The following is a 40,799-nucleotide window of genomic DNA, read 5'->3' as shown; positions in this document are numbered from 1 at the left end:
CAGCGCCAGGCCACCCCCCGGGCGGCGAGCCGGGGATGCCCGGCACACCCGGGCGGCGCCGGCACCCCGGGGCCGGTCCCGCTCATGGGCCCGCGCTTCCACACCGACCTGGAGGCGGTCTACCGGGACATGCGCCGCGACCACGGCCCCGTCGTCCCCGTCACCCTCCCCGGCGAGGTGCCCGCCTGGCTCGTCATCGGCTACCGCGAGCTCTACCAGGTCACCACCGACCCGGTGCTCTTCCCCCGCGACCAGGGGCTGTGGAACCAGTGGGACACCCTCCCGGAGGACTGGCCGCTCCGCCCGATGATCGGCACCCGGCAGCCCTCGGTCTACTTCACCGTCGGCGCGGAGCACCGCCGCCATCTGGCCATGGTCCAGCACGCGCTGGAGACCGTGAACCACATCGAGCTGCACCGCACCGCCGAGGAGATCGCCGACCGGCTCATCGACAGCTTCTGCGGCGCCGGCGAGGCCGAGATCGTCTCCGGCTACGCCAAGCCGCTGCCGCTGCTCACCCTCGCCCGCATCCTGGGCTTCCCGGACTCCGACGGCCCCGAGCTGATCCGCTTCCTGACCGACATGTGCGACGGCGGCCCCGACGCGCTGGCCGGGTTCGAGCGGGCGCTGGCCCTCATGCAGCAGCTGGTCGCCACCAAGCACGCCGCCCCGGCCGCCGATGTGGTCTCCGCGATGCTGGGCCACCCCGAGGAGTTCACCGACGAGGCGTACGCCCTCAACCTCATGGCGATCACCTCCGCCGGGTTCCTCCCGACGGCCGACTGGATCGGCAACTCGGTGCGGCTGATGCTCACCGACGACCGCTTCGCCGCCTCGCTGACCGGCGGCCGGCACAGCATCCCCGAGGCCATGAACGAGGTGCTGTGGGAGGACACGCCCACCCAGATCCTCGCCGGGCGCTGGGCAGCGCGCGACACCCGGCTCGGCGGCCACACCATCGCCCGGGGCGACATGCTGCTGCTCGGCCTGGCCGGTGCCAACGGCGACCCCGCCGCACATACGCACGACAGCCCGGACGGCCTGCGCAACAGCAACTTCGCCCACTTCGCCTTCAGCCACGGCGAGTACCAGTGCCCCTTCCCGGCGCAGGAGATCGCCGAGGTCATCGCCAGAACGGGCATCGAGGTGCTGCTCGACCGGCTGCCCGACCTCGAACTGGCCGTCCCACCCAGCACCCTGGCCCGCCGCCCCTCGCCCTTCCTGCGCGGGATGACGGTGCTCCCCGTCCGGTTCGCCACCACACCCCCGTACGGAGGCCACTGATGAACGGTCCAGCGGTGAACGGCAGCGCAGGACGGACCACGGTGAGCGGCGCCGGTGCAGGGCCCGAAGCGGCAGCGGGGAGCTGCCCGGCCGATGGGGGAGCGGCGTCCGGCTCCGGCGGCTGCCCGATCAGCCTCGATCCGCTCTCCATCGACCCGCTGGTCGGCCGCCTCGCCGAGGAGACCGAGGCGCTGCGCACCGCCGGGCCGCTCGCCCGGATCGATCTGATGGGCGCCGAGGCGTGGACGGTCACCACCCACGCCGAAGCCCGTCGGCTGCTCACCGACTCCCGGCTGGTCAAGGACATCACCACCTGGAACCTGTGGCGCAGCGGCGAGGTGGACGAGAGCTGGCCACTGATCGGCATGGTGGACGCGGGCCGCTCCATGTTCACCGTCGACGGCGCCGAGCACCGGCGGCTGCGGACCAAGACGGCGCAGGCCCTCACCCCGCGCCGGCTGGCGGCGATCCGGCCCGCCGTCGAGCGGATCACCGGCGAGCTGCTGGACGCGATGGAGGCGCACGCCGCTGAGGCGCCCGGCGAGCCCGTCGATCTCAAGGCCGCCTTCGCGCAGCCGCTGCCCATGTCGGTGGTCTGCTCGCTGATGGGCGTCGAACCCGAGCTGGAGCCGCGGCTGCACCGGCTCTACGAGGCGTTCTTCTCGATGCTGACGCCGCAGGACGAGCGGCTGGCCGTCATCCAGGAGCTGGACGAGCTCTACGCGGAGATGGTCGAGGAGAAGTCCGCGTCCCCCGGCGACGACCTCACCAGCGCCCTCATCCTCGCCGACGAGGGCGGCGAGCCGCTGACCGCGGAGGAGGTACGCGGCAATCTGGAGGCCATGGTCGCCGCCGGGCACGAGACCACGGTGACCTTGATCCTGTGCGCCGTACGGGCGCTGCTCACCCATCCGGACCAGCTGCGCCTGGTGCTCGACGGCCAGGTCGGCTGGGAGGCGGTCATCGAGGAGACGCTGCGGTGGGAGTCGCCGTCCACGCATCTGCTGATGCGGTTCGCGACCTCGGATGTCGAGGTCGCGGGGAGGGTGGTGCGGGAGGGCGAGGCGGTGGTGATGTCCTACCGGGCCATTGGGCGGGACCGTGCCCAGCACGGCGAGGATGCGGACTGCTTCGATGTACGGCGCTCCGCGCCCATCCGGCACCTCGCCTTCGGGCACGGGCCGCACATCTGCCCCGGTGCGGGGCTCTCCCGACTGGAGGCGTCGGTCGCGCTGCCTGCCCTGTTCGAGCGGTTTCCGTCGCTGTCGCTGGCCGTTCCGGTCGCGGAGATCCGTAACCGGCCGGTGCTCACGCAGAACGAGCTGGAGTCGCTGCCGGTGCGGTTGCGGTAGCGCCGGTGAGGGGCTGCCCCTGGCTGTTGTTTGCGGGCTGCGGGTTGTTTGTGGCCGCTCGCGCAGTTCCCCGCGCCCCTTCGGGGCGCGGCATGGTGGGCCGGAAAAGACCTGGTGCATGATCCTTGTGTTACTCCGCGGTTTCAGCTTGTGTGGCGCTGGGCAGTAGTCCGTAACGCCGCCGGCAACGACGCCTGCGTGCGAGAGAAAGCCGCTCGTTCACTCGGGGCCACCCACCCCGAACCCTCTGTGCAGGTCCCTCCAGGTCCCATAAGGGCCATTCCGCGTCGGCGCGCTCACACAGTCGCGCCCGCGTTCGTATGGTGAGATGCGTCTTCCACTTTCCGGGAAGTCAGCCACCATGTAACCTGCACGAAAATTTCTGCACCAAGCTTTTTTGCCACATGAGGGCCAACGTCGTCCCTCGGTACGTACCACTGCCACGAGACGACGGGAGAGCCGATGCGTGCTGTGCCGACAGCGGATTGGGCCGCCCACCACCCTGCCAAGCAGGGCATGTACGACCCCCGATACGAGCACGACGCCTGCGGCGTCGGCTTCGTGGCGACCCTGACCGGTGAGCCCAGCCATGAGCTGGTCGAGAAGGCGCTGACCGTGCTCCGCAATCTGGAGCACCGGGGCGCCACCGGCTCCGACCCGGACACCGGCGACGGCGCCGGCATCCTGCTGCAGGTCCCCGACGCCTTCCTCCGCGAGAGCGTCCCCTTCGCACTGCCCGAGCAGGGCTCCTACGCGGTGGGCATCGCCTTCCTGCCCGACGAGGCCGAGGACGCCGGGGCCACCTCGGCGGCCGTCTCGCACATCGAGACGCTGGCGTCCGAAGAGGGGCTGACGGTGCTCGGCTGGCGCGAGGTGCCCGTCGCTCCCGGGCTGCTGGGCCCCGGCGCCCGCGCCACCATGCCCACCTTCCGGCAGCTGTTCGTCGCCGACTCGGCGGGCGAGCGCAGCGGCATCGCTCTGGACCGGCTCGCGTTCGTGCTGCGCAAGCGCGCCGAGCGGGAGGCCGGCGTGTACTTCCCGTCGCTGTCGGCCCGCACCCTGGTCTACAAGGGCATGCTGACCACCGGGCAGCTGGAGCCGTTCTTCCCCGACCTGTCGGACCGCCGCTTCGCCACCGCCATCGCGCTGGTGCACTCGCGCTTCTCCACCAACACCTTCCCGAGCTGGCCGCTGGCCCACCCGTACCGGTTCGTGGCGCACAACGGTGAGATCAACACCGTGCAGGGCAACCGCAACTGGATGCGGGCCCGCGAGTCGCAGCTGAACTCGGAGCTGTTCGGCTCTGCCGGCCATGAGCACAGCGGTGACCGCGGGACGCTGGAGCGGATCTTCCCGATCAACACCCCGGGCGCCTCCGACTCGGCGACCTTCGACGAGGTGCTGGAGCTGCTGCACCTGGGTGGGCGTTCGCTGCCGCACTCGGTGCTGATGATGGTGCCCGAGGCGTGGGAGAGCGCCGAGTCGCAGGACTCCATGGACCCCGCGCGGCGCGCCTTCTACCAGTACCACTCCACGATGATGGAGCCCTGGGACGGTCCCGCCTGTGTCACCTTCACCGACGGCACCCAGGTCGGCGCCGTTCTCGACCGCAACGGGCTGCGTCCGGGCCGGTACTGGGTCACCGACGACGGGCTCGTCGTGCTCGCCTCCGAGGTCGGTGTGCTCGACATCGACCCGGCGAAGGTGGTGCGCAAGGGCCGTCTGCAGCCCGGCCGGATGTTCCTGGTGGACACCGCCGAGAAGCGGATCATCGAAGACGACGAGATCAAGGCGCAGCTGGCCGCCGAGCACCCGTACCAGGAGTGGCTGGACGCCGGGCTGATCGAGCTGGCCGACCTGCCCGAGCGCGAGCACATCGTGCACACCCACGCCTCGGTCACCCGCCGGCAGCAGACCTTCGGCTACACCGAGGAGGAGCTGCGGGTGCTGCTGGCGCCGATGGCCCGCACCGGCGCGGAGCCGATCGGCTCCATGGGCACCGACTCGCCCATCGCGGCGCTCTCCGAGCGGCCCCGGCTGATCTTCGACTACTTCACCCAGCTGTTCGCGCAGGTCACCAACCCGCCGCTGGACGCGATCCGCGAGGAGCTGGTCACCTCGCTGCACTCGCCGCTGGGCCCGCAGGGCAATCTGCTGGAGCCGACGGCCGCCTCCTGCCGCAGCGTCACCCTGCCGTTCCCCGTCATCGACAACGACGAGCTGGCCAAGCTCATCCACATCAACGCCGACGGCGACCTGCCGGGCTTCAAGTCCGCCACGCTCTCCGGGCTCTACCGCGTCGCCGAAGGAGGGGACGGCCTCGCGGCCCGTATTGAGCAGATCTGCGCGGAGGCCGACGCGGCGATCGAGTCGGGAGCCCGGCTCATCGTGCTGTCCGACCGGCACTCGGACGCCGAGCACGCGCCGATCCCGTCGCTGCTGCTCACCTCCGCGGTGCACCATCACCTCATCCGCACCAAGCAGCGCACCCAGGTCGGGCTGCTGGTGGAGGCCGGCGACGTCCGCGAGGTGCACCACGTCGCGCTGCTCATCGGCTACGGCGCCGCAGCGGTCAACCCCTACCTGGCCATGGAGTCCGTCGAGGACCTGGTGCGCGCCGGCACCTTCCTGCCCGGCGCCGAGGAGCTGCCGCCCGAGCAGGCCATCCGCAACCTGATCTACGCACTCGGCAAGGGTGTGCTGAAGGTGATGTCCAAGATGGGCATCTCCACCGTCGCCTCCTACCGCGGCGCGCAGGTCTTCGAGGCCGTCGGCCTGGACGAGTCGTTCGTCGACACCTACTTCCACGGCACCACCACCAAGATCGGCGGCGCCGGTATCGAGGTCATCGCCAAGGAGGTGGCTGCCCGGCACGCCAAGGCGTACCCGTCCTCCGGGATCGCGCCCGCGCACCGGGCGCTGGACATCGGCGGCGAGTACCAGTGGCGCCGCGAGGGCGAGCCGCACCTGTTCGACCCGGAGACGGTCTTCCGCCTCCAGCACTCCACCCGGCAGCGCCGCTACGACATCTTCAAGCAGTACACCCAGCGCGTGGACGAGCAGTCCGAGCGGCTGATGACGCTGCGCGGTCTGTTCTCCTTCAACAGCGGCCGGCCCTCGATCCCGGTCGAGGAGGTCGAGCCCGCGAGCGAGATCGTCAAGCGGTTCTCCACCGGCGCCATGTCCTACGGCTCCATCTCGCAGGAGGCGCACGAGACGCTGGCCATCGCCATGAACCAGCTCGGCGGCAAGTCCAACACCGGCGAGGGCGGCGAGGACCCCGAGCGGCTCTACGACCCGGCCCGGCGCTCCGCGATCAAGCAGGTCGCATCCGGACGGTTCGGCGTCACCTCCGAGTACCTGGTCAACGCCGACGACATCCAGATCAAGATGGCCCAGGGCGCCAAGCCGGGCGAGGGCGGCCAGTTGCCCGGCCACAAGGTCTACCCGTGGGTGGCCAGGACCCGGCACTCCACGCCCGGCGTCGGCCTCATCTCGCCGCCGCCGCACCACGACATCTACTCCATCGAGGACCTCGCCCAGCTCATCCACGACCTGAAGAACGCCAACCCGCAGGCCCGTGTCCATGTGAAGCTGGTCTCCGAGGTCGGCGTCGGCACGGTCGCGGCGGGCGTCTCCAAGGCCCACGCGGACGTCGTGCTCATCTCCGGCCACGACGGCGGCACCGGCGCCTCCCCGCTCACCTCGCTCAAGCACGCGGGCGGCCCCTGGGAGCTGGGCCTGGCCGAGACCCAGCAGACGCTGCTGCTCAACGGGCTGCGCGACCGGATCGTCGTCCAGACCGACGGCCAGCTCAAGACCGGCCGCGACGTGGTGATCGCCGCGCTGCTGGGCGCCGAGGAGTTCGGCTTCGCCACCGCGCCGCTGGTGGTCTCCGGCTGCGTGATGATGCGCGTCTGCCACCTGGACACCTGCCCGGTCGGTATCGCCACCCAGAACCCGACGCTGCGCGAGCGCTACAGCGGCAAGGCCGAGTACGTCGTCAACTTCTTCCAGTTCATCGCCGAAGAGGTCCGCGAGCTCCTGGCCGAGCTGGGCTTCCGCACCCTGGACGAGGCCATCGGTCACGCCGAACTGCTCGACACCTCGCGCGCCGTGGACCACTGGAAGGCCCAGGGCTTCGACCTGGCGCCCCTGCTGCACGTCCCCGAACTGCCCGAGGGCGCCGTGCTGCACCAGGCCACCGAGCAGGACCACGGCCTGGAGAAGGCGCTCGACAACCAGCTCATCAAGCTGGCCGCCGACGCGCTGCAGGCCGACACCGCCGAGCAGGCCGAGCCGGTCCGCGCCCAGATCGCGATCCGCAACGTCAACCGGACCGTCGGCACCATGCTCGGGCACGAGGTCACCAAGAAGTTCGGCGGCGCCGGACTGCCCGACGACACCATCGACATCACCTTCACCGGCTCCGCCGGCCAGTCGTTCGGCGCCTTCGTGCCGCGCGGCATCACGCTGCGGCTGGAGGGCGACGCCAACGACTACGTCGGCAAGGGCCTCTCCGGCGGCCGGATCGTCGTCCGCCCCGACCGGGGCGCCGACCACCTGGCCGAGTACTCCACCATCGCGGGCAACACCCTCGCCTACGGTGCCACCGGCGGCGAGATCTTCCTCCGCGGCCGGGTCGGCGAACGCTTCTGCGTCCGCAACTCCGGAGCGCTGGTCGTCTCCGAGGGCGTGGGCGACCACGGCTGCGAGTACATGACCGGCGGCGCGGCCGTCGTCCTCGGCGGAACGGGCCGCAACTTCGGCGCCGGTATGTCCGGCGGCACGGCCTACGTCGTCGACCTGGACCTGGCGAACGTGAACGCCGGACTGCGCGGTGCCGTCGAGGAGCTGACCGACGACGACAGGGCGTGGCTGCACGAGGTCGTGCGCCGCCACCAGGAGGAGACCGGCTCCACCGTGGCCGCCAAGCTCCTCGCCGACTGGGACGGGCCCAACGGAGCGCTCAGCCGCTTCAGCAAGGTCCTGCCCGCCACGTACAAGGCTGTGCTCGCCGCCAAGGACGCCGCCGAGCGAGCGGGGCTCAGTGAGTCCGAGACCCACGAGAAGATGATGGAGGCGGCGACCAATGGCTGACCCCAAGGGCTTCCTGAACACCGACCGCGAGGTCGCCGAGACCCGCCCCGTCGAGGAGCGGGTCAAGGACTGGAACGAGGTCTACGTCCCCGGCTCCCTGCTGCCCATCATCAGCAAGCAGGCCGGGCGCTGCATGGACTGCGGCATCCCCTTCTGCCACAACGGCTGTCCGCTGGGGAACCTCATCCCCGAGTGGAACGACTACGCCTACCGCGGTGACTGGGCGGCGGCGAGCGAGCGCCTCCACGCCACCAACAACTTCCCGGAGTTCACCGGGCGGCTGTGCCCGGCCCCGTGCGAGTCGGCGTGCGTGCTGGGCATCAACCAGCCGGCCGTCACCATCAAGAACGTCGAGGTCTCCATCATCGACAAGGCGTGGGAGACCGGGAACGTCACCCCGCAGCCCCCGGAGCGGCTGAGCGGCAAGACGGTGGCCGTCATCGGCTCAGGCCCCTCCGGACTGGCCGCCGCCCAGCAGCTCACCCGCGCGGGCCACACGGTCGCCGTCTACGAGCGCGCCGACCGCATCGGCGGACTGCTGCGCTACGGCATCCCCGAGTTCAAGATGGAGAAGCGGCACATCAACCGCCGTATCGAGCAGATGCGCGCCGAGGGCACCAAGTTCCGCACCGGTGTGGAAATCGGCCGCGACATCGACGCGCGGAAGCTGCGCAAGCGGTACGACGCGGTCGTCATCGCGGCCGGCGCGACGACGGCCCGCGACCTTCCGGTCCCGGGCCGCGAGCTGAACGGCATCCACCAGGCGATGGAGTACCTGCCGCTGTCCAACAAGGTGCAGGAGGGCGACTACGTCGAGCCGCCCATCACCGCCAAGGACAAGCACGTCGTCGTCATCGGCGGCGGCGACACCGGCGCCGACTGCGTCGGCACCGCACACCGGCAGGGCGCCGCATCCGTCACCCAGCTGGAGATCATGCCCAAGCCGGGCGAGGAGCGGGACCCGGCCCGCCAGCCGTGGCCGACCTTCCCCATGCTCTACAAGGTGACCTCCGCGCACGAGGAGGGCGGCGAGCGCGTCTACTCCGTCAACACCACCCACTTCGAGGGCGACGAGGACGGCAACGTCCAGTGGCTGCACCTGGTCGAGGTCGAGATGGCGGACGGCAAGCTGACGCCCAAGCCGGGCACGGAGCGGAAGATCCCCGCCCAACTGGTCACCCTCGCCATGGGCTTCACCGGCGTCGACCGCGAGAACGGTCTGGTCGAGCAGTTCGGCGTCGAGCTCGACGCGCGCGGGAACATCGCCCGCGACGGCGAGTACGCGACCAACGTCCCCGGCGTCTATGTCGCCGGGGACGCGGGCCGTGGCCAGTCGTTGATCGTCTGGGCCATCGCCGAGGGCCGCTCCGCCGCGAAGGCGGTCGACCGCTACCTCACCGGCGAGGCCAGCACCCTCCCGGCCCCGATCCGCCCCACGGACCGCGCACTGACGGTCTGACACACCAGAACTTCCGTACAAGGGCGTACGGACGACGCGGCGCCTGCCAGTCCCCGACCGGGTTGTGGCAGGCGCCGCGCTGTGTCGGAGCGATCAGTAGCTGATCCGCGGTGGACACGCCATGATCGAGACCGTATGAGTTGATGTTCCGTCAATGCGGTTCGACTTGAGGCTCGGAGGCGCCACGAGATGAACACTGAAGGTCAGCAACAGCCGGAATTTGCTCGTCGTCGGCTGTTCGGCATAGCCGGGGCCGTGGCGGCGACGACCGTCGTCGGCTTCAACCCGGCCACCTCCGGGTGGGTCACCGCGGCCGAAGCCGCCTCCACACCGGGTATGCGCTCGGTGCCGCCACTCGACGGCAGGCTGGAGATGGATGACCGGACGCGAGCGGCTCATGACCACGATCAGGGCAACATCGTCCTCGGAAAGACTCCCAACGCGGTGCTGTTCCCCGGCTCGGTCAGCGACATCCAGAAGATGATCCGCTACTGCAGGGAGAACGGGATCAAGGCCGCCACCAACACCGGGCACAACAGCGTCCTGGGCCAGACGCTGGTGAACGGCGGGCTTGTGATCAACGGGCGTTCCCTCAACACCATTCACTCGATCACCCCTGAGGGGGCCGATGTGGATGGCGGGGTGCTGTGGATGGATCTGATCAAGGCGGCGGTAGAGGTCGGGCTGACGCCGCCCGCGATCACCGGCTACACCCAACTCGGTGTCGCCGGCACGCTGTCCATCGGCGGCCTCGGCGCTATCACCAGCAACACCGTTGTCTCCCAGGCCGACCAGATCCAGCAGCTGGAGGTCGTGACCGGCGCCGGCGACCTGGTGACCTGTTCCCCGACCGAGAACAGCGACCTGTTCCTGGCCATGTGCGCGGGCCAGGGCCAGTGCGGGGTGATCACGCGAGCCACGGTGAACATGGTTCCCGCGCCGGAACGCGTCCGGTACTACCGGGCGCCGTACAGCGACATTCCCCAGTTCTTCACCGACATCCGCACGCTGCTGTCCCGAGTGGACCAGGCCGATGGGTTCAACTGGGTCGCCAGCGTCAACACGGCCGGCCTCACGGGTCTGGTCAGCCTGTGGGCCGCGGTGGCGTACAACCAGGACAGCCCGCCGCCCTCGGTCGATGTGCTCATGCGCGGGTGCAGCACAACTGCGCACGCCGCCGCGCCGATCGATCTCCCTTACCTCGACTACGTGCTCCAGGTCGACACGATCGTCGACGCGTTCCGGGCCACGCAGAACTGGGACAGGCTGGTCAAGCCGTGGTTCAACGCGATCCTGCCGGACAGCGGCGTAGAGGGCTTCGTGCAAGATCTGTTTCCGAGGCTGACCGCGGAGGATGTCAGTCCCACAACCTTCGTGCTCATCTCGCCGGCCCTGCGGTCCGGTTTCACTCGCCCACTGTTCCGCGTGCCCGACTCCGGCAAGTGGGCGTGGGTTTGTGGAATCCTGACCAATTCGACGTTGCCGGGGCCGGACGAGGAATTCGCCTCGAAGATGCTCGCCCGCAACTACCGGTGGTGGACGGACGTGACGTCGATAGGCGGCAGGCGGTACGTGGAGGACGCGGTGCCGTTCACCGCGGCCGACTGGAAGAAGCACTACGGCGATGAGACGTACGCCGCCTTCGCGGGCTGGAAGAAGAGGTTTGATCCGGACGGAATTCTCGCCCCCGGTGCGGGGATCTTCTGACCTGCCTCGCCGTGACGGCGACCTGAGGCGAAGGGGGCTGCCGGCTTGCCGGCAGCCCCCACGCCTCCAGTTGACCGGCCGGTCAGTCCCGGACGATGGACTGGATCTCCTTCACGGTGACGTCCCTGGTCTCGCTGAACGTGCCGGCCGGCAGATCGCCGCCGGTGCCGTCGGAGCCCTTCCAGCTGATGTTCCAGGTGAGCGTCGCCTTCAGCGGGTACGACCCGTTCTTTCCGCTGGCCCGCAGATACCTGATCCCGCACGGCGGAGTGCGGTCCTTCTTCCCCGCGGAGTACTCCTCGCCCAACTGGCCGTTCTTCACCACGCACTTGCCGGAGCCGGGGTACATCTTGGCGTCTTCGGTGCCCGGTTCGAGGGTGAGGGAGGTGGGCTTCGCCGTGGTGGTCGCCGAAAGGTGGGTGCCGTCCTCCAGGTCGAGGGACGCCGTCACATCCACCGGCTTGAACTTCCCCTTGTCCAGCCACACCCAGGTGTCGAGGTTGACCGTCTGCTTGTCCTGCGGGTTCAGCGAGATGTCGGTCCCCGGAATGGGCAGCTCCTCGTACGCGTACTCCGCGAGGATCTTCGGACTGACCGCGAGCGGCATGTTCTTCGGCGGCTTCCCCTTGGGCACCCAGATCGCGTGCTCGCTGCACGCGTCCGCCTTCGGGTCATCCGCCTTGTTGGGATTCCGCACCCCCTCCCAGAACATGCCCTCGCCCTGCTTGTCGATGTTGTAGTCGTCGTACTTGTCGGCCTGGTAGTAATTGTCGAGAACGTTCTTGGCCTGGCCGCGGAGAGCGTTGGAGAGGTCCGTGGCGTCGGCGCCGGGCGAGAGGATCAGCCCGTCGTCCTCGTCCTTCTTCTTCGGCTTCTCCGGCTTCAGCTCATCGATCCGCTTCTTGAGCTCCTTGGGAGTGGTCTTCGGCTCATACCAGCACGCCGGCGGGTCCCAGTTGGGATCCTTCGGATTCAGCTTGACGGTGTTCTTCCCACCACCGCCACCACCGGTTATCTGAACGTGGGAGACCTCAGCCGCCGCTTTGCCGTTGCCGGCGGAGCCGCTGGCCCGGTCTCCTCGCCTCTTCTCTGCTTGTGCCGGGGACCCCATGGAGAGGGAGACTCCGACGACCAGAGAAAGAGCGACACCCGCCTTCGCTACTTTTCGCATTCCTCTGCTCCCCGTTTCGTCTGGCTGAAATACGCCTGCCAGATTCCACTTTTGCTCCGCCGCATGCGGCTGGTTTCCAGCGTGTCCCTCTTGTCGTCCGACTCGTAGGGGTCGAGCTTTCCTGTCTTGAGGTTTTTGTCGTTCGCCTTCGAGTCGTCGACGCAGTAGGAGACTTGCGCGGTGCTGCTGTTGAGGATTTTCACCTTCTGGTTGTAGTAACGCGTGACGCCGGCCCAGCTGTACTGGTCGTTGGTGTACTCCTCGATGTATTTGGTGGCATCGATGAGTGCCTGACCATCGGTGTACAGCTTCAGATCGTTCGCGCTTTTCCCCGTGGTGATGATCCGGTCCACCACATTGATCCGCGCCTGGTTGTCCGCCAGGACCTCATCCTTCTTCGGGTCACCCGTCTCCGCGTCCTCGAAGACGTTCTTCGCGTCCTTCGCCAGCTTGATCTCCCCGGGCGCCCTGCGCCCAGCGCCGTCGCCCGAACTCTTCGACGGCGAGGGGGACTTGGCCGCCTTCTTGCCCTCTCCCTTGGCGCCGTCGATCTTGTCGTCCGAGCCGCCGTCGCTCCCGCACGCGCCCAGGAGGAGGGACGCGGCGAGGGCTGCTGCGGTCCACATCGCTGTGCTGGCCTGCTTTTTCATGCGCAAGTTCTTCTCAGCTCTCTCTCCGTGGGCGCCGGCGGAACGAATCACCCGCAGTTTTGATCACTTAAAGTTACTACAGTGAAAGGAGTGTCGAACAGTCCTCAGTCCGGTTCTCCCACTTGAGTCAATCGGTGATCATTCAACTGCCGTTGGACGTCCTGAAGCAGGACACGCAGCAACGTGGCGAGTTGGTTCTGCTGCTCGGGGTCGAGGCCCGTCAGCAGTTCGGCCTCGCGGGTGAGGACCTGGTCGACGGTGGACTCGACCAGTTGGTGCCCGGCGGGGGTCAACTCGACCAGGACTGAGCGGCGCCTGCCGCCCCCGGGGCGCCGGGTGACCAGGCCCTCGCGTTCGGCGCGGGCCACCCGCTGGGAGACGGCGCCCGCGGTGATCATGGTGCGCTCGGCGAGTTCGCGCGTGGTGAGGGCGTACGGCTCGCCCGCGCGCCGCAGCACGCTGAGCAGATCCAGCGTGGCGGTGTCCACGCCCGCATGCGCGAGCACGCGGCGGCGGTCGTCGCCGAACAGCTTCGCCAGGCGCCACAGCGGAGTGACGATCCCGATCGAGGAGACGGGTGTGCCGGGGCGCTCGCGCTGCCATGCGGCGGCGATGTCCGCGACCGGGTAGTCGGACGCACTGTCCTGCGGAGGGTGATCGCTTGCCATGGCCCCTTCTTCCCGTGTTACGTTCAGGTCTAAATTTAGGTCTGCATGAACAACGTGGAGGACACTGTATGGCACGCGGCATCCTGGTCACCGGTGGAGCGACCGGCATCGGACTGGCTGTGGCGCGGCATTTCGCGGAGCAGGGGGCGAGGGTCGTCGTCACCGGGCGGCGGCAGGAGGTGCTGGAGGCGGCGGCGAAGGAGATCGGCGCGCAGCCGGTGGTCTGTGACCACACCGACCCGCAGGCGGTGGAGCGGCTGCTGACGCAGCTGCCCGAGCGGCTCGATGTGCTGGTCAACAACGCGGGCGGCAACACCGACTGGACCCGGCCGGCCGGCGGTGAGCTTCCGCCGCTGGAGGCGTTCGTACGCGGGTTCCGCGCCAACCTGGACGCCAATCTGGTCAGCGCGGCGCTGACGACCAAGGCGGTGGAGGACCGGCTGGCCGAGGGCGGCGCCGTCATCAGCATCGGGTCGATCGCGGCCGACAAGGGCTCGGGTGCGTATGGCGCGGCGAAGGCGGGTCTCGCCTCCTGGAACCTGGGACTCGCCCGGGAGCTGGGGCCGCGCGACATCACGGCGAACGTCGTCGCACCCGGCTATGTCGCCGACACCGAGTTCTTCCGCGACCAGCTCACCCCCGAGCGGCGCGACCACCTCATCGCCTCCACCGCGCTGGGCCGCCCGGGCGCCCCTGGGGACATCGCTGGGGCCGTCGCGTTCCTGGCCTCCCCGGCGGCGCGCGACATCACGGCGCAGGTGCTCAACGTCAACGGCGGGGAACACGGCACCCGTTGACCCGATGGCCGGCCCCGCACGATGAAGCGCTGCTTCATCCGCGGCTTCACGGCAATTAAATGGTGCGCGGGCCCGCCCGGCCGCACACTCCGGCCATGCCGATCTCCGCAGGGCCTCTGGGCCGTACCGCAGCAGCCATGGTCACCCCGTTCGACGCCGCCGGGGAGCTCGATACCGACGGCGCCAGGCGGCTCGCCGGGCACCTGGTGGACGAGGGAGGGTGCGATGCCCTCGTGCTGAGCGGGACGACGGGCGAGTCGCCGACCACCTCGGACGCGGAGAAGGCCGCGCTGGTGCGGGCCGTGGTGGCGGAGGTGGGGGACCGGGCGTACGTCGTGGCGGGTGTCGGCTCCAGCGACACCCGCCACAGCGCTGCGCTGGCCCGGGACGCCGAAGCGGCCGGCGCGCACGGGCTGCTGGTGGTGACCCCGTACTACTCACGCCCCACCCAGGAGGCCGTGGCCCGTCATCTGCGTACGGTGGCCGACGCGACCGGGCTGCCGGTGCTGCTCTACGACATTCCGGGCCGCACCGGGACCGCGCTGAGCACCGGCACGCTGCTGCGGCTCGCGGAGCACCCGCGGATCGTGGGCGTCAAGGACTGTGCGTACGACCTGGTCAAGTCGTCCCGGGTGATGGCGGACACCGGGCTGGCGTACTACGCGGGGTGCGACGAGTTCGCGCTCCCGCTGCGGGCGATCGGCGGCGCGGGGTGCATCAGTACCGTCGCCAATGTCGCGGCGCCGCTGGTGCGCGGGGTGCTCGACGCGTACGACGCGGGGGAGCACGGCCTGGCGGCGCGTCGCCATCTCGCGCTCGCCCCGCTGACCGAGGCGGTGATGACCGGTCAGCCGGGCACCGTCGCCGCGAAGGCCCTGCTCAATGCGCGCGGTCTGCCGGCCGGGCCGGTGCGCGGCCCGCTGCTGGACGCGGACCCGGCGCTGACGGCGCGGCTGCTGGAACTGCTGGCGCGGGTCGAGGCGGAGGCGGAGCCGGAGCGGAAGCTGGGGCCGGAGCCGGATGCGGGGACCGGGACCGGGACCGAGGCCAGGACCGGGGCCGGGGTCAGGCGTTAGTGTCGGTGCCCGTGATACCTCCTGTTGCAGAAGTGGCCGAGGCGCAGCGGGTCCTCAGGGGCCTGCTCGCCGACGTGGACGACGAGCACGTCCGGGCGCCCTCGGCGCTGCCCGGCTGGTCCCGTGGGCACGTGCTGGCCCATCTGACCGACAACGCCCGGATGTTCGGCCGCCTCGCCGAGCACGCGCTGCGCGGGGAGCTGGTGCCCACGTACGAGGGCGGGCAGGCGGAGCGCGACGCGATCATCGAGGAGACGGCCGGGCGCACGGCGGCCGAACACCGGGCGGCGCTGGCCGAGCACACCGGGGCGCTGATGTCCGTGTGGGCGCTGGCCAAGGCCGAGGACTGGCGGCGTCCGGTCTCCTTCCGGAACGCGGACATCGCAGCGACCGTGTTCGCCCGATGGCGCGAGGTGTGGATCCACATGGTCGACCTGGACCTCGGAGTCGCCCCGGCGGCCTGGCCCCAGGAACTGGCCGGTCATACGCTGGACTTCCTGCTGAGCAGGCTCCCGTCCGGAGTCCGCCTGGTCGCCACGGATGTGGACCGGGACTGGGAGAGCGGCGGCGGTGACGCACCGGGTGCCGCTGCTGAAGTGCGGGGTGGCGTAAGGGATCTGGCGGCCTGGCTCGCCGGGCGGGTTCCGGGCACGCCGCCCAGCTCACCGAACGGCCTTCCCGAGCTGGGCCCGTGGCCACCGCATCCGCCGCAGCCGGCGGGTCGAACAGCGTAGGTGACTCACTGGAAACCGGAACGGGACAGCTCCCGCTCCGCGAAGGCGCGGAAGCTGCGGGGCGGGCGCCCGGTGAGCCGCTGGACGGTATCCGTGATGCGGTCCTCCGCACCATCGGCGATGTCCCGGTCCAGTCCGGCCAGCAGCGCGGCGAACTCGGCGGGCAGGGCGGCGGCCAGCCGGTCGCGCAACTGTGCGTAGGTCAGCCGCAGGTGGGTGACGGTGCGGCCCAGGACGTCGGTGAGGATGGCCGCGACATCGTCGTAGCTCAGCGCCTGCGGGCCGGTGAGGACCAGGTCCGTGTTCGGGGCCTCGGCGCCGGTCAGCGCGTGGGCGGCGACGGCCGCGATGTCGTCGGCGTCCACGAACCCGACCCGGCCCTCGCCCGTCGCGGTCAGGAGGGTGCCGTCGGTGCGGAGGGTCTGCGCGTGCGGATGCTCGCCGGTGAAGTTCTGCATGAACCATGAGGGCCGCAGCACGGCCCACTCCTCGAACAGGCCGGGCAGTGCCTGGTGCACCAGCCCCGTGGCCGGGCCGCCCGCGGGGATCGCCGAAGAGCTCAGCAGCACCGCGCGGCGCACGCCCCGGGCACGGGCCCGTTCGAGGAAGGGCAGCATGAGGCCGGCCGGATCCGGGTCGCCGATCGGCGGGATGAGATGGATCCGGCCGGCGTCGCGCAGGGCTTCGTCGTGGCTTGCCGGGTCGGTCCAGTCGAAGCGGACGGCCTCGGTGCCGGTCACCGCGGTCGCGCGCCGGGATGCGGCCTTGACGCGGAGTCCGCCGGCGGCGAGCCGGGCGGCGACGCGGCTGCCGGTGGTGCCGGTGGCCCCGATGACCAGGGCGGTGCCGGTCGTGGTCATCGGCTGCTCCCCACGAAGTGGGTCGCCGGGTCCTGGAGTGCCAGCGGGTTCCAGTAGTCGCGGTAGTGGGTGATGAGGCCCCCTTCGGCGGTGACGACGGCGATGTAGGTCATGTCGAACGGGCCGTCGGTCCGCACCAGGCGGCCCACTGCACGCATCTCGACCACGATGGTGCGCGGATCGGTGGTCCGGTGGATCTCCAGGTGCGGAAAGTCGTGGAGGTCTATGTGGTCGGGGTAGGCGCGCATGTAGTCGGCGACCGCGGCCTTGCCCTCCAGCCGCCGGGGCCAACCGTCGGGTGCGAAGGGGAACTCCAGCACCCCGTCGGCGTCCCACAGGCCGACCCACGCGGGGATGTTCTTCTCCAGCATCAGTTGCAGGCTGTGGCGGTAGAGGTCCGCCGGTGCCGTGTGTGTGGGCATGGGCTGCTCCTGTCCCGTACGATACGGACCCGAGGTCCGCTTCGTGAGAGACGATACGGACCAGGGGTCCGCTTTGCAAGTGACGTGGTACGGGAGTGGCCGCATGCCGGAACGCAAACCACGCAAGGACGCCGTCCGTAACCGGGCGGCCGTCCTCGCGGCAGCCGATGACCTCTTCGCCCGCTGCGAGAGCCCCGAGGCCATCACCATGGCCGATGTCGCGGCGGCGGCCGGGGTCGGCAAGGCGACGCTGTTCCGCGCCTTCGGCGACCGCACCGGCCTGATCCGCGCCCTCTACGAAGCGCGCCTGGAACCCCTCAGGAACGCCATCGCAGCCGGGGAGCCGCCACTGGGCCCCGCCGCCACGCCCCTTGAGCGGGTACCGGCCCTGCTGGACGCCGTGCTCTGCTTCAAGTTCGACAACCGGCACCTCGCCCTGGCGCTGGAGGGCACCGGAAGCGACAGCCCCTACCAGGCGACGCACTACACGCGATGGCACCGCACGCTCCGGGATCTGCTGGAGCAGATCCCCGGGTTCGCGGACGGCGCCGCCGACAGCGGCTTCGCCGCGCACGCGTTGCTGGCCGCCACCCGCGCCGACCTCGTCGAACACCTCGTACGCCACGAACAGGCGGAACGCGAGGAGGCACGGGCGCAACTGGCGGCCTTCACCGCCAGGGTGCTGGGCGTGGGCTGAAGTCTCGTCAGGGCCGGGGGCCGGGGGCGGGCGGGGTCGTCAGGGCCGACGGGCCCGGCGGGCCGGTCAGGGGTGCAGCAGGCCGCGGTTGACCGCGGCCTGCCGGACCTCCTCGTAGAGCGCGGTCAGGGTCGGGCTGACGTTCACCCGGGGGAGCTGGAGCCGGTCCAGGGCTGCGGCGTCGGCGTCCACATCGGACCAGCCCTGGCCGGTGAGCAGCCGCATCAGCGCCGGGTTGAGGCGGTCGACACCGCGCACCAGCCGGGCCTCAGGAGTGGCGCCCTCCTCGTACTCCTGCCACAGCGCGAGAAGTTCGGGGCCCAGCGGTGCGGGCAGCGCGCCGAACCGGTCGCGCGCCACCGCCTCCTCCGTGCGCGCCTTCTCCTGCGTACGGGCCTTCTCGGTGGCGGCGTCCGCGCCGGCCGTGTGCCAGGCCGACGGGTCGCCCGCGTCGATCTCCACCACGTCGTGCATCAGGCAGAGCTTCAGCATCCGTGCGAGGTCGAGCCGCAGGCCGCTCTCCCGCTCGAACTCCGTGTGCAGCACCCAGCACACCATCGCCAGATGCCAGGAGTGCTCGGCCACCGATTCGGGCCGCTCGGGCGTGGCCCGGTTGTGCCGTTCCACCTCCCGCAGGCGGGCGGTGTAGGCGATGAAGTCGAACAGGGCGCGGGTGTTGTCCGGCATGATTCTGGTCCTCGTCCCAAAATGTTTGGACCCTGGAGGCGGGGCGCGGTTAAGGTGCGGGCATGTCCAGCCCTGAGGCCTCAAGACTCTAGCCACCGGCTCTCCGGTGGCTGTTTCGCGCCCTCTGCATTCTCTTCCGGCGTTGGCCGCATGCCATCGGATCGCTGTGCCACGGGCTGTTGTGCGGCAGTGCTGCCGCGTGCCCGGCTGGACGGATTCCTCTCCTGACGTACGCCTTCCGGGGCTCTCTCAGGCATGCCCTGCCGCCGGGTGCTGCTCGCGCCTGCCGCTGTCCTTTCCGAGTAGGGATTGCGGAGTTTTTCATGCCATTTGTGCTGTACGTTCTCGCGCTGGCGGTGTTCGCGCAGGGGACGTCGGAGTTCATGCTGTCCGGGCTCGTGCCGGACCTCGCCTCGGGGATGGGGGTGTCCGTCTCGGCGGCCGGGTCGCTCACCTCGGCGTTCGCCGTCGGGATGGTCGTCGGTGCGCCGCTGATGGCGGTGCTGAGCCGTCGCTGCGACAGACGGCGGGCGCTGTTGGGGTTCCTGTGCACGTTTCTGCTGGTGCATGTGGTGGGTGCGGTGACCACGAGCTTCGCGGTGCTGGTCGCAGCCCGTGTGGTGGGCGCGCTGGCCAACGCCGGGTTCCTCGCCGTCGCGCTGACCGCCGCCGCCGGAATGGTGCCGCCCGACGCCAAAGGTCGGGCCACCTCGGTGCTGTTGAGCGGAGTCACCCTGGCCTGCGTCGCCGGGGTGCCCGCGGGGGCGCTGCTGGGGCAGGCGTGGGGATGGCGCTCGGCGTTCTGGGCCGTCGCACTGGTGTCGGCGCCCGCGGTGTTCGCCCTCGTACGGTCGCTGCCGGGCCCGGACGAGGTCGGCCCGGCGGACGTGGTCCGGGCGGACGCCGCCGGCGCGGACGGGGCCGGCGCGGACGGGGCCGGCGCGGACGGGGCGGGCCTGGGTCCGGTGGACCCGGGCCGGGCGGGCGCGGGCCCGGCGGGCGCGGAGACCACCGGCGTCCGCCGGGAGTTGCGGGCGCTGCGCGGGCCGCGGCTGCTGGTGACGCTGTTGCTGGGCGCACTGGTCAACGGCGCCACGTTCTGCACGTTCACCTACCTCGCCCCGCTGAGCACCGAGGTCGCCGGGTTCGGTGACGGCTGGGTGCCGGTACTGCTGGCGCTCTTCGGGCTCGGCTCCTTCCTCGGTGTCACCGCGGCGGGCCGGGTGGCGGACACCCGGCCGCTGCGGCTGCTGGCGGTGGGCGGGAGCGCGCTGCTCGGCGGCTGGGTGCTGTTCGCGCTGACGGCGGGCAGCCCGGTCGCGGCTGTCGCCCTCGTGCTCGTCCAGGGCACGCTGTCCTTCGCCGTCGGCTCGACGCTGATCTCGCAGGCTCTGTACGCGGCGACCGAGGCGCCGACCCTGGCGGGCGGGTTCGCCACGGCCGCGCTCAACGTCGGTGCGGCGCTGGGCCCGTGGGCCGGCGGCCTCGCACTCGACGCGGGGTTCGGCTACCGCTCGCCGCTGTGGGTGAGCGCACTGCTGGTGGCGCTCGCCCTCGCGACGGGCGGGACAGCGCGGGCCGTCGCCGTATGGCGTGCCGCCCGCCGCACGCGTACCGGCGCCGCGGTCACGGCTGGAACAGCTCCCTCCAGCGGTGCGCCACGGACACGTCGCCGCTGAGGCTGAGGTCCGACAGCGGCAGCCGGTTCCACAGCGCGAGGTACAGGTCCCCGGCCGTGCCCTCGTACGTGCAGTCCGGTGCCGCGGGCGGCTCGGTGACGCGTTCGGCGCGCGCCGGGTCGCCCAGGAACGCCGTCCAGGCGGCGCCGGGTACATCCGTGGCCCGTACGTACACCGTGCGGGGATCGGCGGCGAAGCCTTCCGGGGTGCCGCCGCGCGGATAGAAGCTGCACAGCAGCTCGTCGACTCCGTCGGCGGCGAACGCGGCGGCCGTCGGGGAGAGCGGGGCGCCGAGCGCCAGTTCGGCGTCCACCCGGTGCACCGCCGTCTCGTGGGCCTGCCGCCGTGACCAGAAGCCGAGCGGCGAGTGCGCGGGTATGAACGTCCAGCACGACAGGTCGTCCGGCGCCGACTTCAGCGCCTCGACCAGCAACCCGTGCCCCTCCCGCAGCCACGGCGCGAGCTCCTTGTCGGGCAGCTCGGAGAGCTTGGGCGGCTCGGGGGGCCGGACCGGCTCCGTGCGGGCCTCCCGTATGAAGCCGGCGGCCCACCGGTGCACCGTACCGAGATGGGTGGCCAGGTCACGTACCGACCAGTCGGGGCAGGAGGGTACGGGCCCCGCGGGATCGGCCTGTTCGACAGCGTCCGCGAAGAGTGTGCCTTCGCGGTGCAGGTTGTCGATGAACTCGGAGATCTCCATGAGGGGGAGCCTACGGCGCGAAGCCGACAGCAGACACACCCCACGGTGCGCCGCCACCAGGCTCGAGCGAGCGGGGTTGCGCCCCGAAGGGACACGGCTCTCCTGACTTGTTGGGAGAGCCGGTCTCCGTCGGCTTCACGGGTGAGGTCTTTGACAGCGGATCCGGTGCAACCCGAAGTGCTGACGCTCGCTCCTACTGCTGGAGCTCCACGACGTCGGCGACCACACAGCTGACGTTGTCGGGGCCGCCGGAGCCGTTGGCGAGGGCGATGAATTCACGGACGGCCTGCTCGGGTTCCTTGATCTCGGAGAGCACTCGGTGGATCTCTCCGGTCGGCACGACAGTCGACAGGCCGTCGGAGCAGAGCAGATACCGGTCTTCCTGGCGAGCGTCGTGGAGGCGCATGTCGGGGGTGGTGTCGGCTCCGGGGCCCAGGGCCCGGACCAGCAGCGAGCGCTGGGGGTGGGAGGCGGCTTCTTCCGGGCTGAGGCGTCCTTCGTCGACCAACGACTGGACCATGGTGTGGTCGTGGGTGATCTGGAACAGTTCTCCGTCGCGCAGGAGGTAGACGCGGGAGTCGCCGATGTGGACGAGGGCCGGCTGTGATCCGGTCCAGAGCATCGCAGTGAGCGTGGTGCCGGTGTCTTCGGGTGAGGAGCCGGTTCCGGCGACGTCGTGCACGGCCTGTTTGGCCTGTTCAATGACGTCTTCGAGGACGTTGAGCAGATCGCCGGCCGGGATGGTTTCGGTTTCGAGGTGCTTGAGCGCTTCGACGGCGGCTGCGCCGGCAGGGGCTCCTCGGCTGCCGCATCCGTCGGCGATGGCGAGCAGGCGGGGTCCGGCGTAGGCGGTGTCCTGGTTGCTCTCGCGGATCAGGCCCTTGTCGGACAGAGCGGCGTAACGGATTCGCATGGGGCTGGCGGTCGGGGACATGGCAGGGTCCTTCCGGGACAGATGGTCGATGAGGAAGGCGGCCAGATCCCGCCGGGCGGCGGTGTCGGCCTCGACCTGGGCCCAGAACGCGCGGACCTCCTGGGCTGCCGTGGCCGCATCCAGCGTCCGAACGTGCTGGATGCGGGCAAGGGGCATCCCCAGGCGCCGGAGCCAGGCGACCAGTCGGGCTTGGTCCAGTTGTTCCGGTGCGTAGAGCCGGTAGCCGGTCACCGGGTCGACGCGAGCGGGGGTCAGCAGCCCGAGTTCGTCGTAGAGACGCAGCGCCTTCGGCGACAGCCGTGACGCCTTCGCGAACGCCCCGATGGTCAGCAACCCCATGCTCGTTCCTCCTCATGCCGAGCAGTCGCCCGGCCCCACCGATGCTGTGGCCTCCCCCAAGGTGAAGGTCAATCCGGCGCCGCAGCACCTGTGCAGAGACAGTGGACCGGCTCGTCTGTTCGTCCAGGACCTTGCGCGGAGCCTCGATCACCCGCTGGCCGGCGCGGCCCGTGCCGTCCGCCGAAGGGGCGCGGGGAACTGCGCGACCAGCCTCCGCTCACCCGCAGTTGGCCGGCGCGAGTAAGGGGCATCTTCCCGGGCTCGCCGTGATGGGATCGGTGGTATGGATGAGCTGCGGCGGATGCTTCTGGTGGCCTACGACGATGCGCAGATCCTCGACATCGCCTCGCCCAGCGGCGCGCTGGATCTGGCCAACCGGCACGGTGCGGTGCCGCCGTACGCCGTCGAGCTGGGCACCGTGGGCCGGTGCGCGGCGCGCAGTTCGGCCGGGATCCTGCTCGGCGCCGGCTGCGACCTGGAGACGGTCACCGGGCGGCTGGACACGCTCGTCGTCGTCGGCGGGGCCGGCTACGCGGAAGCGGCCGCGGACCAGCGGCTGGTGACACAGGTGCGGCGGCTGGCGCGGCTGAGCCGGCGCGTCGCCTCGGTCTGCACCGGAACCTACGTACTGGCGGCGGCCGGACTGCTGAACAACCGCCGCGTGACCACCCACTGGCGGTACGGGGAGCAACTGGCCGCGCAGCACCCGGGGGTTGCCGTGGACGTCGGCCCACTCCACATCCGCGACGGGAACATCTACACCTCCGCCGGTGTCACCAGCGCCCTCGATCTGACGCTCTCGCTGATCGAGGACGACCACGGGCCCACGCTGGCCCGGGCAGTGGCCCGCGAACTCGTCTCCTACCTGCACCGGCCCGCCGACCAGGCGCAGATCAGCATGTTTCTCGCAGCGCCGCCCCCGGGCGACCGGCTGGTGCGCGACCTGGCGGGCTATATAGCCGGGCATCTGGCCGAGGACCTCGGCCCCCGGGCGCTGGCGGCCAGGGCCGGAGTGAGCACCCGGCATCTGACCCGCCTGTTCACCACCCACCTGGGCACCACGCCGAGCCGCGCCGTGCGGGCTGCGCGGACCGAGGCGGCAGCGCATCTGGTGCGGTCCAGCGCGCTGCCGCTGGCCGCGATCGCCCGCCGCTGCGGGTTCCGCTCGCCGCAGACGCTGCGGCAGGCGTTCCTGGACCACTACGGCGTCGGCGGGGACAGGATTCGCAGGATGCCGGACATGCCGCGACCCCGCGCGGCGGCACCCGCGCAGAATCCCGAGCCATGACATCCCTGCCACCCATGACATCCCAGCCATCCGGGACCCCTTCCACGCCCGGCCCTTCGACGCCCTCCGCCCCTTCCCCGGCGGCTTCTTCAGCGCGGCGCACGGTGCTGCGCGGCACGGCGGCGGCCGGTGCGCTCGCCGCCGTGGGCGCCACATGGACGGGCACCGCGCACGCCGCACAGCCCCGCCCCCGTTCCGGTTCCCGCCGCGACGGCCTCGACATCGGCATTCTGCTGTACGACGGTTACAGCCTGCTGGACCCCACCGGGCCCGCTGAGGTGCTCTCCCGGCTGCCCGGCGCGTCGGTGACGATGGTGGCGGAGCGGCGCGGTCCGGTCCGTACGGACACCGGTGACGTGGCCGTGATGGCGGACCGATCGATCGAGGAGACCGACCGGCTGGACGTGCTGCTGGTCCCCGGCGCGGGAAACCGCGGCACGACCGCCGCGATGAAGAACGCACGGCTCCTGCAGTGGATCCGCCGTATCCACCGGCACACCCGCTGGACGACCTCCGTATGCACCGGTTCGCTGATCCTGGCCTCTGCCGGACTGCTCGACGGGCGCCGCGCGACGACCTACTGGGCGTCCGCCGACTATCTGGAGTCCACCTTCGAGGTGACCTACCTCCCGGAGCGCTACGTACGCTCCGGGAAGATCGTCACCGCCGCCGGTGTCTCCGCCGGGGTGGACATGGCCCTCTACCTCGCGTCGTTGCTCGCGGGCGAGCGCACCGCGAAGGCGCTTCAGCTCGCCGTGGAGTACGACCCGCAGCCTCCCTTCGACGCGGGCAACGCCGCGGAGGCGTCCCCCGAACTGAAGGAGCTGGCCCTGCGGCTGCTGGAGGAGTCGCAGAAGTGACCACCGCGCCTGCAGCGATACAGCGGTTACAGCGGTTGCAGCACTACAGCACGAAGCCGTGCGGGAACGGGTCCTGGGGGTCCAGCATGTAGGTGGCCGTACCGGTGATCCACGCCCGCCCCGAGAACTCCGGCACCACAGCGGGCAGCCCGCCGACCTCGGTGGTCTCCAGCAGCCGGCCGGTGAACCGGGTCCCGATGAACGACTCGTTCACGAACTCCGTACGCAGCGGCAGTTCGCCCCGCGCGTGCAGCTGCGCCATCCGGGCACAGGTGCCGGTGCCGCAGGGGGAGCGGTCGAACCAGCCGGGGTGGATCGCCATGGCGTTGCGCGAGTGCCGTCCGTTCGAACCTGGGGCCACGAACTGCACGTGTTTGCAGCCGCCGATCGCGGGGTCGGCGGGGTGCGCGGGCCGGTTCTGCTCGTTGACGGCGTCCATGATGGCGAGACCGGCGGCGAGGATGTCGTCCTTGCGGGCCCGGTCGAACGGCAGCCCGAGCCGGTCGAGTTCCACGACGGCGTAGAAGTTGCCGCCGTACGCCATGTCGTAGCCGACCTCGCCGAGACCGGGGACCTGGACCGTGGCGTCGAGCTCCAGCGCGAACGCATCCACGTTCCGCAGGGTGACTTTTTCGGCCACCCCGTCCCGCACGGTGACCCGGGCCTCCACCAGCCCGGCGGGAGTGTCCAGCCGCACCGTGGTCTCCGGCTCGGTCACCTCCACCATGCCCGTCTCCACCAGGACCGTGGCCACCCCGATGGTGCCGTGCCCGCACATCGGCAGGAAGCCGCTGACCTCGACGTAGACCACGCCCCAGTCGGCGTCCTGGCGGGTCGGCGGCTGGAGGAGCGCCCCGCTCATCGCGGGGTGCCCGCGCGGCTCGTCCACCAGGAACCTGCGCAGCTCGTCCAGGTGCTCCACGGCGTAGCGGCGCCGCTCGGCCATCGTGGCGCCGGGGATCGGCGGTACGCCGCCGGTGACCACGCGGGTCGGCATGCCCTCGGTGTGCGAGTCGACGGCGCTGAGCGAACGGAGCGACCTCATCGGGCGGCCCCCTGTTCGGTGCGGGTGGACCGCTCGTCGGGGCTGGATCGCTCCTCGGGGGTGGATCGCTCGTCGGGGGTGGATCGCTCGTCCGGGACGGATTGCCTGCCGAGCGCGGGTTGCTCGCCGAGTGCGGGTTGCTCGCCGAGCGCGGAGATCGCCCGCGCCATGTCGGCCTCGACCTGTTCCCGCATGGCCGGGGTCAACGGGCCGCGCGGCGGACGGCACGGGCCGCCGAACCGGCCGACCTGCTCCATGCCGAGCTTGATCGCCTGGACGAACTCGGTCCGCGAGTCCCAGCGGAAGGCGGCCACCAGCGGCTCGTACAGCGCCCGCGCCTCCTCCAGCTTCCCGGCCGTGGCCAGCTCGAACAGCCGCGCGGACGCGGCGGGGAAGACGTTGGGGAACCCGGCGAACCAGCCGCTCGCTCCCATCAGCAGGCTCTCCAGAACCACATCGTCGGCACCGCTGACGACCTCGAGGCCGGTCCCTGCGGTCCGCTCCCTGATCTCCAGCACCCGGCGCACGTCACCGGAGAACTCCTTGATCGCCACGACGTTGTCGATCTGCGCGATCTCCGCCACCAGATCGGGCGTCAGATCGACCTTGGTGTCGATGGGGTTGTTGTAGACCATCACCGGAAGGCCGACCGAGGCCACCGCCGTGAAATGTGCCAGTATTTCGCCGCGGTTGGCGCGGTACATGGTCGGCGGCAGACACAGCACCCCGTCGGCACCGTCCTCGGCCGCCAACTCGGCCCAGTGCCGGGCCTGGTGCGAGCCGACACCGTGCACCCCGACGACGACGCTGCCCGCGCCGCCCACGGCCTCGACCGCCGTACGCGCCACGCGGCGGCGCTCCTCGTCCGTCAGCGACGAGTACTCGCCCAGCGAGCCGTTGGGCCCCACGCCGTCGCAGCCGCTGTCCACCAGCCAGCGGCAGTGCTCGGCGTAGCGGTCGTAGTCCACGGCCAGACCGGCGGGCGCGGTGGCGTTCTCGTAGTACGGGAGCGCTGTCGCCACGATCACGCCGCCGAGGCGGTGGGCGGGGTGCTTGTGCTTGTGCTTGGACTGCTGCTGTGCGGGCTGGTGCTGTGCGGGCTGGTGCTGTTGGATGGGCTGGTTGCCGTCGGTCATGGGCTGCTCTCCTCGGGAGGGTCGGTGGGTATGGGTGGAGTGGGGGAGGCGGCCAGTTCGCCGAGCCGGATGGGCTGGGCGATCGGTCTGGTGTGCGGGCTGGCGGTGGGCAGTCCCTCCGCGGGCCGGTCGGCGGGCCGGTCCTGGAGCCCGCCGCCGAGCCGTGCGCGGAGCTCGGCGACGGTGGGGCCGCAGATCCGGGCCTGACACGGACCGAGCCCGGCCCTGGTGCCCAGTTTCGCGACCCGGGGCGCCGACTCCGCCTCGCTGCCGAACGCCGAGCACAGCGCGCCGTAGTCGGTCTCCTCGCAGCGGCACACGAGCGTGTCGGAGCGCAGCCATCCGGGCCAGCCCGTACCGATCGGGTGTGCCTGTGCCAGCCGGCGCGCGAACGCCCGCCCCTGGTCCCGGCTGCGCCGCAGTACGCGCAGCGCCCGTGCGGACCGGGTACCGCCGGCAGCCGTCCGGCGCCCGGCGGTCGCCGGGCCCGCGTCGGCCACCGGGCCTGCGTCGGCATCCGGGCCTGCGGCAGTCACCGGGCCTGCGGCAGTCACCGGGCCTGCGGCAGTCACCGGGCCTGCGTCGGCCACCGGGCCCGCGTCGGTCACCGAACCCCCGGCCGCCGCCCACCCCGCGACGGCGCCCTCCGCGCGTGCGGCCGGAGCTCCGGCGATGCCGGTGATCTCCCCGGCGGCGAAGACGCCGGGCACGCTGGTGCGCTGCTCGTCGTCGACGGCAACGAACTCCCCGTCGCGCAGGGCGCATCCCGCGGCCACGGGGAGCTCCAGCTGCGGGCTGAAACCGTGACTGACGCACAGCGCGTCCACCGGCACTGTGCGCTCCGTCCCCTGGATCACCGACCAGTCCGGGCGCAGCCGGGCGGTGACGATCTCCTCCACCCGGCCCGCACCCCGCGCCTCGACCACCGTGCGGCCCAGCCGGTAGGGCACCCGGTTACGGGTCAACGCCGCGGCGTACTCGGCGAGTTCCGCCGTCTTGCCCAGCTGCGCCGCCAGCTCCCACGGGCGGCGGCCCCAGCCGCGGGCCACGGTGCCTGGAGTGTTGGCCTCCAGCACCTCCCGTACCCGGGAACCGGCCTCCAGCAGGGAGGCCGCCACCGGGAGCAGGAACGGGCCGCTGCCCGCGACCACGACGCGGTCCCCCACGACCACCCGCTCACCCTTCGCCAGCGCCTGCGCGGCCCCGGCTGTGAAGACGCCCGGCAACTGCCAGCCGGGGAAGGGGAGCACCCGGTCGTGTGCACCGGTCGCCAGCACCAGCGCGTCCACGTCGAGCGTGCGCCGCGTACGCCCTGAGCCGTCCACAGGGCCGTCGCACAGCAGATGGACGCGGGGTGGGCGGTCGCGTCCGGTCCGCTCCAGCGCCCACACAGAGGTCTCGGCCAGCCAGGAACAGCGCGGGTGCGTCAGCACCTGGCGGCGGCGCCGCTCGAACGCCGTCCAGCCGTGGTGGAGTTCGCCGGGCCGCTCGGCCGCGTACGCGTCGGGCAGCATCCGGTGGTACTGGCCTCCGGGCTGCTCGGCCGAGTCGATCAGCGTCACCCGCGCGCCCGCCGCCAGCGCGGCCTGCGCAGCGGCCAGTCCGGCGGGCCCGGCACCGACGACGGCGACATGGCGCGGAGTCATTCACCCTCCTCGGCCTGAGCACCGGGCCGCGCGGGCGGTGCGGGCGGTGCGGGCGGCCGGGTGCGTGACTGGGTGCGCACCACGTCCCCGTCCACGGCGCGCCGTCGGCAGGCGCGAACGTCCCGGTCGCCGTTGACGGTCACCAGACAGTCGAAGCAGACGCCGATACCGCAGAACGCCCCGCGTCCGGCACCGGAAGGGCCGGTACGCCAGGCCAGGCGGCCGGAGGCGAGCAGCACACCGGCCAGCGTCTGGCCCTCGATGCCGTCGGCCGGTTCGCCGTCGACGGTGATCCGCAGCGGCCGGTCCCGGCGTCCGGTGGAGTCGCTTCCGGTGGGTACCAGTCTCGGGCTCATGCCCCCTCCTGCTCCTGCTGCGTCGGCTTCTGTTGCGTCCGCTTCTGTTGCGTCGGCTTCTGCTGCCGGGGTTCGGGCGCGGATACGGCCTGGGGTGCGGATACGGCCTCGGGCAGGGGCTCGGTGGCGAGTACAGCCGGGCGGTCCACCCGGAACGCGTCGGCGTCCGTCTGGGCCGGCTCGTCCAGTACGAGGTTGCGCAACAGCCGTCCGGTGCCCACCGACAGCCCGATCCCGGCCCCTTCGTGCCCGGTCGCGTGCCACAGCCCGGCCAGCCGGGGATCGGCGCCGATGACCGGCAGATGGTCGGGCACGTACGGCCGGAACCCGCCGTAGGCGCGCATCACCGGCACCCCGGCCAGCGAGGGGAAGAGCCGCAGCGCTTTGGCGGCGACGGCCGACAGCACCTCGGGCCGCAGCCTGTCGTCGAAGCCCACCCGGCGCCGGGAGGAGCCGATCAGCACGCTGCCCGCGTGGGTGGACTCGACCACGGCCGAGGTCTGCAACTCCTCCTCACTGCTGCCGACGGCACCCACATAGTCGGCGTCGTACACCTTGTGGAAGACGGTCGGCGGGAGCGGCGTGGTCACCAGCACGTCGCCGCGGCGCGGTTGGACGGCGAAGGGCGCGCCGAGCCGCGCGGCGAGCGTGCCCGACCAGGGGCCGGCGGCATTGACGAACACGTCTCCCTCCACCAGCCCCCCGGACGTACGCACGCCGGTGAGCCGACCGCCGCGGGCGACCCCGGCCAGCACCTCCTCGCCGGTGCGCAGCGTGGCGCCTGCCGCGAGGGCGTCGGTGAGCAGTGCTGCTGCCGCGCCTGCGGGCTGGATCTGGGCGTCCTGCGGATAGTGGACGGCTGCCGTGTGGGCATCGGTGACGAAGGGTTCGGCCGCGCGGAGCGCGTCGGGGGTCAGCGCCTCGGCCCGCACCTCCGCACCGCGTTGCGCGGCGGCGAACTCGGTGAGCCCGTGGGCCCCGGCCTCGGTGGTGGCGACGACGATGCCGCCCTTGGGGTCCCACTCGGCTGCCGCGACGGCGCGCCGTCCGGCCGGGGAGCGGTCGGCGATCGTGGCCAGCACCTCGGGCCACAGCCGCCGGGAGAGCTGCGCGAGCCGCAGTTCGGGACCAGGGCCCTTGTCGGAGACGAGGATGTTGCCCTCGCCGTGTGAGGTGGTCGCCGCCGCGGCGCCGCCACGGTCGAGGAGCGTCACCTCCAGCCCGGCCAGGGCCAGTTCGCGAGCGCAGGCCGCTCCGATGATGCCGGCGCCGAGTACGACCACTCGCGTTCCGTTCACCGAACCTCCACGTTCGTTAAAGCGAACGTTGGGGACGTTATGTCAGTGCTCGGGACGTGTCAACGGTTACGTCGGCAGTGTGTGCGGGGTGCTCCGGTCCAGCCGCTGGTCCGCGCGGTACTGCAGGAGCAGCACCGAACGCACCGTGCCGTCCACGGCGGCGTAACTGTGCGGCAGTGTGGCGTCGAAGCCGACGTAGTCGCCCGCCGTCAGCTCCACCGTGTGCCCGTCCACCGTCATCTGGAGCCGGCCGGCCTGCACGACGGTGTGCTCGATGCCGACGTGCCCCGGCGAGTCCCGCCGTTCACCGGACCTGACCTGCTGGTCGTACACCTCGAAGACGGCCTGCCCCGATTCGATCCGCTGGAGCGGGCGCAGGTCGATGCCCTCGCCGCTGAGCACCTCGACGTCCTTTGCCCTGACCACCCGCAGTCCCGCGGGCTGCTGGGCGTCCAGCAGATCGGAGATCGGCACTTCCAGGACGCGGGAGAGGCTGAAGACCGTCTCGATGGTGGGGTTTCCTGTGCCGGACTCCAACTGGGACAGCGTCGCCTTGCCGATCTTCGACCGTCTGGACAGCTCCGAGATCGACAGTCCCCGCTGGGCCCGCGCCCGCTTGAGGTTGAGCGCCAGCATGGCCCGGATCGAGCCCTCGGGACCGCTCACGGCCCCTCCCTTCTCTCCTCGATTCCCATTCTCGGCTGTTCGCTATACAGAACGGAAGCGTAGTGGCTGGTCATTATCCCGAACGGGGGTTGGGTGGATGGATGGAGGGGCGGGGTGGGCGAAGGCGAACGGAGGGGCTCGCGGGCTGCAGGGCTTGGTTCATCTGGCCACGAGGGTGATCTCCGTGGCCTTCACGCTGGCGAAAACCTCGGTGCCGTCCGCCAGCCCGAGCTCCGCAGCGGCCTCCGCGGTGATCTCGGCGACGAGGTCCGGACCGGCTCCGGTGCTCTGGCCGGCTCCGCTGTGCGGGTCGGCGGTGCTGTGGGGGTCGGTTCCGCTGTGGGGGTTGGCTCCGCGGTGCGGGTCGGCGTCGCTGTGGGGGTTGGCTCCGCCGGGCGGGTCGGCGGTGCCGTGCGGGTCGGTTCCGCTGTGCGGGCTGGCTCCGTGGTGCGGCTCGGCAGCGCTGGGTCTCGGCGTGACGAGCACCCGCAGTCGGCTGCCGACCGCCGTGATCTCCCGTATCGTCCCCGGCCATACGTTCCGCGGGCTGCCGTGCGGGCGCTCGCGGTGCAGGGCGACTGCCTCCGGACCGATGACCGCCAGGACGGCGGTCCCCTCGGACATCGGGTCGGCGACCACCAGACTGCCCCCCACGTCGAGCTTCAGTGTGCCGTCCCCCGCTGCCGTTCCCGCCAGCGCGTTGCGGCCGAGCATCCGGGCCACCCACGGTGAGCGCGGATGCCGGGTGACCTCACTGGGCGGGGCGTCCTGGACCGCCCGCCCGTCCTCCAGCACCAGCACCCGGTCGGCCAGCGACACCGCCTCCACCGGGTCGTGCGTGACCAGCAGACAGACCCCCTCGAACTCCGCGAGATGGCCGCGCAGCAGGTGCCGCACCTGTGCACGGGTCGTCTGGTCGAGCGCTGCCAGTGGCTCGTCCAGCAACAGGAGCCGGGGCCGCGCCGCCAGCGCACGGGCCAGCGCCACCCGCCCCGCCTGACCGCCGGAGAGCTGCCCCGGTCTCCGGTGCGCCAGATGCCCGACCCCGAGCCGCTCCAGCCACTCCTGGGCCCGGTGGCGTGCCTCGGTTCGCCGTACGCCCTGCGCGCGCAGCCCGTACGCCGTGTTCGACAGCGCGCTCAGATGCGGGAACAGCGCCCCTTCCTGAGGGACCCACGCGACCCCGCGCCGGTGCGGGGGCAGTGCGCCGGCTGCGACGTCGCCGAGCGACAGTTCGGCGCGGGCGCGCGGTGTGAGGCCGAGCAGCGCGCGCAGCAGTGTCGACTTTCCCGCGCCGTTGGGGCCGACGACAGCCACCGTGGTGCCGGGTGCGGCGTCCAGCGTCAGCTCGGTGAAGCCGGTGACGCGGGCGTGCAGTGGCCACTTCTGTGTCCGGGGGAGGGGGCCGGAGAGGGGCTGCGGCCGGCTGTTCGTCGCGGGCTGCGGATCTTCCCCCGAGCTCTTCGAGCATTGGGTACCCCAAGGCCGGCGCGCAGTTCCCCGTGCCCCTTCGGGACGCGGGGATGCTCCTGCCCACCGTCCGCGCAGCCCGACCAGCACCGCCATGGCGATGACGAGCAGCAGCAGCGAGACCGACGTCGCCGCCTCGGGCTGGTCCTGGAGCAGGAGATACACCTGGAGCGGCAACGTCTGCGTCGTCCCCGGCAGGTTCCCCGCGAACGTGATCGTCGCCCCGAACTCCCCCAGCGCCCGCGCCCAGGTGAGTGCCGCACCCGCCGCCAGCCCCGGGGCGACCAGCGGCAGCGTCACCGTGCGGAACACCCGCAGCGGCCCGGCCCCCAGCGAGGCCGCCGTCTCCTCGTAGGCGGGCCGCAGCCCGGCCAGCGTCCCCTCCAGACTGATCACCAGGAACGGCATCGCGACGAACGTCGCCGCCACCACCGCACCCGAGGTGTGGAACGGCAGAACGATGCCGAACGCGTCCTCCAGCCACGGCCCCAGCAGCCCTCTCCGCCCGAACCCCAGCAGCAGCGCCACGCCCCCGACCGTCGGCGGCAGCACCATCGGCAACAGCACCAGCGACCGCACCACCGCCTTGCCGGGAAAGTCGACCCGGGCCAGCAGCCAGGCCAGCGGCACGCCCAGCACCACGGACAGCGCGAGCGCCCCGAACGACACCAGCAGCGACAGCTTCACCGCCTCGACGACACCCGCACTGCCCAGATGCGAGCCCAGCTCCCCCCACTCCGTACGCGCCAGGATGCCGAGCAGCGGCACCAGCAGAAACGCGATCGCGAGCAGCGCGGGCACTGCCAGCGCGAACGGCGTACGCGGCCGGGCGCGGGCGGGGAGAGGGCGGCGGCGGATCATGGGTGCTGAAAACCTGCCTCACGCAGCACCTTCTGCGCCTTGGGCGTGCTCAGCCACTTCACGAACGACGCGGCCTCCTTCTGGTGTTCGGAGTTCTTCAGCACGGCGGCCGGATAGGAGGCGATGGCGTTCTTGCTGTCGGGGATGTCGACGGAGTCCACCTTCTTGGGCGCCGTGGCCGCGTCGGTCTTGTAGACGAGACCCGCGTCCGCCTCGCCCAGCTCCACCTTGCTGAGCACAGCCCGTACGTTCGGCTCCTGCGAGACGGGCTTCACTTTCAGCTTCTGTGCGTCCAGCACCTGCTTTCCGTAGCGCCCGACCGGCACCTCGGGAGCGGCCAGCACTACTTTGAGTTTGCTGTCCGACAGATCCTCCAGGCCCTTCACCCGCTCCGGGTTGCCCTCCCCCGTGGCGATCACGAGCCGGTTCCTGGCGAAGACGGCCGGCTTGCCCGTCTCACCCTTGAGGCCGTCCATGGTCCTGGTGTCCGCCGTGGCCAGTACGTCAGCGGGCACGCCCTGCTTGACCTGCGCCGCCAGCTCCTGCGACCCGGCGAACGAGAACTTCACCTTCGTGCCGGGATGCTCCTTCTCGTACACCTTGCCCGCCGCCTGGAACACATCGGTGAGGGACGCCGCACCGAGCACGGTCAGCTCGGTCCTGCCGCCCTTCTCCGCGCCCCTCTTACTGCTGTCGTCCCTGCCGCTCCCGCATCCGGCGAGGGGAACGAGGACGGCAACGGCGCCGAGCGCGGCGACCGCGCGGCGAGGCGTCAGAACGTGCGTGCCCATGGGCGAACTCCTGGCGGGTCGGGTGGCGGGTCGGGATGAGAGGGGGTGGGACGAGAGGTAACGACGGGGCAGAACCGGCCTCACGGACGGTCGATATGGACGTTGGTCGACTTCACCCGGGCAGTGGCCTGCATACCGACCTTCAGCCCCAGTTCCTCCACGGCCTCCCGGGTCAGCAGCGAGACCAGTCGGTGCGGGCCCGCCTGGATCTCGACCTGCGCCGCCACATCGCCGAGCTTGACGGCGGTGACAATCCCGGGGAACGCGTTGCGGGCCGAGGTGTAGCTGTTCTCCTCGTCCTCGCCGCCGTGCTGGGCGAGCTCGACGGAGAAGGCGGCCAGATCGCGCCCGTCGATCAGACGGCGTCCGCTCTCGTCACGGTGCGTGGTGACCCGGCCCGCGTCGGCCCAGCGTCTGGCCGTGTCCGGACTGACGCCGAGCAGCCGCGCGGCCTGCCCGATGGTGTACGACTGCATGTGCGTCAACGTATGAGTTCCTACCTCGCATCTGCAATGTTTATCTTCCCTCTCTATAGCATCTGCCAACCTTCCCTGGAGGAACTGCCAACTGTGCGCTTCCCTCGGGCGGCGCCGCACGCAGCGCTGCTGCCGGAGCGCTGCCGACGCGCCGCCATGACGCGGCCCACAGCTCGTGGGCGCAGGCGTCGAGCGGAGAGGGCACGAGATGAGCGAGCGCAGCGCCCCCAGGGGACAGCCCCCGGTCGCCCATGTGGCGAACAACGCCAGAGTGTGGAACTACTGGCTCGGCGGCCGGGACTACTACGACGTTGACCAGCAGGTCGGCGACTAGGTCACCAACATGTACCCCAACATCCGGGAGGTCGCTCGCGCGGATCGTGTGTTCCTTGGCCGCGCGGTACGGTTCCTCGCCGACGAGGCGGGCGTCCGGCAGTTCCACGACATCGGCTCCGGGCTGCCCACCGTCGAGAACACCCATCAGGTGGGCCAGTGCGTGGCTCCTTCCTCGCGGATCGTCTGCCGCGACTTCGACCCAACTGTTCTCACGCGCGCCCGCGCCCTCGCGCGGGACTCCCGGGGAGACCGATTACATCGCCGCGGACGCCCACCAGCCGCAAGCCATCCGCGATGCCGCCGGGGACCCCTGGACCTCACCGAGCTGGTCGCCGTCATACTGCCGGAACCCTCAACTTCATCGCCGACACCGACGAGGCGATAGCCATCGTGGAGACCCTGATGGCGGCCGTCCCCTCCGGCAGCTACCTGGCGCTCACCCGCCCCACCCTCGAACTCGGCGGGGACGGCAACCTCGAGGCGATGCGCTCTTCTGCAACGAGAAAGCCATGCTGCCCATCACGGCCCGAGCCGGCGCCGAGGTCGCCCGCGTCTTCCCGCGGCTGGAACTGCTGGAGCCGGGAATCGTCTCGTGCGCCCGCTGGTGACCGGGATATATGGCAGAAGACGAGAAGTCCGTCGCTCAGTTCAGCGCCATTGCCCGCAAGCCCTGACTCCCTCTCTTACGCACGCATCTCCTCTGACCCCTCCCCTCGCAGATACGTCAGCACGGCGACCACGCGGCGGTTGACTTCCGGATCGTCCGCCGGAAGTCCGAGCTTGTGCAGGATCCCTGCGATGTGCTTGGCGACGGCGGCTTCCGTCACCACCAGGCGACGCGCGATGGCGGCGTTGGAGTGGCCCTCCGCCATCAGCGCCAGCACCTCGCGCTCCCGGGGCGTGAGCCGCTCCAACGGGCCCCGGCGACGGGCGAGGAGCTGACGCACCACCTCCGGATCCACCACCGTGATTCCGTCGGCGACGCGGCCGACCGCGTCCATGAACTCCCCTACATCTCCCACCCGTTCCTTGAGCAGATAACCTGTGCCCGCCCCGCCCTCGCCGCTCTCCAGCAGTTCCTCGGCGAATGTCTGCTCCACGTACTGGCTCAGCACCAGCACAGCCAGGTCCGGCTGCTCCGCCTGGAGGACGCGCGCCGCACGCAGACCCTCGTCGGTGAAGTCCGGCGGCATCCGCACATCCGCCACGACCAATTCCGGCCGGTGCTCCCTCACCGCTGCAAGCAGCGCATCACCGTCACCCACCGCTGCCGACACCTCATGGCCGAAGCGTTCGAGCAGCTGGACCATTCCCTCGCGCAGCAGCACACCATCCTCAGCGATCACGATTCGGAGAGGGCGCTCGGCCTGCATGGGATCTCCGCTCTCAACCGGGTCGGTCCGCCTCGTGGGCTGGACAGGAACATTCTGCCGTCGGCCGCGGCGATCCGATCGGCGAGACCTGTCAGGCCCGAGCCCGCCTTTATCTCGGCACCGCCCACTCCGTTGTCCGTCACTTCCAAGTGCAGCACTCCCTCCTGGACGCGTGTCCTCACCCGGCAGCGCGCTGCTCCACTGTGCTTTGCCGCGTTGGTCAGCGCCTCGGACGTCACGAAGAACGCTGTGGTCTCCGCGGCGGCCGGCAGCCGGCCCGGCAGCTCGATATCCAGATCGACAGGTATCGGCGAGCGGCCAGCTATGTCCCGCACCGCCGCGTGCAGGCCCCGCTCGCTGAGGACCTGCGGGTGCACGTTGCGGATCAGCTCCCGCAGCTCGGCCAGAGCCTCCTTGGCCAGTGCGTGCGCCTCACCGACCTCTTTGGCTGCGACACTTCCCTCGGGCAGGTCCAAGGTGGCCAGGCCCAGCCGCACATTGAGCGCCACCAGCCGCTGCTGCGCCCCGTCGTGCAGATCGCGCTCGATACGGCGACGTTCGGTCTCGAACGCGTCCACGAGCCGGGCCCGGGAGCGGACGACCTCGCGCAGCTCGCCGTCCTTGGGGGCCAGCACCGAGCGTGTGACCGCACCGCGGACTCCCGCCCACGCGCCTATGGGATAGGTCGCGACGATCAGCAGCATCGCGCCGGCTATCGGGCCCGTGACCTTCTCCCAGCTCGTCGCCGTCGGCTGGAGCGGCGAGAGCAGCAGGATGCCGGGGATGCCGAGCGAGACCAGCGCCACCGCCAGGTCGGCCCATGCCACCGCCAGCACCGACACGGCACCGTAGCCATACGTTCTCCGGCCCCTGGGGGGCAGCGGACCATCGAGCTCCACCAAGCCGAGACGCCACCGCTCCAGCGGGCCGGACAACGCGGCGCCGAACCCTATGGCCAGTACCGAGCACAGCACTCCCGTCACTCTGCCGAACGGCGCGGCCAGCATGGCCGCGACGGTCAGATACACCGCGGCCGCCAGCCCACCGCCGGTCAGCAGATAGACCAGCGAGCGCCACGGCCAAGCGGTGAGTGGAAACCGCAATGGCGCACGGCCGAGAGCTTCCAGGACGGTTCGTGAGATCACCCAACGACCGTAGCCCGGGGGCAAGAGCCGGGGCAGTAGTGCTAGGTGTAGTCCTGATACTCGCCCAGGCACTGGTGTGTTCAGGGCCTCCCGCGGCGTTCCCTGGAGCCATGACCAAGGAACAGACCACGTCATGGGCCGCCGGCCCGGCAGTTGGGCATCCCGCCGCACGTACCGAAGCGCCTGCGCCCGTTGAACTGCGCGGAGTAGAGAAGCGGTATGAAGAAGGAGAACGAGCGGTCGTCGCCCTTCGGGACGTCACCCTCCAGTTCCCTCGCGGCACCATGACCGCAGTGATGGGCCCGTCCGGATCGGGCAAGTCCACATTGCTGCACTGCGCGGCCGGTATAGAGCGGCCGACTCGGGGGAGAGTACTGGTCGACGGCGCCGAGCTCGGCGGACTGGACGAGAACGCGTTGACGCTGCTGCGTCGTGACCGCATCGGCTTCGTCTTCCAGGCTTTCAACCTCGTCTCCGCGTTGACTGCTGCCCAGAACGTCGAGCTCCCGCTCCGGCTGGCCGGACGCCGTGCCGACCCGGGTCAAGTGGCCGCCGCCCTTGAGCGGTTCGGACTCGCCGAGCGCGCCGGGCACCGGCCGAGCGAGCTGTCCGGCGGCCAGCAGCAGCGGGTGGCCTTGGCCCGGGCCGTCATCACGCACCCAGCCGTGCTCCTGGCCGACGAACCGACAGGCGCGCTCGACACACATACCTCGCGCGGGGTCCTTCGGCTGCTGCGCGAACTGGTCGATACGAACGGCCAGACGATCATCATGGTCACCCACGATCCCGCAGCTGCCGCCTATGCGGACCGAGTGGTACTGCTCGCCGACGGCAGACCCGTTGACGAACTGCGCGCGGGCGCGGGCGCGGAGGCGATCGCGGCACGTATGGCCGCGCTGGAAGAGTCGACAGCAGTCGGTAACGCTGCCGCTGCCCCTGCCTCCCGGTCCGCAGCCGACGCCCGAGGGGCGGTGCAGCCATGATCAGCTTTTCCTCGGTACGGGAGCGCTGGCCGGCGTTCCTGGGATCGTTCGTGGCTGTGGCGCTCGGCGTCGCTGTTGTGACGATGAGTGCACTGATACTGCTGTCCGGCGGCCCTGGAGTGCCTGAACGACTTGCCGGAGCACCCGTGTTGGTGCGTGCGCCGGCAGGCGACCAGGTGGGAGGTCATTTCAATGAGCCGCCGCCATGGGAGCCGGGACAGGCGACAGAGCTGAGACGGAAGCTGGACCGGCTTCCGGGGGTGCGGGCGGCCGTCGCCGACCGATCTTTCTACGCCCAACTACCTGGTACTGAGCAGGTCAAGGGCGAACGGCAGGGCCACGGCTGGTCCGCTGCTGCCCTCGCCTCTTACGGTCTGCACGACGGACGGGCGCCGATGAGAGGCGATGACATCGCTCTCGACCGCTCCTACGGCCACCAGCCGGGTGATCGGGTCACGGTGCTCACCGCGGACGGCCCCCACCGGTTCACCGTCTCGGGCACGCTGGACGGGCCTGGATACTACGTCACCGACACGCGTGCGGCAGCGCTCGCCGGCGGGGTCCGCGTCATCGGACTCACCCTCGAGCCCGGCACGTCGGCCGCGCGCGTGGCGTCCGCTGCCGAGCGGGCCGTGGCCGACACGGCCGGAAGGGGCGAGGTCCTCACCGGAGGCGACCGCGACGCTCTGGCGCCACAGCAGGACGAGATGACGCGGTGGATCGGCTCACAGGTGCTCACCGCCATGGCCGCTCTGTCAGCCTTCGTGACTGTCTTCATCGTCTCTTCGACGTTCGCCTTCACCGTGGCGCAGCGACGACGGGAGTTCGGGCTGCTACGAATCATCGGAGCCACCCCCAAGCAGGTGCGCCGCACGGTCTGCGCCGAGGCGGCGACCGTCGGGGTGCTCGGTGCCGCCCTGGGGTCGGCAGTGGGGTCGGCGGTCGCATCCTCGGTGGCCGGAGTGCTGGTGGACGCGGGTTTGCAGCCGGAGGGCTTCACATTGCGGTCCCGCTGGTGGGTGCCGTGTGCCGCGATCGTGCTGGGGAGTGCTGTGGCCCTTGTAGGGGCATGGTCGGCCGCTCGGCGCGCGGCACGGGTGGCACCGATGGAGGCGATGCGGGAAGCGGCGGTCGACGAGCGGCCCATGACCCGCAGGCGCTGGGCGGCCGGGCTGACGGCGACCGCGCTCGGGCTGGCCTGCATGGTGGGAACGGCATCCGCCGACAGCGAGACCATGGTGCTGCTCGGATTGGGCACGGCAACAGGATTGACGGCTGGCCTCGCTCTGCTGATACCGGCCCTGGTGCGGCCCGTCGTCGGAGCGCTCACCCGTCCGCTGGCCTGCCGCCCGGGGGCGACGTCACTGCTCGTACGCGAGAACATGCGAGCAGCGGTGCGCCGCACCTCTGCCACCGTCGCTCCCGTACTGGCCACCGTGACATTTGCCGTGCTCATCACCAGCACGGTGCAGACGACGGAGACTGCCGACACCGACCGGCAGGCAGCCTCTGTGCGGGCACGCACCGCGCTGGCGCCCGCGGGTACTCCGGGGCTCAGCGAGGCCGCGACGGCGGAAGCCGGAGTGACGCACAACGCGATGCTGGGCACCACCGTCTACGGCGGGCGCGGGAGGGAGGCGTTCACGGCGGCGGGGGTCGGTAGCGGCTTCGCACGACTGTACGGTCGCCCCTCCCCACCGGCCGGCGGTGTTCTTGTCACTGAATCAGTCGCTGCGGCACACGGATGGCGGGAGGGCCGGAGCACGATACTCACCTTCGAGGACGGCCGCAGGGAGCGGCTGCGGGTGGCGGCAGTGCTGGATGACGGAGAGGTGCCGTATCAACTGGTGCTCCAGCGCGGGGTGGTGCGGGCGCACGACCCGTCGGCTCTCGCGGACGTCGCCTACCCGACGAGTGAGAAGAGCGTGCAGCAACTTCGCGATGCACTGAGGGCGCGCGAGGTCTCGGTGGAACGCTATGCCTCTTCGAGCGAGGAAGAAGAAGACAGATTGGTATGGATCTTCACGTTGATGCTGGTGGCCATGACCGCGGGATACACCGCCATAGCCGTGGCCTCCACGCTGCTGACGGCCACCGCTGACAGAGCTCGGGACCTGCGGATCCTGCGACTCTCGGGAGCAACGTCGGGGCAGGTTCTGCGGACGGTCGCAGGGGAGACGGTTTGCGCTGTCGCGTTGGGTGCCGCGCTGGGCATGGTCGTGGTCATCCCCGCACTGCTGGGGATGGTCCATGGGCTACGGCAGAGCATGGGGGTACCGGTCGAAGCGGTGATCGCCTGGCCGTGGGTCGCCGGTGCCGTGAGCGGCTGCCTGGCGCTGGGCCTGGTGGCGAGCGTCGTTCCGGCGTACGGCCTGCTGCGGGGTCCGGCTGGAAGACCAGGGGCACGGATGGGATAGGGCACGGTGGGCCGGTCCGACTCGTGGGCCTGGCGAGAGCCTCGTCCAGACCGTGGTGGCCGGGCACCTTGTCGGACTGGCATCTTCCTCGGGCAGATCTTTCACGAGGGCAGGAGTTTTCGCCGGGCAGGTGCCATGCGTGGGCCACGCACAGGCGCGCACTCCCTCCGCATGGCGGCTCCCCTCGAGCCCGTCGCAGGAGGCCTCCCACGGGATGAGACCCGGCATGGTGGGGCCCCGCAGGCTGGCCCTCCGCCCGGCTGGAGTCCGGCCGTGCTCCGGCTGGAGCGGGGGGCCTCGGCGGGGCGGCATCCCCGGGGTGGGGGTGGTCCGTCG

33 protein-coding genes and 1 pseudogene are annotated in these 40,799 nt (G+C 71.1%); 15 read left to right on the top strand and 19 right to left on the bottom strand.

Annotated features, from left to right (window positions below):
- From ITI46_RS11740 to ITI46_RS11720, 5 genes are all read left to right on the top strand, one after another.
- A partial coding sequence (locus ITI46_RS11740) for a cytochrome P450 (RefSeq protein ID WP_372451908.1) occupies positions 1–1,284 on the top strand: 1,284 nt, incomplete at its 5' end.
- Positions 1,284–2,636, top strand: a complete 1,353-nt coding sequence (locus ITI46_RS11735; protein ID WP_209239425.1) for a cytochrome P450 family protein — start codon at positions 1,284–1,286, stop codon at positions 2,634–2,636. The genes ITI46_RS11740 and ITI46_RS11735, both read left to right, overlap by 1 nt.
- Before the next feature lie 462 nt (positions 2,637–3,098).
- Positions 3,099–7,736, top strand: a complete 4,638-nt coding sequence (gltB, locus tag ITI46_RS11730) for a glutamate synthase large subunit (RefSeq protein ID WP_209239424.1) — start codon at positions 3,099–3,101, stop codon at positions 7,734–7,736.
- Positions 7,729–9,195, top strand: coding sequence for a glutamate synthase subunit beta (locus ITI46_RS11725; RefSeq protein WP_209239423.1), 1,467 nt, complete (start codon positions 7,729–7,731; stop codon positions 9,193–9,195). The genes gltB and ITI46_RS11725 overlap by 8 nt, the downstream gene beginning before the upstream one ends.
- Positions 9,196–9,384: 189 nt before the next feature.
- Complete coding sequence (locus tag ITI46_RS11720) at positions 9,385–10,902, top strand: FAD-binding protein (RefSeq protein WP_209239422.1); 1,518 nt, start codon at positions 9,385–9,387, stop codon at positions 10,900–10,902.
- A gap of 82 nt (positions 10,903–10,984) precedes the next feature.
- On the opposite strand, the gene ITI46_RS11715 is transcribed toward ITI46_RS11720, so the two are convergent.
- The 3 genes from ITI46_RS11715 to ITI46_RS11705 all read right to left on the bottom strand — a co-directional run bounded on the left by ITI46_RS11715 (position 10,985) and on the right by ITI46_RS11705 (position 13,391).
- Entirely contained in the window at positions 10,985–12,073 is a 1,089-nt protein-coding gene (locus ITI46_RS11715; RefSeq protein WP_247745824.1) for a hypothetical protein, read from the bottom strand.
- Positions 12,061–12,723 carry a hypothetical protein gene (locus tag ITI46_RS11710; RefSeq protein WP_209239421.1) on the bottom strand — a complete coding sequence of 221 codons (663 nt, stop codon included), beginning with the start codon at positions 12,721–12,723 and terminating at the stop codon, positions 12,061–12,063. The genes ITI46_RS11715 and ITI46_RS11710 overlap by 13 nt, the downstream gene beginning before the upstream one ends.
- Positions 12,724–12,827: 104 nt before the next feature.
- On the bottom strand, positions 12,828–13,391 hold the full coding sequence (locus ITI46_RS11705) for a MarR family winged helix-turn-helix transcriptional regulator (protein ID WP_209239420.1): 564 nt from the start codon (positions 13,389–13,391) through the stop codon (positions 12,828–12,830).
- Between the two features lie 68 nt (positions 13,392–13,459).
- On the opposite strand from ITI46_RS11705, the gene ITI46_RS11700 reads away from it, so the two are divergent.
- From ITI46_RS11700 to ITI46_RS11690, 3 genes are all read left to right on the top strand, one after another.
- On the top strand, positions 13,460–14,188 hold the full coding sequence (locus ITI46_RS11700) for an SDR family NAD(P)-dependent oxidoreductase (RefSeq protein WP_209239419.1): 729 nt from the start codon (positions 13,460–13,462) through the stop codon (positions 14,186–14,188).
- Positions 14,189–14,283: 95 nt separating this feature from the next.
- Positions 14,284–15,264, top strand: coding sequence for a 4-hydroxy-tetrahydrodipicolinate synthase (dapA, locus tag ITI46_RS11695; RefSeq protein ID WP_209239418.1), 981 nt, complete (start codon positions 14,284–14,286; stop codon positions 15,262–15,264).
- Positions 15,265–15,296: 32 nt separating this feature from the next.
- Positions 15,297–15,998: a maleylpyruvate isomerase family mycothiol-dependent enzyme gene (locus ITI46_RS11690; RefSeq protein ID WP_307808140.1), complete on the top strand. Its 702-nt coding sequence runs from the start codon at positions 15,297–15,299 to the stop codon at positions 15,996–15,998.
- Between the two features lie 5 nt (positions 15,999–16,003).
- Here the strand turns inward: ITI46_RS11690 and ITI46_RS11685 are convergent, their stop codons facing one another.
- Complete coding sequence (locus ITI46_RS11685) at positions 16,004–16,858, bottom strand: NAD-dependent epimerase/dehydratase family protein (protein ID WP_209239416.1); 855 nt, start codon at positions 16,856–16,858, stop codon at positions 16,004–16,006.
- Complete coding sequence (locus ITI46_RS11680) at positions 16,855–17,280, bottom strand: nuclear transport factor 2 family protein (protein WP_209239415.1); 426 nt, start codon at positions 17,278–17,280, stop codon at positions 16,855–16,857. Before ITI46_RS11680 ends, ITI46_RS11685 begins: the two co-directional genes overlap by 4 nt.
- Before the next feature lie 103 nt (positions 17,281–17,383).
- On the opposite strand from ITI46_RS11680, the gene ITI46_RS11675 reads away from it, so the two are divergent.
- Positions 17,384–17,977: a TetR family transcriptional regulator gene (locus ITI46_RS11675; RefSeq protein ID WP_209239414.1), complete on the top strand. Its 594-nt coding sequence runs from the start codon at positions 17,384–17,386 to the stop codon at positions 17,975–17,977.
- 66 nt (positions 17,978–18,043) lie between these two features.
- On the opposite strand, the gene ITI46_RS11670 is transcribed toward ITI46_RS11675, so the two are convergent.
- Positions 18,044–18,664 (bottom strand): HD domain-containing protein, encoded by a 621-nt coding sequence (locus ITI46_RS11670; RefSeq protein ID WP_209239413.1) that lies wholly within the window; start codon positions 18,662–18,664, stop codon positions 18,044–18,046.
- Between the two features lie 323 nt (positions 18,665–18,987).
- On the opposite strand from ITI46_RS11670, the gene ITI46_RS11665 reads away from it, so the two are divergent.
- Positions 18,988–20,343, top strand: coding sequence for an MFS transporter (locus ITI46_RS11665; protein WP_209239412.1), 1,356 nt, complete (start codon positions 18,988–18,990; stop codon positions 20,341–20,343).
- On the opposite strand, the gene ITI46_RS11660 is transcribed toward ITI46_RS11665, so the two are convergent.
- Together ITI46_RS11660 and ITI46_RS11655 are read right to left on the bottom strand one after the other, a co-directional pair.
- Positions 20,291–21,043 (bottom strand): maleylpyruvate isomerase family mycothiol-dependent enzyme, encoded by a 753-nt coding sequence (locus ITI46_RS11660; protein ID WP_209239411.1) that lies wholly within the window; start codon positions 21,041–21,043, stop codon positions 20,291–20,293. The two genes, ITI46_RS11665 and ITI46_RS11660, sit on opposite strands and share 53 nt — an antisense overlap.
- 193 nt (positions 21,044–21,236) lie before the next feature.
- Positions 21,237–22,316 carry a MerR family transcriptional regulator gene (locus tag ITI46_RS11655; protein ID WP_209239410.1) on the bottom strand — a complete coding sequence of 360 codons (1,080 nt, stop codon included), beginning with the start codon at positions 22,314–22,316 and terminating at the stop codon, positions 21,237–21,239.
- Between the two features lie 301 nt (positions 22,317–22,617).
- Here ITI46_RS11655 and ITI46_RS11650 point away from each other — a divergent pair, with 301 nt between their 5' ends.
- Positions 22,618–23,604 (top strand): GlxA family transcriptional regulator, encoded by a 987-nt coding sequence (locus ITI46_RS11650; protein ID WP_209239427.1) that lies wholly within the window; start codon positions 22,618–22,620, stop codon positions 23,602–23,604.
- A 14-nt stretch (positions 23,605–23,618) separates the two neighbouring features.
- Positions 23,619–24,464: a DJ-1/PfpI family protein gene (locus ITI46_RS11645; protein WP_307808139.1), complete on the top strand. Its 846-nt coding sequence runs from the start codon at positions 23,619–23,621 to the stop codon at positions 24,462–24,464.
- 43 nt (positions 24,465–24,507) lie between these two features.
- Here ITI46_RS11645 and ITI46_RS11640 read toward each other — a convergent pair whose 3' ends face one another.
- The 9 genes from ITI46_RS11640 to ITI46_RS11600 all read right to left on the bottom strand — a co-directional run bounded on the left by ITI46_RS11640 (position 24,508) and on the right by ITI46_RS11600 (position 34,209).
- A complete protein-coding gene (locus ITI46_RS11640; protein ID WP_209239409.1) occupies positions 24,508–25,509 on the bottom strand; it encodes a proline racemase family protein in 1,002 nt (333 codons plus the stop codon).
- Entirely contained in the window at positions 25,506–26,645 is a 1,140-nt protein-coding gene (locus tag ITI46_RS11635; RefSeq protein WP_247745822.1) for a dihydrodipicolinate synthase family protein, read from the bottom strand. The genes ITI46_RS11640 and ITI46_RS11635 overlap by 4 nt, the downstream gene beginning before the upstream one ends.
- Positions 26,642–28,291 (bottom strand): FAD-dependent oxidoreductase, encoded by a 1,650-nt coding sequence (locus tag ITI46_RS11630; protein ID WP_209239408.1) that lies wholly within the window; start codon positions 28,289–28,291, stop codon positions 26,642–26,644. The genes ITI46_RS11635 and ITI46_RS11630 overlap by 4 nt, the downstream gene beginning before the upstream one ends.
- Positions 28,288–28,647, bottom strand: a complete 360-nt coding sequence (locus ITI46_RS11625; protein WP_209239407.1) for a (2Fe-2S)-binding protein — start codon at positions 28,645–28,647, stop codon at positions 28,288–28,290. The genes ITI46_RS11630 and ITI46_RS11625 overlap by 4 nt, the downstream gene beginning before the upstream one ends.
- On the bottom strand, positions 28,644–29,945 hold the full coding sequence (locus tag ITI46_RS11620) for an NAD(P)/FAD-dependent oxidoreductase (protein WP_209239406.1): 1,302 nt from the start codon (positions 29,943–29,945) through the stop codon (positions 28,644–28,646). Before ITI46_RS11620 ends, ITI46_RS11625 begins: the two co-directional genes overlap by 4 nt.
- A gap of 66 nt (positions 29,946–30,011) precedes the next feature.
- Positions 30,012–30,611, bottom strand: coding sequence for a helix-turn-helix domain-containing protein (locus ITI46_RS11615; protein WP_209239405.1), 600 nt, complete (start codon positions 30,609–30,611; stop codon positions 30,012–30,014).
- A 159-nt stretch (positions 30,612–30,770) separates the two neighbouring features.
- A complete protein-coding gene (locus tag ITI46_RS11610) occupies positions 30,771–32,942 on the bottom strand; it encodes an ABC transporter permease (RefSeq protein ID WP_209239404.1) in 2,172 nt (723 codons plus the stop codon).
- A complete protein-coding gene (gene modA, locus ITI46_RS11605; RefSeq protein WP_209239403.1) occupies positions 32,939–33,733 on the bottom strand; it encodes a molybdate ABC transporter substrate-binding protein in 795 nt (264 codons plus the stop codon). Before modA ends, ITI46_RS11610 begins: the two co-directional genes overlap by 4 nt.
- 80 nt (positions 33,734–33,813) lie before the next feature.
- The gene (locus ITI46_RS11600; protein ID WP_209239402.1) at positions 33,814–34,209 is read right to left on the bottom strand and encodes a TOBE domain-containing protein; all 396 of its coding nucleotides are present in this window, start codon (positions 34,207–34,209) and stop codon (positions 33,814–33,816) included.
- Positions 34,210–34,417: 208 nt separating this feature from the next.
- Between ITI46_RS11600 and ITI46_RS11595 the strand changes: the two are divergent.
- Positions 34,418–35,219, top strand: a pseudogene (locus tag ITI46_RS11595) (SAM-dependent methyltransferase).
- Positions 35,220–35,228: 9 nt separating this feature from the next.
- On the opposite strand, the gene ITI46_RS11590 reads toward ITI46_RS11595, so the two are convergent.
- Both ITI46_RS11590 and ITI46_RS11585 read right to left on the bottom strand, forming a co-directional pair.
- The gene (locus tag ITI46_RS11590) at positions 35,229–35,918 is read right to left on the bottom strand and encodes a response regulator transcription factor (RefSeq protein WP_209239401.1); all 690 of its coding nucleotides are present in this window, start codon (positions 35,916–35,918) and stop codon (positions 35,229–35,231) included.
- Positions 35,888–37,063: a sensor histidine kinase gene (locus tag ITI46_RS11585; RefSeq protein WP_209239400.1), complete on the bottom strand. Its 1,176-nt coding sequence runs from the start codon at positions 37,061–37,063 to the stop codon at positions 35,888–35,890. The genes ITI46_RS11590 and ITI46_RS11585 overlap by 31 nt, the downstream gene beginning before the upstream one ends.
- Positions 37,064–37,173: 110 nt before the next feature.
- Here ITI46_RS11585 and ITI46_RS11580 point away from each other — a divergent pair, with 110 nt between their 5' ends.
- Positions 37,174–38,046 (top strand): ABC transporter ATP-binding protein, encoded by an 873-nt coding sequence (locus tag ITI46_RS11580; RefSeq protein WP_209239399.1) that lies wholly within the window; start codon positions 37,174–37,176, stop codon positions 38,044–38,046.
- On the top strand, positions 38,043–40,463 hold the full coding sequence (locus tag ITI46_RS11575) for an ABC transporter permease (protein WP_209239398.1): 2,421 nt from the start codon (positions 38,043–38,045) through the stop codon (positions 40,461–40,463). Before ITI46_RS11580 ends, ITI46_RS11575 begins: the two co-directional genes overlap by 4 nt.
- The last annotated feature ends 336 nt before the right edge of the window (positions 40,464–40,799 follow it).

This window comes from Streptomyces oryzae (assembly GCF_017676365.1).
GTDB lineage: Bacteria > Actinomycetota > Actinomycetes > Streptomycetales > Streptomycetaceae > Streptomyces > Streptomyces oryzae.
Note: the sequence above shows the minus strand (reverse complement) of the source record. Positions and strands in the feature narration are given on the sequence as shown.

Bases quoted from the DNA above. Each gene is read 5' to 3' on its own strand.
- ITI46_RS11735 (WP_209239425.1), top strand. From the start codon at position 1,284: ATGAACGGTCCAGCGGTGAACGGCAGCGCAGGACGGACCACGGTGAGC.
- gltB (WP_209239424.1), top strand. From the start codon at position 3,099: ATGCGTGCTGTGCCGACAGCGGATTGGGCCGCCCACCACCCTGCCAAG.
- ITI46_RS11725 (WP_209239423.1), top strand. From the start codon at position 7,729: ATGGCTGACCCCAAGGGCTTCCTGAACACCGACCGCGAGGTCGCCGAG.
- ITI46_RS11720 (WP_209239422.1), top strand. From the start codon at position 9,385: ATGAACACTGAAGGTCAGCAACAGCCGGAATTTGCTCGTCGTCGGCTG.
- ITI46_RS11715 (WP_247745824.1), bottom strand. From the start codon at position 12,073: ATGCGAAAAGTAGCGAAGGCGGGTGTCGCTCTTTCTCTGGTCGTCGGA.
- ITI46_RS11710 (WP_209239421.1), bottom strand. From the start codon at position 12,723: ATGAAAAAGCAGGCCAGCACAGCGATGTGGACCGCAGCAGCCCTCGCC.
- ITI46_RS11705 (WP_209239420.1), bottom strand. From the start codon at position 13,391: ATGGCAAGCGATCACCCTCCGCAGGACAGTGCGTCCGACTACCCGGTC.
- ITI46_RS11700 (WP_209239419.1), top strand. From the start codon at position 13,460: ATGGCACGCGGCATCCTGGTCACCGGTGGAGCGACCGGCATCGGACTG.
- dapA (WP_209239418.1), top strand. From the start codon at position 14,284: ATGCCGATCTCCGCAGGGCCTCTGGGCCGTACCGCAGCAGCCATGGTC.
- ITI46_RS11685 (WP_209239416.1), bottom strand. From the start codon at position 16,858: ATGACCACGACCGGCACCGCCCTGGTCATCGGGGCCACCGGCACCACC.
- ITI46_RS11680 (WP_209239415.1), bottom strand. From the start codon at position 17,280: ATGCCCACACACACGGCACCGGCGGACCTCTACCGCCACAGCCTGCAA.
- ITI46_RS11675 (WP_209239414.1), top strand. From the start codon at position 17,384: ATGCCGGAACGCAAACCACGCAAGGACGCCGTCCGTAACCGGGCGGCC.
- ITI46_RS11670 (WP_209239413.1), bottom strand. From the start codon at position 18,664: ATGCCGGACAACACCCGCGCCCTGTTCGACTTCATCGCCTACACCGCC.
- ITI46_RS11665 (WP_209239412.1), top strand. From the start codon at position 18,988: ATGCCATTTGTGCTGTACGTTCTCGCGCTGGCGGTGTTCGCGCAGGGG.
- ITI46_RS11660 (WP_209239411.1), bottom strand. From the start codon at position 21,043: ATGGAGATCTCCGAGTTCATCGACAACCTGCACCGCGAAGGCACACTC.
- ITI46_RS11655 (WP_209239410.1), bottom strand. From the start codon at position 22,316: ATGGGGTTGCTGACCATCGGGGCGTTCGCGAAGGCGTCACGGCTGTCG.
- ITI46_RS11650 (WP_209239427.1), top strand. From the start codon at position 22,618: ATGCTTCTGGTGGCCTACGACGATGCGCAGATCCTCGACATCGCCTCG.
- ITI46_RS11645 (WP_307808139.1), top strand. From the start codon at position 23,619: ATGACATCCCAGCCATCCGGGACCCCTTCCACGCCCGGCCCTTCGACG.
- ITI46_RS11640 (WP_209239409.1), bottom strand. From the start codon at position 25,509: ATGAGGTCGCTCCGTTCGCTCAGCGCCGTCGACTCGCACACCGAGGGC.
- ITI46_RS11635 (WP_247745822.1), bottom strand. From the start codon at position 26,645: ATGACCGACGGCAACCAGCCCATCCAACAGCACCAGCCCGCACAGCAC.
- ITI46_RS11630 (WP_209239408.1), bottom strand. From the start codon at position 28,291: ATGACTCCGCGCCATGTCGCCGTCGTCGGTGCCGGGCCCGCCGGACTG.
- ITI46_RS11625 (WP_209239407.1), bottom strand. From the start codon at position 28,647: ATGAGCCCGAGACTGGTACCCACCGGAAGCGACTCCACCGGACGCCGG.
- ITI46_RS11610 (WP_209239404.1), bottom strand. From the start codon at position 32,942: ATGATCCGCCGCCGCCCTCTCCCCGCCCGCGCCCGGCCGCGTACGCCG.
- modA (WP_209239403.1), bottom strand. From the start codon at position 33,733: ATGGGCACGCACGTTCTGACGCCTCGCCGCGCGGTCGCCGCGCTCGGC.
- ITI46_RS11600 (WP_209239402.1), bottom strand. From the start codon at position 34,209: ATGCAGTCGTACACCATCGGGCAGGCCGCGCGGCTGCTCGGCGTCAGT.
- ITI46_RS11590 (WP_209239401.1), bottom strand. From the start codon at position 35,918: ATGCAGGCCGAGCGCCCTCTCCGAATCGTGATCGCTGAGGATGGTGTG.
- ITI46_RS11580 (WP_209239399.1), top strand. From the start codon at position 37,174: ATGACCAAGGAACAGACCACGTCATGGGCCGCCGGCCCGGCAGTTGGG.
- ITI46_RS11575 (WP_209239398.1), top strand. From the start codon at position 38,043: ATGATCAGCTTTTCCTCGGTACGGGAGCGCTGGCCGGCGTTCCTGGGA.